Annotated in this window: 48 protein-coding genes; 19 read left to right on the top strand and 29 right to left on the bottom strand. The window is 69.7% G+C overall.

Annotated elements, in window-relative coordinates; translation table 11 throughout:
• From PKD06_RS03100 to PKD06_RS03075, 6 genes are all read right to left on the bottom strand, one after another.
• On the bottom strand, positions 1–781 hold a 781-nt coding region (locus PKD06_RS03100), incomplete at its 3' end, for a VWA domain-containing protein (protein WP_324377529.1).
• Positions 782–839: 58 nt separating this feature from the next.
• Positions 840–1,589 (bottom strand): SDR family NAD(P)-dependent oxidoreductase, encoded by a 750-nt coding sequence (locus tag PKD06_RS03095; protein WP_324377528.1) that lies wholly within the window; start codon positions 1,587–1,589, stop codon positions 840–842.
• A complete protein-coding gene (locus tag PKD06_RS03090; RefSeq protein WP_324377527.1) occupies positions 1,586–2,863 on the bottom strand; it encodes a beta-ketoacyl-ACP synthase in 1,278 nt (425 codons plus the stop codon). The genes PKD06_RS03095 and PKD06_RS03090 overlap by 4 nt, the downstream gene beginning before the upstream one ends.
• An 8-nt stretch (positions 2,864–2,871) precedes the next feature.
• Positions 2,872–4,029, bottom strand: coding sequence for a beta-ketoacyl-ACP synthase (locus tag PKD06_RS03085; RefSeq protein ID WP_324377526.1), 1,158 nt, complete (start codon positions 4,027–4,029; stop codon positions 2,872–2,874).
• Positions 4,030–4,032: 3 nt separating this feature from the next.
• A complete protein-coding gene (locus PKD06_RS03080; protein ID WP_324377525.1) occupies positions 4,033–4,485 on the bottom strand; it encodes a 3-hydroxyacyl-ACP dehydratase FabZ family protein in 453 nt (150 codons plus the stop codon).
• A 38-nt stretch (positions 4,486–4,523) separates the two neighbouring features.
• Complete coding sequence (locus PKD06_RS03075; protein WP_324377524.1) at positions 4,524–4,805, bottom strand: acyl carrier protein; 282 nt, start codon at positions 4,803–4,805, stop codon at positions 4,524–4,526.
• A gap of 226 nt (positions 4,806–5,031) precedes the next feature.
• Between PKD06_RS03075 and PKD06_RS03070 the strand changes: the two genes are divergently transcribed.
• Together PKD06_RS03070 and PKD06_RS03065 are read left to right on the top strand one after the other, a co-directional pair.
• The gene (locus PKD06_RS03070; RefSeq protein WP_324377523.1) at positions 5,032–7,098 is read left to right on the top strand and encodes a hydantoinase/oxoprolinase family protein; all 2,067 of its coding nucleotides are present in this window, start codon (positions 5,032–5,034) and stop codon (positions 7,096–7,098) included.
• A 14-nt stretch (positions 7,099–7,112) separates the two neighbouring features.
• Positions 7,113–8,723, top strand: coding sequence for a hydantoinase B/oxoprolinase family protein (locus tag PKD06_RS03065; RefSeq protein ID WP_324377522.1), 1,611 nt, complete (start codon positions 7,113–7,115; stop codon positions 8,721–8,723).
• A gap of 13 nt (positions 8,724–8,736) precedes the next feature.
• On the opposite strand, the gene PKD06_RS03060 is transcribed toward PKD06_RS03065, so the two are convergent.
• Positions 8,737–9,570: a universal stress protein gene (locus PKD06_RS03060; protein ID WP_324377521.1), complete on the bottom strand. Its 834-nt coding sequence runs from the start codon at positions 9,568–9,570 to the stop codon at positions 8,737–8,739.
• Between the two features lie 72 nt (positions 9,571–9,642).
• Entirely contained in the window at positions 9,643–11,124 is a 1,482-nt protein-coding gene (locus PKD06_RS03055) for a leucyl aminopeptidase (RefSeq protein WP_324377520.1), read from the bottom strand.
• A 243-nt stretch (positions 11,125–11,367) separates the two neighbouring features.
• Here PKD06_RS03055 and lptF point away from each other — a divergent pair, with 243 nt between their 5' ends.
• The 5 genes from lptF to rsmA are packed head-to-tail and all read left to right on the top strand — an operon-like array spanning position 11,368 to position 18,243.
• Positions 11,368–12,534: an LPS export ABC transporter permease LptF gene (gene lptF, locus PKD06_RS03050; protein ID WP_324377545.1), complete on the top strand. Its 1,167-nt coding sequence runs from the start codon at positions 11,368–11,370 to the stop codon at positions 12,532–12,534.
• 4 nt (positions 12,535–12,538) lie between these two features.
• Complete coding sequence (lptG, locus tag PKD06_RS03045) at positions 12,539–13,624, top strand: LPS export ABC transporter permease LptG (protein ID WP_324377519.1); 1,086 nt, start codon at positions 12,539–12,541, stop codon at positions 13,622–13,624.
• A 35-nt stretch (positions 13,625–13,659) separates the two neighbouring features.
• Positions 13,660–16,266: an LPS-assembly protein LptD gene (locus PKD06_RS03040; RefSeq protein ID WP_324377518.1), complete on the top strand. Its 2,607-nt coding sequence runs from the start codon at positions 13,660–13,662 to the stop codon at positions 16,264–16,266.
• 43 nt (positions 16,267–16,309) lie between these two features.
• Positions 16,310–17,344, top strand: coding sequence for a 4-hydroxythreonine-4-phosphate dehydrogenase PdxA (gene pdxA, locus PKD06_RS03035; protein WP_324377517.1), 1,035 nt, complete (start codon positions 16,310–16,312; stop codon positions 17,342–17,344).
• Positions 17,341–18,243 (top strand): 16S rRNA (adenine(1518)-N(6)/adenine(1519)-N(6))-dimethyltransferase RsmA, encoded by a 903-nt coding sequence (gene rsmA / locus PKD06_RS03030; RefSeq protein ID WP_324377544.1) that lies wholly within the window; start codon positions 17,341–17,343, stop codon positions 18,241–18,243. The genes pdxA and rsmA overlap by 4 nt, the downstream gene beginning before the upstream one ends.
• On the opposite strand, the gene gmk is transcribed toward rsmA, so the two are convergent.
• From gmk to fabD, 7 genes are all read right to left on the bottom strand, one after another.
• Positions 18,192–18,866 (bottom strand): guanylate kinase, encoded by a 675-nt coding sequence (gene gmk, locus PKD06_RS03025; RefSeq protein WP_324377516.1) that lies wholly within the window; start codon positions 18,864–18,866, stop codon positions 18,192–18,194. The two genes, rsmA and gmk, sit on opposite strands and share 52 nt — an antisense overlap.
• 6 nt (positions 18,867–18,872) lie before the next feature.
• Positions 18,873–19,757 (bottom strand): YicC/YloC family endoribonuclease, encoded by an 885-nt coding sequence (locus PKD06_RS03020; protein WP_324377515.1) that lies wholly within the window; start codon positions 19,755–19,757, stop codon positions 18,873–18,875.
• 8 nt (positions 19,758–19,765) lie between these two features.
• Positions 19,766–21,196, bottom strand: a complete 1,431-nt coding sequence (mltG, locus tag PKD06_RS03015) for an endolytic transglycosylase MltG (protein ID WP_324377514.1) — start codon at positions 21,194–21,196, stop codon at positions 19,766–19,768.
• A 155-nt stretch (positions 21,197–21,351) separates the two neighbouring features.
• On the bottom strand, positions 21,352–22,614 hold the full coding sequence (fabF, locus tag PKD06_RS03010) for a beta-ketoacyl-ACP synthase II (protein ID WP_324377513.1): 1,263 nt from the start codon (positions 22,612–22,614) through the stop codon (positions 21,352–21,354).
• 45 nt (positions 22,615–22,659) lie between these two features.
• On the bottom strand, positions 22,660–22,899 hold the full coding sequence (locus PKD06_RS03005; RefSeq protein WP_324377512.1) for an acyl carrier protein: 240 nt from the start codon (positions 22,897–22,899) through the stop codon (positions 22,660–22,662).
• Positions 22,900–23,047: 148 nt separating this feature from the next.
• On the bottom strand, positions 23,048–23,785 hold the full coding sequence (gene fabG / locus PKD06_RS03000) for a 3-oxoacyl-[acyl-carrier-protein] reductase (protein ID WP_324377511.1): 738 nt from the start codon (positions 23,783–23,785) through the stop codon (positions 23,048–23,050).
• A gap of 1 nt (position 23,786) precedes the next feature.
• Complete coding sequence (gene fabD, locus PKD06_RS02995) at positions 23,787–24,728, bottom strand: ACP S-malonyltransferase (protein ID WP_324377510.1); 942 nt, start codon at positions 24,726–24,728, stop codon at positions 23,787–23,789.
• A 230-nt stretch (positions 24,729–24,958) separates the two neighbouring features.
• Here fabD and PKD06_RS02990 point away from each other — a divergent pair, with 230 nt between their 5' ends.
• From PKD06_RS02990 to PKD06_RS02965, 6 genes are all read left to right on the top strand, one after another.
• Positions 24,959–25,372, top strand: coding sequence for a hypothetical protein (locus tag PKD06_RS02990; RefSeq protein ID WP_324377509.1), 414 nt, complete (start codon positions 24,959–24,961; stop codon positions 25,370–25,372).
• 117 nt (positions 25,373–25,489) lie between these two features.
• Positions 25,490–25,891 (top strand): DNA-directed RNA polymerase subunit omega, encoded by a 402-nt coding sequence (rpoZ, locus tag PKD06_RS02985; protein WP_324377508.1) that lies wholly within the window; start codon positions 25,490–25,492, stop codon positions 25,889–25,891.
• A gap of 124 nt (positions 25,892–26,015) precedes the next feature.
• Positions 26,016–28,163, top strand: coding sequence for a bifunctional (p)ppGpp synthetase/guanosine-3',5'-bis(diphosphate) 3'-pyrophosphohydrolase (locus PKD06_RS02980; RefSeq protein WP_324377543.1), 2,148 nt, complete (start codon positions 26,016–26,018; stop codon positions 28,161–28,163).
• Positions 28,164–28,194: 31 nt separating this feature from the next.
• On the top strand, positions 28,195–28,932 hold the full coding sequence (locus tag PKD06_RS02975) for a M15 family metallopeptidase (RefSeq protein ID WP_324377507.1): 738 nt from the start codon (positions 28,195–28,197) through the stop codon (positions 28,930–28,932).
• Positions 28,933–28,972: 40 nt separating this feature from the next.
• The gene (locus tag PKD06_RS02970; RefSeq protein WP_324377506.1) at positions 28,973–29,506 is read left to right on the top strand and encodes a peroxiredoxin; all 534 of its coding nucleotides are present in this window, start codon (positions 28,973–28,975) and stop codon (positions 29,504–29,506) included.
• A gap of 153 nt (positions 29,507–29,659) precedes the next feature.
• Positions 29,660–29,962, top strand: a complete 303-nt coding sequence (locus PKD06_RS02965; RefSeq protein ID WP_324377505.1) for an alkylphosphonate utilization protein — start codon at positions 29,660–29,662, stop codon at positions 29,960–29,962.
• A 21-nt stretch (positions 29,963–29,983) separates the two neighbouring features.
• Here the strand turns inward: PKD06_RS02965 and smpB are convergent, their stop codons facing one another.
• Both smpB and dapA read right to left on the bottom strand, forming a co-directional pair.
• Positions 29,984–30,460, bottom strand: coding sequence for an SsrA-binding protein SmpB (gene smpB, locus PKD06_RS02960; protein ID WP_324377504.1), 477 nt, complete (start codon positions 30,458–30,460; stop codon positions 29,984–29,986).
• A gap of 39 nt (positions 30,461–30,499) precedes the next feature.
• A complete protein-coding gene (gene dapA / locus PKD06_RS02955) occupies positions 30,500–31,393 on the bottom strand; it encodes a 4-hydroxy-tetrahydrodipicolinate synthase (protein ID WP_324377503.1) in 894 nt (297 codons plus the stop codon).
• Between the two features lie 89 nt (positions 31,394–31,482).
• On the opposite strand from dapA, the gene PKD06_RS02950 reads away from it, so the two are divergent.
• Positions 31,483–33,669, top strand: a complete 2,187-nt coding sequence (locus PKD06_RS02950; protein WP_324377502.1) for a transglycosylase SLT domain-containing protein — start codon at positions 31,483–31,485, stop codon at positions 33,667–33,669.
• Positions 33,670–33,746: 77 nt separating this feature from the next.
• Positions 33,747–34,664 (top strand): alpha/beta hydrolase, encoded by a 918-nt coding sequence (locus PKD06_RS02945; protein ID WP_324377501.1) that lies wholly within the window; start codon positions 33,747–33,749, stop codon positions 34,662–34,664.
• Positions 34,665–34,691: 27 nt separating this feature from the next.
• Here PKD06_RS02945 and PKD06_RS02940 read toward each other — a convergent pair whose 3' ends face one another.
• From PKD06_RS02940 to PKD06_RS02925, 4 genes are all read right to left on the bottom strand, one after another.
• Positions 34,692–35,420: an amino acid ABC transporter ATP-binding protein gene (locus tag PKD06_RS02940; RefSeq protein WP_324377500.1), complete on the bottom strand. Its 729-nt coding sequence runs from the start codon at positions 35,418–35,420 to the stop codon at positions 34,692–34,694.
• A 114-nt stretch (positions 35,421–35,534) separates the two neighbouring features.
• Entirely contained in the window at positions 35,535–36,227 is a 693-nt protein-coding gene (locus PKD06_RS02935) for an ABC transporter permease subunit (RefSeq protein ID WP_324377499.1), read from the bottom strand.
• Positions 36,228–36,236: 9 nt separating this feature from the next.
• Positions 36,237–36,971, bottom strand: coding sequence for an amino acid ABC transporter permease (locus tag PKD06_RS02930; RefSeq protein WP_324377498.1), 735 nt, complete (start codon positions 36,969–36,971; stop codon positions 36,237–36,239).
• 62 nt (positions 36,972–37,033) lie between these two features.
• Entirely contained in the window at positions 37,034–37,936 is a 903-nt protein-coding gene (locus PKD06_RS02925; protein WP_324377497.1) for an amino acid ABC transporter substrate-binding protein, read from the bottom strand.
• A 153-nt stretch (positions 37,937–38,089) separates the two neighbouring features.
• Between PKD06_RS02925 and mobA the strand changes: the two genes are divergently transcribed.
• Positions 38,090–38,722 (top strand): molybdenum cofactor guanylyltransferase MobA, encoded by a 633-nt coding sequence (gene mobA / locus PKD06_RS02920; protein ID WP_324377496.1) that lies wholly within the window; start codon positions 38,090–38,092, stop codon positions 38,720–38,722.
• A gap of 60 nt (positions 38,723–38,782) precedes the next feature.
• Here the strand turns inward: mobA and PKD06_RS02915 are convergent, their stop codons facing one another.
• From PKD06_RS02915 to PKD06_RS02885, 7 genes are all read right to left on the bottom strand, one after another.
• Complete coding sequence (locus PKD06_RS02915) at positions 38,783–40,591, bottom strand: IlvD/Edd family dehydratase (protein ID WP_324377495.1); 1,809 nt, start codon at positions 40,589–40,591, stop codon at positions 38,783–38,785.
• Positions 40,592–40,723: 132 nt separating this feature from the next.
• Complete coding sequence (locus PKD06_RS02910) at positions 40,724–41,242, bottom strand: DUF305 domain-containing protein (protein ID WP_324377494.1); 519 nt, start codon at positions 41,240–41,242, stop codon at positions 40,724–40,726.
• 113 nt (positions 41,243–41,355) lie between these two features.
• The gene (locus PKD06_RS02905) at positions 41,356–41,772 is read right to left on the bottom strand and encodes a hypothetical protein (protein ID WP_324377493.1); all 417 of its coding nucleotides are present in this window, start codon (positions 41,770–41,772) and stop codon (positions 41,356–41,358) included.
• Positions 41,773–41,804: 32 nt separating this feature from the next.
• Positions 41,805–42,236, bottom strand: a complete 432-nt coding sequence (locus tag PKD06_RS02900) for a PAS domain-containing protein (RefSeq protein ID WP_324377492.1) — start codon at positions 42,234–42,236, stop codon at positions 41,805–41,807.
• A gap of 25 nt (positions 42,237–42,261) precedes the next feature.
• Positions 42,262–43,884, bottom strand: coding sequence for an acyl-CoA synthetase (locus tag PKD06_RS02895; RefSeq protein ID WP_324377491.1), 1,623 nt, complete (start codon positions 43,882–43,884; stop codon positions 42,262–42,264).
• An 85-nt stretch (positions 43,885–43,969) separates the two neighbouring features.
• Positions 43,970–44,986, bottom strand: coding sequence for a TRAP transporter substrate-binding protein (locus PKD06_RS02890; RefSeq protein WP_324377490.1), 1,017 nt, complete (start codon positions 44,984–44,986; stop codon positions 43,970–43,972).
• A gap of 137 nt (positions 44,987–45,123) precedes the next feature.
• Entirely contained in the window at positions 45,124–46,335 is a 1,212-nt protein-coding gene (locus PKD06_RS02885) for an alpha-hydroxy acid oxidase (RefSeq protein WP_324377542.1), read from the bottom strand.
• A 181-nt stretch (positions 46,336–46,516) separates the two neighbouring features.
• Between PKD06_RS02885 and PKD06_RS02880 the strand changes: the two genes are divergently transcribed.
• The 3 genes from PKD06_RS02880 (at position 46,517) to PKD06_RS02870 (ending at position 48,223) form a co-directional block, all read left to right on the top strand.
• Positions 46,517–47,215: a L,D-transpeptidase gene (locus PKD06_RS02880; protein WP_324377489.1), complete on the top strand. Its 699-nt coding sequence runs from the start codon at positions 46,517–46,519 to the stop codon at positions 47,213–47,215.
• Positions 47,216–47,290: 75 nt separating this feature from the next.
• On the top strand, positions 47,291–48,007 hold the full coding sequence (locus PKD06_RS02875) for a L,D-transpeptidase (RefSeq protein WP_324377488.1): 717 nt from the start codon (positions 47,291–47,293) through the stop codon (positions 48,005–48,007).
• Between the two features lie 54 nt (positions 48,008–48,061).
• Complete coding sequence (locus PKD06_RS02870; protein WP_324377487.1) at positions 48,062–48,223, top strand: hypothetical protein; 162 nt, start codon at positions 48,062–48,064, stop codon at positions 48,221–48,223.
• A 237-nt stretch (positions 48,224–48,460) separates the two neighbouring features.
• On the opposite strand, the gene groEL is transcribed toward PKD06_RS02870, so the two are convergent.
• Positions 48,461–49,377: chaperonin GroEL (gene groEL, locus PKD06_RS02865; protein WP_324377486.1), on the bottom strand; the 917-nt coding region annotated here is incomplete at its 5' end.

The raw sequence follows: 49,377 nt of genomic DNA, 5'->3' as shown, positions 1-49,377 counted from the left end.
CGTCGGGGCGGTAGAGGCTCCAGGCCAGCCGGGGATCGGTCAGCGGATCGGTTCCCTCGGCGAGCCGCGCCGTCGCGCGCAGGTTCTTGCCGCTGAAAGGATCGGCCTTGGGAGGAGCGGCCGGCGCATCGCTCGCGACCTTCGTGCCGCGCGCCGCCTCCGCAGCCCTGGTCATGGCGGCTTCCAGCCCCGAGGCGTTGCGCGCATCGAGATAGACGCCGCCCGTCGCCCGGGCGATGCACTGCAATTGCGTGCGCGCCAGCGGATCGGTGACGTCGAAGCCGACGACATGGGCGGTGAACCCGATTCCAGCCTTCTTGAGATCGGCCGCGACGGCGCAGGGATCGGGATCGCAGGTCTCGATGCCGTCCGAGACGAGGATGACGGTCGCGCGCTCCTCGGAACTCTTCAGGATCGAGGCCGCCTCCCGCAGGGAGGCCGCGATCGGCGTCTTTCCGCGCGGCTCGAGCCGCGCCACCGCCGCGCGGAAGGCGCCCGGCTCGACGGGGCCGACCGGCACGACCAGCTCGATATCCTTGCAATCACCCCGGCTGCGATGGCCATAGGCCATGAGGCCGAGCCGGTCCTGCGGGCGCCAGGACGAGAGAATGCGATCGACGGCGACGCGCGCCGCGGCGATCTTGGTCTGCCCCTCCACCTGGCCCCACATCGAGCCCGACGCGTCGAGGATCAGGATCGCATTCGCGCCGGGAGCCTGGGCCGCAGCCGACTGCATCATCACCGCCAGGATGCAGGCGACGATGGACAGGAACCCTCTCATGCGATGCCCTCCCCCGCTTCTTCTGCCCGAAGTTCGGTTGGGGGCAAAGAGGGTGCGCCTAGCGGTGCACCCCGGTCATGGCCGTCAGGCCGCCATCGACCGGCAGCACGGCGCCGGTGATGTAGCCGGCGCCCGGCCCCATCAGGAAGCCGACCAGGGCCGCGACGTCGCCCGGCGCCGCGAAGCGGCCGGCCGGGATCTGCGTCTCCATCTTGGCGCGATAGGCGGCGTAAGGCGCCATCATCTCGGTATCGATGAAGCCGGGCGCGACGTAGTTCACGGTGATGCCGCGCTTCGCGCTCTCGATGGCGAGCGTGCGGCAATAGGAGAGCAGCGCGCCCTTCGAGGCCGCATAGGCCGCGTTGCCGGGATTGCCCTGGAGGGCCGCGACCGAGCCGATCACGACGATCCGCCCGCCCCGCGCCCGGATCATGCCGCGCAGGAGGGATTTCGCGAGCCGCGTCAGCGACCAGAAATTCACCTGCATGACCGCCTCGGCCTTGTCCTGCGCCATCATCGCGGCGAGGACGTCGTAGGGCTGGCCCGCATTATGGACGAGGCCCCAATAGGGCTCGCCTTCCAGCGCCTCGGCGAAGATGTCGAGCGAGCCCGTCTCGGCGAGGTCGAGCGGCTGCGCCGTCACCCGCGCGTCGGGGGCGCTCGCGCGCAGGGCGGCGATCAGCGCCTGCGCCTCCGCGCCCGAGTTCCGATAGGTGAAGTCGACGTCGAACCCGGCCGCGGCGAGATTCGTCACGATGGCGGCGCCGACCCCCTTGGCGCCGCCGGTCACGAGGACGCGCTTCCTCATCTCGGCTCCGCGGAAATGACGAGGCAGGTATTCTGGCCGCCGAACCCGAAGGAATTCGACAGGATCACCCCGACATCGGCATCCCGCGCCTCGTTTGGCACGACGTCGAGCGGCAAGGCCGGATCCGGCACCACGTAGTTGATGGTCGGCGGCAGGCGTCCGTTCCGCAAGGTGAGGATCGAGACCACCGCCTCGACCGCCCCGGCGGCCGTCAGCGTGTGGCCGATCATCGACTTGTTGGAGGAAATCGGCACGGATTTCATCCGCTCGCCGAGGACGGACATGAGGCCCATCGCCTCCATCTTGTCGTTCTCGGGCGTGCCCGTGCCGTGGGCATTGACATAGTCGATGTCATCCGGCGTCAGGCCGGCATCGGCGATCGCGGCGCGGATCGACTCGATGATCGGCCGTCCGTCCGGGCTCGAGCGCGTGCGGTGGAAGCCGTCGCCCTTCTCGCCCGCGCCGAGCACGTAGCCCAGGATCGTGGCGCCGCGCGCGCGGGCGCTCTCGGCATTCTCCAGCACGAGGGCGCCGGCCCCCTCCCCCATCACGAAGCCGTCGCGGTTCTTGGCGAAGGGCTTGGCGGCCCCCTCGGGCGGCTCGTTCTGCGTCGAGAGGGCGGAGAGGAGCGAGAAGCGGATCAGCGATTCGGGGTTCACCGACCCGTCCGTGCCGATGCAGAGCGCGGCCTCGGTCTCGCCCCGGCGGATCGCCTCGACGCCGAGCTGGATCGCGGTCGCGCCCGAGGAGCAGGCCGTCGAGAGGGAGATCGGCGTGCCGAGCGTCCCGAACCGATCCGCCAGGCGCTCCGCCACGGTGCCGAAGAGGAACAGCTCGTGGAAGGCGCCGAAGCGGCCCGTGCGCGCGCCCGCGAGGAGGTCGGCATAGGTGATCGGCCCGGTCTGCCCCGAGGCCGCGGCCAGCTCGCGCCTTTGCGGCCAGTCCAGCTCGACCGGCGGGACGGCGACGAAGAGCGCGCCGGGAAAATCGCCCGGCCTGCCGAGGCCGGATTGCGCGACGGCCTCGTCGGCGGCCAGCTCCGCGAAGCGCTCGGTCAGGACCGGGGCGCAGAAGGGCTCGGCCTCGACGAAATCGACCGTGCCGGCCATCGTCGTGCGCAAGCCCTCGATCGGGAAGCGGCGGATCGTGTGGATGCCCGAGCGCCCCGCCGTGAGCGCGGCCCAGTTGTCGTCGAGGCCGCGGCCGAGCGACGTCACGAGGCCGATGCCCGTGACGGCGACGAGGGGGCGGCCCTGCCTGTCGGTGACTGCCATGGCTCGCTCTACTCCGGCGCGACCACCCGCACCAAGCCCTCTCCGCGCCGATGGCCGACGGAGGTGACGACGACGTCCCGCGCCTTGCCCGCCGCGACGAGGCCGGCGGCGACCGCAACGGCCGCGGGGGCCGTCGATTCCATCGGATGACCGATGAGATCGCCGAGATCGGTCACCGGCGCGCCCGGCGCGAGGAGCGACAACGCGGCATGTTCCTCAGCGGTCGCGGGGGCGACCCCGCTCGCGCCGCTGAGGACCCGGTCGGGCCGCGCGGCGCCGAGCTTGGGCCAAGCCTCGCCGAGGGCGCGCGAGACGCTGCCCGGCTCGCGCCGCACCCGCACCGCGACGACGGGTTCGAGCCGGGCGAGAACCTTCGCGCCGCGCGCGGCGGCGTGCTCCTCCGCCTCCAGGACGAGGAAGGCACCTGCGGAGCCGAGGATCAGCCCGCCGCGGCCCTCGTTGCCCTGGGCACGGTCGCGGACGGGCGCGAAGCCGTCGCGCCACGCATAGCCGCCGAGTTCGTAGATCAGAGGCCCGTCGGGGCGCTCCGCATTGTAGGAGCCGCCGGCCAGCATGATGTCGGCCTGCCCGGCCGCGATCCGCGCCTCGGCGATGCGCAGGGCCTCGATGCCGGCCGCCTCCTCGCCCATGAAGGTGCGCGAGGCGCCGGTCACGCCGTGGACGATCGAGATGTTGCCGGCCGCGAGGTTCGAGAGCTGGGCCAGGAACAGGGTCGGACGGATGTCGGAGAGCAGGTGCTCGTTCAGATAGGCGCCGGGATCGGCCGCCTCGCGCATCCCGGTCAGGATCTGGCCGTCCACCGCGAAATCGCGCTCGCCGCCGCCGGCCGCGACCACGAGCTGCATCCGGGCCTTGAGCGCCGCATCCTCCTTGGCGCCGGCGGTGTCGAGCGCGAGGCCGGCCGCATAGCAGCCGAGCTTCTGCCAGGCTTCCATCTGGCGCTGGTCGGATTTCTTGGGGATCTGCCGGTCCCATTCGAGCTTCGCGGCGGCATGGACCGGATAGCCGGAGAGCGGCTCCGTCGCGACGGGGCCCGGCGCGCCGGCCTCGAGGGCGGCGAGATGGGCGTCGATCCCCTCCCCCAGGGCGGAGACGATGCCGATCCCGGTGACGACGACGCGGCGGCGGGGAGATGCAGACGACATGGATTACGCCTCGAGCCCGATGCCCCGGGCGCGCTCGACCATCAGGTGGCCGAGTTCGGCGGGGAAGGGCATGATGCGGAAGCGCAGGCCCGCATCGGCGATGCGCTTGCCGCCGGAGGCGATGGACGCCTTGGTCACGGCATAGCCCGAGCCCTCATGCTCGATCTCGGCCGAGACTTCGAGCGGCGCGTCGGGGCCGACGAAATCACGGAATCGCGCCTTGTCGATGCCCATCAGGAAAGGCATCTGCGCGAATTCCATCTTCGCCAGGAGCAGATAGCCGGACGCCTGCGCCATCGTCTCGGTGAGGAGCACGCCGGGCACGAGCGGTCGGCCCGGAAAATGCCCCTCGAAGACCGGGCTCGCGCCTGGGACCTGCGCCAGGGCCCTGATCCGCCCGGACGCCCGATCGATCTCGACCACGCGGTCGATCATCTCGAAATATTCGAGCCGCATCTCTTCCCGACACGTTGGACGCGGGGCCGGGGCCCGCGTCAGGCGGCCTTGGCGGCGACGAGCTGGTCGATGCGGGCGACGAGGTTCTTGAGGACGAAATATTCCTCGGCCGGAACCTTGCCCTCGTTCACCTCCTGCGTCCACTTCTCGAGCGGCAGCTTGATGCCGAACGCCTTGTCCACCGCGAAGGCGATGTCGAGGAAGGCGAGCGAGTCGATGCCGAGATCGTCGATGGCATGGCTCTCGGGCGTGATCTTCTCGCGCGGGATGTCCGCCGTCTCCGAAATGATCCCCGCGACCGTGTCGAAGGTAGAGGACATGGACCTCTGAACTCCACGAATGAGATGGAACGGGCCGCCGCCATTCGCACGACAGACCCATCGGGGCCGGCAAGACCGCCCCGTGGTCGAGCCCCGGCCTTACACGACGGGTCCCGCGCCCGCAACCGGCAGGCCAGCAGGGATGGCCTGCGCATCCCGGCCTTTCGTTGTCCCCCGCCCCGTCCGGGCCTATGACGGAAGGCACGGTCGGGTCGCGAGGCGGAGCATGGCGCGTTTGTCGGTCGATATCGGCGGAACCTTCACCGATATCGTGCTCGACGCGGGCGGCGAGCGGCGGACGCGCAAGCTCCTCACCACGCATCGCGCCCCCGAAGAGGCCGTGATCGAGGGAACCCGCATCGTCCTCGCCGAGGCCGGGCTCGGCTTCGCCGATCTCGACCTCTTCGTGCACGGCACGACCCTCGCCACCAACGCCGTCATCGAGCGCAAGGGCGCGCGGACGGCGCTGATCGCAACGGAGGGATTCCGCGACGTCATCGCCATCGCCGACGAGGGGCGGCACGACCAATACGACATTTTCGTCGAGCGCCCGGCCCCGCTCGTGCCGCGGCGGCTGCGCTTCACGGTGCCCGAGCGGATGGACGTCCAGGGCCGGGTCCGGCTGCCGCTCGACGAGGCGGCCGTGCGGGCCGTGGCGCGGCGCCTGCGCGAGGCGGAAGTCCAGGCCGTCGCGGTCGCGCTGATCCACGGCTATGCGAACGACGCGCATGAGCGCCGCATCCGGGACATCCTCGCCGAGGAATGCCCCGGCCTCGCGGTGACGCTCGCGAGCGAGGTCGCTCCGGAGATTCGCGAGTACGAGCGGACCTCGACCGCCGTCGCCAATGCCTATGTGCAGCCGCTGATGGCAGGCTATCTCGGGCGGCTGCGCGACCGCTTCCGGGAGGCGGGCTCGACGGCGCCGATCCATCTCATGACCTCGGGCGGCTCGCTCGCGAGCCTCGAGACGGCGCGGCGCTTCCCGATCCGCCTCGTCGAATCGGGGCCGGCGGGGGGCGCGATCCTCGCGGCCGGGGTCGCGGCGGCGCGCGGCGAGGACAAGGTGCTCTCCTTCGACATGGGCGGCACCACCGCCAAGATCTGCCTCATCGAGGAGGGAGCGCCGATGAAGTCGCGCGTCTTCGAGGTCGACCGGCAGGCGCGGTTCCTCAAGGGCAGCGGCCTGCCGCTCCGCATCCCGGTCATCGAGATGATCGAGATCGGGGCCGGCGGCGGCTCGCTCGCGCGGCTCGACGCGCTCGGCCGCATCGCAGTCGGCCCGGAAAGCGCGGGCTCGGAGCCAGGCCCCGCCTGCTACGGGCGCGGCGGAACCATTCCGACAGTGACGGATGCCGATCTCGCGCTCGGCCGCATCGACCCGTCCCGCTTCGCGGGCGGCACGATCGCGCTCCGGCCCGAGCGCGCGCGGGCGGCGCTCGCGGAGCAGGTGGGCGAGCCGCTCTCGCTTTCGCCGGTCGGGGCGGCGCGCGGCGTGCAGGAGATCGTGGACGAGAACATGGCCAATGCCGCGCGCGTCCATGCGGTCGAGCGCGGGCTCGTCGTCGCCGAGCACACGCTCGTCGCCTTCGGCGGCGCGGCCCCCCTCCATGCCGCGCGGCTCGCCGAGAAGCTCGGCATCTCGCGCATCCTCGTGCCGGCCGATGCGGGGGTCGGCTCGGCGGTCGGGTTCCTGGAGGCGCCCGTCGCCTACGAACTGGTGCGCAGCCGCCATGCCCGGCTCGACAGGTTCGAGCCCGCCCCCCTCGACGCCCTTCTCACCGAGATGGCGGAGGAGGCGGGCGGCCTCGCGCGAAACGCCGCGGGGGGCCGCGAGCTGCACGAAACACGGCGCGCCTTCATGCGCTATCTCGGCCAGGGCCATGAGATCGCGATCGACCTGCCCTCCCGTCCGCTCTCCGGGACGGATCCGGGAGAGCTTCGCGCGGCGTTCGAGCGCGAATACGCCCGGCTTTTCCGGCGCGCCATTCCGGGGGCCGTGATCGAGATCCTGAGCTTCGCGGTCACGGTGGGGACGCGCCAGGAGGCGCCTCCCGTCCTGCCCCGGCCGGAGCGGCGGCCGGGCCCCGCGCCCATCGGCACGCGCGCCCTCGTCCTCGGCCAGGACGACGCGCCCCGCGACGTCCCGGTCTATGCGCGGGGCGATTTCACGCCGGGCATGGAGATCGCCGGCCCCGCGATCATCGTCGAGGCGGGCACCTCGACGATCGTGAGCCCGAGCTTCGACGCCCGGCTCGATTCGGGCGGGGCGCTGGTCCTGGAGCGCAAGGCATGAGGGAGGCGCGGCCGATGACCCAGCCCGGCGAGATCGAGTTCCAGGTGATGTGGAGCCGGCTCATCTCGGTGGTGGAGGAGCAGGCGCAGGTTCTCCTGCGCACCGCCTTCAGCCCCATCGTGCGCGAATCGGGCGACCTCTCCGCCGGCGTGTTCGACCGCCGGGGCCGGATGCTCGCCCAGGCCGTCACCGGGACGCCCGGCCACGTCAATTCCATGGCCGAGGCGGTGCATCACTTCATCGCCCGCTTCCCGCTCGAGACGATGCGCGAGGGCGACATCTACATCACCAACGATCCCTGGATGGGGACGGGCCATCTCAACGATTTCGTGCTGACAACCCCCTGCTTCCACAAGGGCCGGCTGGTCGGGCTCTTCTCCTGCACGAGCCATCTCATGGATATCGGCGGGCTCGGCGTCGGGCCGGACGCGACCGACGTCTTCATGGAAGGGCTCTACATCCCCCATCTGAAGCTCGCCGACCGGGGCCGGTTCGACGAGACGCTGATGGCCATGATCCGGGCCAATACGCGCCTGCCCGTCGACACGGAGGGCGACGTCTATTCCCTCGCCGCCTGCAACGACATCGGCTGCCGCCGCCTCGTCGCGATGATGGAGGAATTCGGCCTCGACGACCTCGACGCGCTGGCCGACCACGTCTGCACCCGCTCGGAGGCGGCCGTGCGGGCCGAGATCGCGAAGCTTCCGCGCGGAAGCTGGTCCTTCTCGATGACCATCGACGGCTACGACGCGCCGATCACGCTCGTGGCCCGGGCCACCGTCTCCGAGGCCGGGATCCATGTCGACTATGACGGCACGAGTCCCGCCTCGGGCCGCGGCATCAACGTGCCGATCGCCTATACCACCGCCTACACGGTGTTCGGCCTCGGCTGCATCGTCGCCGCGCGCATCCCCAACAATGCCGGCTCGCTGAAGCCGTTCACGGTCTCGGCCCCGCCCGGCACCATCCTCAACGCGCAAAAGCCCGCCCCCGTCTCGGTGCGGCACGTGACAGGCCAGATGCTGCCCGACATGGTCTTCGGCTGCCTGCGCCAGGCGGTGCCGGACCGCGTGCCGGCCGAGGGCACCTCCTGCCTCTGGAACCTCAACCTGCGCGGCCGCACGAGCGACGCGAACGGCAATTTCGGCTTCTCGACCACCTTCGTCTCGAACGGAGGCACGGGAGCGCGGCCGACGAGCGACGGGCTGTCGGCCACCTCCTATCCGTCCGGCGTCAAGGGCAATCCGGTCGAGATCGCCGAATCCCTCATCCCGCTCATCTTCTGGAAGAAGGAGCTGCGGCCCAATTCCGGCGGCGACGGCAAGTACCGGGGCGGCCACGGGCAGGTCATCGAGATCGAGAGCGCGATCGAGGAGCCTTTCGAGCTTCTGGCCGCGCTCGATCGCATCGACCATCCCCCGCGCGGGCGCGACGGCGGCAAGGCGGGCGCGGCGGGCCATATCGGCCTCGCCTCGGGCAAGGTGCTGCGCGGCAAGGGCTTGCAGACGATCCCGCCCGGCGAGCGGCTGGTCCTGCGCACTCCCGGCGGCGGGGGCCTCGGCGATCCCGCCGAGCGGCCGGCCGCCCTGCGCGAGGCGGACCGGGAAGACGGGCTCGCCGGGTAGACGAGGCCCGGTTTCAGTGGGACAGGAACAGGGGCGCCGGCGGATCGCCGATGAAGGATTGCGTCACGCCGCCGAGGGCGATCTCGCGCCACCAGGAATGGGCATAGGCTCCCATCACGATCAGGTCCGTCCGGTGGGCGTGGGACTGGTCGCGCAGGATCGATTCGACGTTCTTCTGCGACGCCTTCAGATCGACCAGCGTCACCTGGATTCCGTGCCGGGAGAGGTGGCGGGCGATATCGGCTCCCGGCAGCGCGTCCTCCTTGCCGGGCTCGGCGACGCTGACGAGGCTGACCGTCCTCGCCGCGGCGAGCAGCGGAAGAGCGTCGTTCAGCGCCCGCGCGGCCTGGGCGCTTCCGTCCCAGGCGACCATCGCATGGCCGGGCCGGAAGGCGTCATGGCCTTCCGGCACGACGAGCACCGGCCGCCCGCATTTGAACAGGATCTCCTCGACGACCGCGCGCTCCAGGCGGAGCGCGTCCGCGCGCGCATCGAGGATCGTCAGGTCGTGCAGGCGGCTGCGGCGGCCGCATGCCGCCACGGCCTCCGGGAACGGAATCTGGAACGCGAGCGCGGTGCAGGCGCTGCCCTGCGCGGCCGCATTCTTCCGGCAGGCATCGGCTGTGTTTTCCGCCGCCTCGAGCCGGCGCTTGTTCTCCTCCCTCACCAGGGCCGATCCGACATTGCTGATAATGGAATGGGGAATCGTGATCCTGACCGAGGCCGCCTGGACGGTGACATGGGCCTGCGCGGCTTGCGCCAGCGACAGGCCGAAGGCCGCCGCCGCGCCAGTCCTGCCCTCGTCGGGGCACAGGACGACGTGGATGTCCTTCACGCGCTCGAGCATCTCGCCTGCCTCTTCCGTGGTCGGCCCTGACTACCGGACGCAAGAGGATCGCCGTTGATTCCGATCAAGCATCTATTGCTTTTCGTAATGATCGCGCACCAGCCGCTCCAGCAGGCGCACGCCCCAGCCGCCGCTCCAGGTCTTGATGACATCGGTCTGGGGGACGTTCATCCCCGTCCCGGCGATGTCGAGATGGGCCCAGGGCAGGTCGTCGCGGATGAAGCGGCGCAGGAACTGGGCCGCCGTGATCGAGCCGGCATGGCGGCCACCGGTATTCTTCATGTCCGCGAACTTGGAATCGATCATCTTGTCGTAGGCGGGGGCCAGCGGCATCCGCCAGACCTTCTCGCCGGTCTCCCGCCCCGCCGCTTCGAGGCGCCCGGCCAGCTCGTCGTCGTTCGAGAAGAGGCCGGCATGCTCCTGGCCGAGGGCGACCAGGACCGCCCCGGTGAGCGTCGCGAGGTCGATGATCAAGGCCGGCTTGTAGCGATCCTGGACGTACCAGAGCACGTCGCCGAGGACGAGCCGGCCCTCGGCATCCGAGTTCACCATCTCGACCGTCTGGCCGGACAGCGTCGTGATGATGTCGCCCGGCCGCTGCGCCTTGCCGTCGGGCATGTTCTCGGTGAGGCCGATGGCGCCGATCACGTTGACCTTCGCCTTGCGGGCCGCGAGCGCGTGCATGAGCCCGACCACGGTCGCGGCCCCGGCCATGTCGCCCTTCATGTCCTCCATGCCGCCCGCGGGCTTGATCGAGATGCCGCCCGAATCGAAGCAGACGCCCTTGCCGACGAAGCAGATCGGCGGCTCGTCCGGCGCCCCGCCCCGCCACTGCATCAGCGCGACGCAGCTGTCGTGGACGGAGCCGTCGCCCACGGCGACGAGCGCGCGCATCCCGACATGGCGCAGATCCTCCTCGCCCAGGACCTCGACCTCGACGCCGAGCGCATCGAGCTGCTCGGCGCGGCGCGCGAATTCGAGCGGGAAGAGCACGTTCGGCGGCTCGTGGACGAGATCGCGCGCGAGGTTCACGCCCTCGGCCAAGGCGAGGCCGGCGGCATCGGCCCGCTCCGCCCCCGCCGGATCGGCGACGCCGAAGACGAGATGCGTCGGCGCCTCCGGCTCGGCCTCCGGCTTGCGCTTGCTCTTGCGATCCCAGTGATAGGCGCGCAGCCGCGCCCCGAGCGCCATGGCCGCGACGGCCTCGAGCCCGACGCCGTCGAAATCGGCGAGGACGCTCGCCTGCCGGCCCGGGACGCGGCCCGCGATCACGCCCCCGATCGCCGTCCAGTCCGGGGCGGGGCCGTCCTTCGGCCCGAGCCCGACGACATGCAGGCTTCCGATTCCGGGGAGAGCCGCCGGCGCCGGGATCGTGAGGACCGCCTTCGCCTTGCCCTTGAAGCGCTCCGCCGCGGCGGCCCGCGCGATCAGATCGCCCAGGCCGGTCGCACCGGCCGCGCCGAGCGGCACGAGGTCGTCGCGCACGAAGACGACGAGGTCGCCCTCTTCCGGGACCGTGGCGGGCCGAAACGCGATGCTGATCTTGTCCACCATGGATTCTCTCGCCGAGACTGCGCGGGGCCGACGGAGCGTCCCGCTTCCCGCCGAGCCTTGGCCCGCGGCGCGCGGCGAGGCAAGGGCGGCCGGACGCGGACGAGGCTCCCCGTGCCATCCCCTGCGGCGCCCGTCCCGCCTCGGCCTCGCTTCGGCCCGATTGCGGAGGGAGAGGAGTGTTGCCCCCGTGTCATTGCCCCTGGCGGGGAGGCGGGATAGCCCTTGGCGTCTGCACGGTTCCGCATGTCTCTCGTCGAGCGCTACATATTTCGGATCGTCGCCGGCGCGTTTCTCGGCTGCCTCGTGGCGCTGACGGGCGTGATCTGGCTGACCTCCGCCTTGCGTCAGCTCGACGTCATCACGGCGCAGGGCCAGACGCTGCTCGTCTTCCTGACCGTCACCAGCCTGACCCTGCCGACCCTCGTCGCGGTGATCGCGCCGGTGGCGCTGTTCATCGCGATCATCTACGCCCTGAACCGCCTCAACGGCGATTCCGAGCTGATCGTGATGAGCGCCGCCGGCATGTCGCCCCTGCGGCTGATCCGGCCCTTCCTCTCGCTCGGCCTCATCGTCTCGGCGATGGTGGGGTTCCTGTCGATCTACCTCATCCCCGCCTCCTTCCAGGAGCTGCGCGACCTCATCTCCCGCATCCGGGCCGATTTCGTCGCCAACATCGCCCAGGAGGGGCAGTTCACCACCCTCGATAACGGGGTCACGTTCCATTATCGCGAGCGCTCGGGCCAGGCGCTCCTCGGCATCCTCATGCAGGACCGGCGGGACGCGGACCGCACCATCGTCTATCTCGCCGAGCGCGGCCAGACGATCGAGCAGAAGGGCCAGAGCTACCTCGTGCTCGAGAACGGCAGCGTCCACCGCCAGCGGGCGGGCGTCGCCGATTCCTCGATCGTCGCCTTCTCGCGCTACGCGATCGACCTCGCGGCACTCAACCAGGAGACCGGCGAGCTGGTCTACAAGCCGCGCGAGCGCTCGACCGGCGACCTCCTGATGCCGGACAAGTCCGACAACTACTACCGCATGCAGTCGGGCCGCTTCCGGGCGGAGCTGCACGACCGGCTCACCGCCTGGCTCTTCCCGCTCGCCACCGTCTTCATCGCCTTCGCCGCCCTCGGCAACGCCAAGACCACGCGCCAGGGACGCGGCACCTCGATCGCCGGGGCGGTCGTCACCGTCGTCGCGCTCAGGATCGCCCTGTTCGCGGCCTCGAGCGCGGTGGCCCGCAGCCCGGGCGCCGTGTTCGTCGTCTGGGGCCTGCCGGTCGCGGCGATCCTGCTCTCCCTCGCCATGATCCTGCACGGGCCGCTCCTCTTCGGAACCCTCGACCGCCTGCGGCGCCGGGCGGCCTCGCTCCTTCCCTCCTGGCCGGGCCGCGCCCGGCTGCGGGACGCGTGACGCCATGCTGATCGGCTACACGCTCGCCCGCTACATCTCGGCCCGCTTCCTGCGGACGATCATGATGGTCTTCGCGACCGTCTTCGGGCTCGTCTTCACGCTCGACTTCGTCGAGCTGCTGCGCCGGGCGGGCGACACGGCCGGCGCGACGCCGCTGATGATGGCGCAGCTCTCGCTCTACCGCACGCCCTCCATCGCCGAGCAGGTCCTGCCCTTCGCAGTCCTGTTCGGCTCGATGGCGACGCTGCTCGGCCTGTCGCGCAAGCTGGAACTGGTCGTCGCCCGCGCCGCCGGCGTGTCGGCCTGGCAGTTCCTCCAGCCCGGCCTCGCGGTGGCGGTCGCCCTCGGCCTCTTCTCGATCCTCGCCTACAACCCCCTCTCGGCCGCGCTCAAGCAGCAATCGGGCCGCATGGAGGCCAAGATCTTCGGCACGAGGTCGAAGGGGCTCGGGCCGGAACTCTGGATCCGCCAGAAGAGCGTCGACGGCCAGGCCGTGATCCGCGCCGAGACCGCCGTCGCCGCCACCAACACCGTGCAGCGTCCCACGATCTTCGTCTTCGATCCGCAGGGGCGGTTCATGGAGCGGGTCGAGGCGCAGGACGGCGTCCTGCGGGACGGGTACTGGGAGTTCCACGACGCCCACGTCTTCTCGACCGAGGACGAGCCGCGGAGCTACGGGACCTATCTCCTGGCCAGCAACCTCGATCCGAGCCAGGTGCGCCAGACCTTCACCCCGCCGGAATCGGTCTCGTTCTGGAAGCTCGGGGAGACGATCGCCAAGGCCGAGAGCGCGGGCCTCGATGCGAGCCGCTACCGGCTCCAATACGACGTCCTGCTGGCCCGCCCGCTGCTTTTCGTGGCCATGGTGTTCCTGGCCGCATCCGTTTCGTTGAGGTTTTTCCGCTTTGGTGGTGTCGCCAAAATGGTGCTCGGTGGCGTGGGCGCCGGGTTCGTGCTTTATGTGGTTACGGAAGTCATGCGCGACTTGGGGGGTGCCGGGATCATCGGCTCCTCCGTGGCGGCGTGGTTTCCGGCGATCGTGGGCAGCTTACTCGGGACGCTGGCGCTTCTGTATCAAGAGGACGGGTGATGATCCTCGGCCAGCGTAACCGGCATGGAGCTTCGATGGGGTTTCGGCATACGACGAGCGCGTGGGTGATCGCGCTGGCGCTGGCAGGCGCCGGCCTGCCCTCGCTCGCCCTCGCCCAGGCGTCGATGAACGACCTGATCGCCGGCAAGGCGAAGGCGGGGAAGGAGAAGCCGCGCCTGCTCGTGGAAGGGCAGGAGATCGTCTACAACCGCGACAAGAACACCGTCGCGGCCACCGGCGACGTCGAGTTGAACTATGACGGGCGCACCCTCCAGGCCGACCGCGTCACCTACGACCGCACGAGCGGACGCGTCACCGCGACCGGCAACGTGCGGATGACCGAGGCGAACGGCCAGGTCACGACCGGCGACCGCTTCGAATTGACGGACGATTTCAAGACGGGCTTCATCGACAGCCTGCGCGCCGAGCAGACCTCGCGCGACCTGCAGGGCCCGGTGACGACGCGCTTCTCCTCCCCGCGCGGCGAGCGGATCGGCGGCGAGACCACGACCTTCGAATACGGCACCTACACCGCCTGCGAGCCCTGCCGCGAGCATCCCGAGCGCCCCCCGCTCTGGCAGGTGAAGGCGGCGCGCATCGTCCACAACAACGAAGAGCACCGCATCTATTACGAGAACGCGACGGTCGAGGTCGGCGGCGTGCCGATCGGCTGGATTCCCTATTTCTGGTCCCCCGACCCGACCGTGAAGCGCGAATCCGGCTTTCTGGCCCCCCGCTACATCCACACCAAGGCGCTCGGCTACGGTGCGGCCATCCCCTATTTCTGGGTGATCGCCCCAGACAAGGACCTGACGCTCACGCCGAGCCTGATGTCGCGCCAGGGCGTGCTGATGCAGGCGGAGTATCGCCAGCGTCTCTTGACGGGCGAGTTCAACATCCGCGCGGCCGGCACCTACCAGATGGGCGACAGCGCCTTCCTGGCGCCGCCCTACGGCCCCGCCAACCGCACCTGGCGCGGCTCGCTCGAATCGACGGGCCGCTTCAACATCAACGAACACTGGCGCTACGGCTGGGACGTCGCGATGCTGTCGGACAAGTGGTTCCTCCAGAACTACAAGATCCGAAGCGAAAGCTTCTCGGCGAACTACATCCTGCCCGAATCGACCTCCAGCGCCTATCTGCGCGGGCAGGGCGACCGTTCCTATTTCGACCTCTCGGCCTATTACTTCAAGGGACTGTCCTACGCGGACTGGCAGAAGCAATTGCCGAACGTCACGCCGGTGCTCGACTACGACAAGCGCATCAACGGGCCGGAGCCGCTGGGCGGCGAGCTGCGCTTCCAGTTCAACTTCACCAACATCAACCGCAACCTGACGCAATACACGCCGACCACGGCCTATAATTCCTCGCTGGGCGGCCTCCAGACGCTCGGCGCGCTGAGCACCGCGCTGCCGGCGGTGCCCTATGACAGCTGCATCGTGTTCCAGCGCAGCGTCTGCCTCGTCAACGGGCTCGCCGGCAATTACGCGCGCGCCTCGGCGGAGGTGTCCTGGCGCCGCAACATGATCGACGATTTCGGCCAGGTTTGGACGCCCTTCGCCTATTTCCGGGCGGACGCGTTCTCCAACAGCCCGGACCTGACCGGCTATCAGAACCCGATGATCACGAATTTCATTGGCGGGAACGACACGGTGGTCGGCCGGGCCATGCCCGCGATCGGCCTCGAATACCGCTATCCCTTCGTGGCGGATGCCGGACAATGGGGCACGCATACGCTCACTCCCATCGGCCAGATCATCGCGCGGCCGAACGAGAGCCATATGGGCCGGCTTCCGAACGAGGATGCGCACAGCCTCGTCTACGACGACACGAACCTGTTCAACTGGGACAAGTTCTCCGGCTATGACCGCGTCGAGGGCGGCGTGCGGGCCAATGTCGGCCTGCAATACAACGTCGTGACGCCCTCCGGCTGGACCGGCAACGCCCTCTTCGGCCAATCCTACCAAGTCGCGGGGCGGAACTCCTACGGAACGGGAAGCGACCTCCTCAATACGGGAGCGGATTCGGGCCTCGACAGCCGCGTCTCCGATTATGTCGGCCGCATCCAGGTGAATCCGACGGAGAACTTCTCCCTCGTCACCCGCGCCCGGCTCGACCATCGCGATTTCTCGGCGAACAGCTTCGAGACCCAGGCCGTCGCGAACTTCAAGCCCTACCTGCCGATCATGGCCTCCCTGACCTATGTGCGCTACAGCGCCCAGGTCGAGCAGGGCTACCTGTATCCCCGCGAAGGGTTGCGCCCGGGCGCCTCCTGGCAGATCACGCCCAACTGGTCGATCGGCGGCTCGGTGCTGCTCGATCTCGACCGCTCCCGCGAGCAGCGGGAGGCCTACGCGCTGTATTTCCAGGACTACGCCAACGTCTACGGGACCGCGGCCGCCCTCGCCAACCTGCAATATCGCAAGGCCGATTCCGTCGCGCAGACCAATTTCGCCCTCAGCTATCGCGACGAGTGCACGTCCCTCAGCATCAATTACTACGTCACCCCGCGCCTCGCCGCGACGGGGCTGCGCGAGACGGATCGCACCATCATGGTCCGCCTCGACCTGAGGACCCTCGGCCAGAGCAACGTCTCGCAGAGCGTCACCACGACGACGGCCGACGGCATCGCGACGCGGTGAGGACCGGCGCAACCGTCCCTCCCGCGGGGGCGCACCGGGCCGGATGAGCACCTCCCGCCTGCCCCTCGCCCTGACCCAGGGCGACCCGGCCGGGATCGGCCCGGAGATCACGCTGCGCGCCTGGCTCGCGCTCCGCGGCGAGCCGGAAGCCGCCCGGCTTCCCTTCTTCGTGCTGTCGGACCCGGATGTCCTCGCCGCCGCGGCGCAGCGGATCGGCCTCGATATCCCCGTCGCGCCGGCGACACCGGCGCGCGCGGCGGAGATTTTCGCCGAGGCCCTGCCCGTGGTGCCGCTCTCGGGGCGCGCCGGGGCGGAGCCGGGACGGCCCGATCCGGCAACGGCCGCCGGGACGATCGAATCCATCGACCGGGCGGTCGCGGCGGTACGCGGGGGCGAGGCCGCCGCCCTCGTCACGAACCCGATCGCCAAGCACGTCCTCTATGCGGCCGGCTTCCGCCAACCGGGCCATACCGAATATCTGGCGGAACTGGCCGCACGGCCGGGCGAGCCGCCGCCCCATCCGGTGATGATGCTCTGGAGCGAGACGCTCGCCGTCGTGCCCGTCACCGTCCATATCGCGCTAAGCGAGGTGCCACGGCGGCTCGACACGGCGCTCATCGTGCGGACGGGCCGCATCGTGGCGCGCGACCTCGCCGCGCGCTTCGGCATCGCCGCCCCGCGCCTCGCCGTCGCCGGGCTCAACCCCCATGCCGGCGAGGGGGGCGCCATGGGCGGCGAGGATCGCGACGTGATCGCGCCGGCCATCCGGCAATTGCAAAGCGAGGGCATCGCGGCGACGGGGCCGCACCCGGCCGATACCCTGTTCCATCCCCGCGCGCGGGCCGCCTATGACTGCGTCCTCGCCATGTATCACGACCAGGCGCTGATCCCTATCAAGACCATTGCCTTCGACGAAGGGGTCAACGTCACGCTCGGGCTGCCCTTCATCCGCACCTCGCCCGACCACGGCACCGCCTTCGATATCGCGGGCCGGGGGATCGCGCGGCCGGACAGCCTCCTCGCGGCGATCCGCCTCGCGGGGCGTCTCGCCGGGCATGGGGTCCCGTGGTTGCCTTGACCGCGCCGGACGGCCTGCCACCGCTGCGCGAGGTTGTGGCCCGCCACGGGCTCGCCGCCCGCAAGGCCCTCGGCCAGAATTTTCTCTTCGATCTCAACCTGACCGGCCGCATCGCCCGCGCGGCAGGTCCCCTCGAGGGCATCAGCGTGCTGGAGGTCGGGCCGGGCCCCGGCGGCCTCACCCGCGCCCTCCTCGCCGCAGGCGCCGCGAGGGTCGTGGCCGTCGAGCGCGATCCGCGCTGCCTGCCGGCCCTGGCCGAGATCGCCGAGCGCTATCCCGGCCGTCTGGAGGTCGTCGAGGCCGACGCCATGACGGTCGATCCCGCCGACCTGCTCGGCCCCGGTCCCTCGCGCATCGTCGCCAACCTGCCCTACAATGTCGGCACGGCCCTCCTCGCCGGCTGGGTTTCCGGCGAGACCTGGCCGCCCCCCTGGTCCAGCGCCACGCTGATGTTCCAGCGCGAGGTCGCGGACCGGATCGTCGCCGGACCGGACCGGCCGGAGGATTACGGCCGGCTCGGCGTCCTGTGCGGCTGGCGCTGCCGCTCGCGCATCCTGTTCGACGTGCCGCCGCGCGCCTTCGTGCCCCCGCCCAAGGTCACCTCGGCCGTGGTGCTGGTCGAGCCGAATCCCACGCCGCTTCCGGCCCGGCCCCGGACGCTGGAGCGGATCACGCGCGCGGCCTTCGGCCAGCGCCGCAAGATGTTGCGCCAGAGCCTCAAGGCGCTCGGCACCGACCCCGCCCCGCTCCTCGCGGCCGCCGGGATCGAGGGGACGGCGCGGGCGGAGGAGGTCCCGGTCGCCGGCTTCTGCGCGATGGCCGCGGCGCTCGACGCGGCCGAGGCGGATCAGGCCGCCTCGCGGAGCAGCCCCGCCACGAAATCGTCGAGCCCCGTCTGACGCTCGCGCCTCGCGCGCTCCGCCACCAGGATCGCGCGCAGGCTGGTGAGCGAGCTGTCGAGATCCTCGTTGACCAGGACGTAGTCGTATTCGCGCCAGCGCTCGATCTCGACGGCGGCGTTCCTGAGGCGCCGCTCGATCGTCTCGTCGCTGTCCTGGGCCCGGCGCTCGAGGCGGCTGCGCAACTCCGCCATCGAGGGGGGCAGGATGAACACCGTCACGACATCCAGATCCATCTTCTCGCGCACCTGCCGGGTGCCCTGGTAGTCGATGTCGAAGATCATGTCGGTGCCCGCCGCCAGATGCTTCTCCACGGGGCGGCGCGGCGTGCCGTAGAAATTGCCGTGGACCTCCGCCCATTCGAGCAGGTCGTCATGGTCCTTCAGGTGCCGGAAATCGTCGACGGAGATGAAGTTGTAATCCTGCCCGGCCACCTCGTTCCGGCGCTTCGGGCGGGTCGTGACCGAGACCGAGACCGCAAGGCCCGCATCCTTGTCGGCCATCAGCGCCTTGGTCAGGCTCGTCTTGCCGGCCCCAGAAGGCGAGGAGAGGATCAGGACGAAGCCGCGCCGCCCGATGGCGCCGTGCGCCTCATGGTCCCTGCCTTCCGCCACCTCGCCCACGCCCCGCTACTCCACGTTCTGAACCTGCTCGCGGAATTGCTCGACGACGGCCTTCAAGTCGAGCCCGATTCGCGACAGCGAGACGTCATTCGCCTTCGAGCAGAGCGTATTGGCCTCGCGCCCGAGTTCCTGCGCCAGGAAATCGAGCCGGCGGCCGACCGCCTGGCCCGCCGCGAGAAGCTCGCGCGCCGACTGGATATGGGCCCGCAGCCGGTCGATCTCCTCGCGGATATCGGCGCGCGCGGCGAGAAGCGCGGCCTCCTGGTGCAACCTTTGCGAGTCCAGGCCCGCCGAGGCGTCGAGAAGCAGGGCCACCTGGGCGGCGAGGCGCGCCCTGACCGCCTCCGGCTGCCGGCCGGGGCACAGCTCGGCCGCCTCGGCGAGGGCGGCCATGGCGGCGAGCTGGCCGTCGAGCACATGGGCGAGGGCCGCCCCTTCGGCCGCCCGCGCGGCCTGCAAGGCCGCGACGAGACGGGCCGCCGCCGCCACGAGATCGGTCCGAAGCGCCTCGTCGAAGGCCGCCCCGGCATCGTCTTCGATCTCGACGACGCCGCGCACGGCCAGGAGGCCGTCGAGTGTCGCGGGACCCACATGGTCCGGCCGCCGGATGCCGTCGAGTGTCGCGAGAAGGCGTTCGAGAGCCGGCTGGTTGATCCTGACCGACGCCTCGCCGGCGGCGCGGGCGAGGGTGAGCGAGAGCTGGCACTGGCCGCGCGTCAGCGAAGCCGCGAGGAGGCGCCTCGCCTCCTCCCCCTGCTGCTCGAAGCCCTGCGGCGCCCTCAGGCGCACGTCGAGGCCCCGGCCGTTCACCGTCTTGATTTCCCAGGCCCATTGATGCGGGCCCGTCACTCCGGCCTCGCGGGCGAAGCCGGTCATCGACCTGATCGTCATGTGAAAGCTCAGCGGGGAGGCAGCCGGACACCCGGGGGCAGGGGCTCGGCGGCCGCGCCGGCCGTCTTCCGGCCGGCCGGCTTTGCGCGCGGATGCGCCCCCGCGGCGCGGGCCGGCTCAGCCTCGGGCGGGCCGAAGCTCGGCACCGTCTTCGCCGTGCTGAGGTCCCAGTTGCGGTTCAGGAGAGGATCGATCGGCGTCCCTTCCGAAGCGTCGAAGGCGCGCGAGCCATAGGAGGACGGACCGGCCGAGGCCGAGCGCGTGGGGCTCGCCGCCTCGTAGTCGGTGCGGGTCTCGGGCGGCGCCGCCCGGTCGACCTCGCCCGCGCCCGCGCCCACCGCCGGGTCGCGTGCGCGCTCGATCTGCCGCCACTTGGCGACGTTGCGCTGGTGCTGGTCGTAGGTCTCGGCGAAGACGTGGCCGCCCGTGCCGTCCGCCACGAAATAAAGCTCGCGCGTCTTGGCCGGATTGGCGGATGCCTCCAGCGCCGCGCGGCCCGGATTGGCGATGGGGCCGGGCGGCAGGCCCTCGATGGCATAGGTGTTGTAGGGCGTCGGCTTGTCGATCTCGGCCCGCGTGATGCCCCGGCCGAGCGTCCCCTTGCCGCCCACGAGCCCGTAGACGATGGTCGGGTCCGACTGGAGCTTCATCCGCCTCTGGAGGCGGTTGATGAAGACGCCGGCGACGCGCGGACGCTCCTCGCCCTTGCCCGTCTCCTTCTCGACGATCGAGGCCAGGATGACCAGTTCCTGCGGGGTCTTGATCGGCAGGTCGGGCGAGCGGCGCGACCAGACCTTGTCGAGAGTCGTGCGGCTCGCCTGCTGCATCGAGTTGAGGAGTTGCTGGCGGGTCGTGCCGCGCTCGAATTTGTAGGTGTCGGGCATGAGCGAGCCCTCGCGCGGGGTGTCGTTCACGCCGCCGACGAGGATATCGTTGTCGCGCAGCCGCGCGACGACCTGCTCGCTGGTCAGGCCCTCCGGGATCGTGACCGCATGCAGGATCGCCTTGCCGCCGATCAGCGTGTCGATCGCGTCCGCGATGCTGGCCCTCGCCTTGAACTGGAACTCGCCCGCCTTGAGTTGCCCCTTGCTGCGGTTGAAATAGGAATACAGCTCGAACAGCATCGGGTTGTCGATCACCCCCTCCTTCGCCAGGAGGCCCGAGATCTCGGCGGTGCCGGTGGCCTTGGGGATCATCACGATCTTGTCGGCGGCGAGCGGGCCGGGCTTGGACAGCTCGTGCGCGACCGCCATCAGGCCGAACACGACCACCCCCCCGATCACCACCACGAAGGTCAGGACGCCGCTCAGCATCGACAGGAGGCCGCCGCGCGGGCGGCGAACCCGGCGGCGCGGCGGCGGGGGCGGCGCCTTCGCGACCTGCTTCGGCAGCGCCTCGTCGTCAAGGGGCTCTGGAGGGGTCGATCGCCTGCCGAACATCTGCTCGCCTCAACGGCCGCGGCGCGGCTGGACCGCCGCCCCACGGCCGAATGTCTCAATCATGGGCTTCGCGGGCCGGAGGTCGCGCCGCACGCGCCCGGAGCCCTGCATCGCCGCGCATTATGGCGAAAAGGCGTGAGCCCCGCAAAGCGGCCTCATGCCACCCGGCGGAATACGAGGGAGGCGTTGGTCCCGCCGAAGCCGAAGGAATTCGACAGCGCGACGTCCACCGTCTTCGCCTGGGCCCGGTGCGGGACGAGGTCGATGGCGGTCTCGACCGAGGGATTGTCGAGATTGAGGGTCGGCGGCACCATCCCGTCCCGGATGGCGAGGACCGAGAAGATCGCCTCGACCGCGCCGGCCGCGCCGAGGAGATGCCCGACCGCCGACTTGGTGGAGGACATCGTGAGCTTGCCCGCGGCATTGCCGACGAGGCGCTCGACCGCCTTCAGCTCGATCTCGTCGCCGAGCGGCGTCGAGGTGCCGTGCGCGTTGATGTAGTCGATCTCGGCGGGCGAGATACCGGCCCGCTTCACCGCGGCCGTCATGCAGCGGAAGGCGCCGTCGCCGTCTTCGGAGGGCGAGGTAATGTGATAGGCGTCGCCCGAGAGGCCGTAGCCGACGATCTCGGCATAGATCTTCGCCCCGCGCGCCTTGGCGTGCTCGTATTCCTCGAGCACGACGATGCCGGCGCCCTCGCCCATCACGAAACCGTCGCGGTCGCGGTCATAGGGGCGCGAGGCGCGGGTCGGCTCGTCGTTGAAGCCGGTGGAGAGCGCCCGGCAGGCGGCGAAGCCCGCGAGCGCCAGCCGGTTGATGGGCGATTCGGCGCCCCCGGCCACCATCACGTCCGCATCGCCGAACTGGATCAGCCGCGAGGCGTCGCCGATGGCGTGCGCCCCGGTCGAGCAGGCGGTGACGACCGAGTGATTCGGCCCCTTCAGCCCGTGCGCGATCGAGACCTGGCCGGAGGCGAGGTTGATGATTCGGCCCGGGATGAAGAAGGGGGAGATGCGCCGCGGCCCCTTCTCGAACATGATGACCGAGGCATTGTAGATGCCCTCGATGCCGCCGATGCCCGAGCCGATGATGACGCCGCTCGCGCATTGGTCCTCGTAGGATTTCGGATGCCAGCCGGCATCGTCGAGGGCCTGCTTCGCGGCGGTGAGCGCATAGACGATGAAGGGATCGACCTTGCGCTGGTCCTTCGGGTCGACCCACTGGTCGGGAGCGTAGGTCCCGTTGCTCCCGTCCCCGAGCGGGATGGGGCAGGCGATCTTGCAGGCGAGATCCGACACCTCGAAGGCATCGACCTTCTTCGCCGCGCTCTCCCCTGCGAGAAGCCGCTTCCAGGCCGCCTCCACGCCGCAGCCGAGCGGGCCCACCATTCCGAGCCCAGTGACGACGACCCTGCGCATCAGCCTTCCCGCTCCCGCCCGCCGGGGCTCAAAGCCCACCTGCCCTCAGGCCGCGGTGTTCTTCTCCAGGAACTTGATCGCGTCGCCCACCGTCACGATGGTCTCGGCGGCGTCGTCCGGGATCTCGACGTTGAACTCCTCCTCGAACGCCATGACGAGCTCGACGGTGTCCAGGCTGTCGGCGCCGAGATCGTCGATGAAGTTGGCGCTGTCGGTGACCTTGTCGGCCTCGACGCCGAGATGCTCGACCACGATCTTCTTCACGCGCTCAGCAATATCGCTCATCACTCGTCCTCGTCACAATCCAGGAAATCGGGATCCGGCAAATCTCGGCACGGTGGGAGCCGAGTGATCGGCGACGCAACGCCCCGCCAGAGTAGGGCCGTGCAAAGCCTTATTTTCGCCGTCCGGTCAAGCCCCGGCGCGGCGCGCCTCACAGCATAGCCATGCCGCCGTTCACATGAATGGTCTGCCCGGTCACGTAGGCGGCCTCGTCCGAGGCGAGATAGACCACGGCCGCGGCGACATCCGCGCCCTCGCCGAGCCGCCCCATCGGGACGCGGCCGAGAATCGCTCCGCGCTGGGCCTCGTTGAGGGCGTCGGTCATGGGCGAGGCGATGAAGCCCGGCGCGACGAGATTGGCCGTGATGCCCCGCGTCGCGACCTCTGCGGCGAGCGCCTTGGTCAGGCCCGCGAGGCCCGCCTTCGAGGCCACGTAATTGACCTGGCCGGGATTGCCCGTCGCGCCCACCACCGAGCCGATCGAGACGATGCGGCCGTGCCGCCGCTTCATCATCCCCTTCAGCGCGGCGCGGGAGAGGCGGAAGGCGGCCGTCAGGTTGACGGAGAGCACCTCCTCCCAATCGGCATCCTTCATGCGCATGAGGAGTCCGTCGCGCGTGACGCCGGCATTGTTGACCAGGATGTCGAGCCGGCCGAAAGCCGCCTCGGCGGCCGGGACCAGCCTCTCCACGGCCTCGCGGTCGGCGAGGTTGCAGGGAAGGACGTGGACGCGCTCGCCCAGCTCGCCGGCAAGCGAGGCCAGCGCTTCCGGCCGCGTGCCGGAAATCGCGACCGTTGCGCCCTGGCCGTGCAGGGCGCGGGCGATGGCGCCGCCGATTCCTCCCGTGGCGCCTGTGACGAGGGCCGTGCGGCCGGCAAGGTCGAACATGTCAGGCTCCCAGGAAAGGACGGATGCCGTCGAGATCGGCCGGCTGGCCGAAGGCGCCCGCCCGGCTCCCCGCCGCGATGCGCTTGACGAGCCCGGTCAGGACCTTGCCAGCCCCAACCTCGACGAAGGTATCGACCCCGCGCCCGGCCATGGCCTCGACGGATTCGCGCCAGCGCACCGTGCCGACGACCTGCCGCACGAGCGCGTCGCGGATCGCATTCGGATCGCTCAAGGGCGCCGCCTCGACATTCGCGACCACGGGCACGGCCGGCGCCTCGATCCGGGTCGCGGCCAGCGCCTCCTTCATGACCTCGGCGGCAGGCGCCATCAACGCGCAATGGAAGGGAGCGGACACCGTCAGCATCATGCCGCGCCCGCCCTTCCCCTGGGCGAGGGCGACCGCGCGCTCGACGGCCGCCTTGTGGCCGGACACGACGATCTGCCCCGCGCCGTTGTCGTTGGCGACGTCGCAGACCTCGCCCTCCGCCGCCTGCCGCGCGATCTCGTGGACGGCCTCGCTGTCGAGCTTCAGCAGCGCCGCCATGGCGCCCGTTCCGACGGGCACCGCCTTCTGCATCGATTCGCCCCTCAGGCGCAGGAGGCGCGCCGTGTCCGCGATCGAGAAGGCGCCCGCCGCCGCCAGCGCCGAATATTCGCCGAGCGAATGACCCGCCACGAGCGCGACGTCGCGCTTCAGGTCGAGCCCGGCCTCGGCCTCGAGCACGCGCAGGGCCGCGAGGCTCGCCGCCATCAGGGCGGGCTGGGCGTTGGCCGTGAGGTTGAGGGTTTCCGCCGGCCCCTCCCACATGACCGCCGACAGCTTCTCGCCGAGGGCATCGTCGACCTCCTCGAAGACCGCGCGGGCCGCGGGGAAGGTGTCCGCGAGGCCCTTGCCCATGCCGAGTGTCTGGCTTCCCTGGCCCGGGAAGATCAAGGCGCGCATTCCGTCCCCGTCAGGCATCTCTTCTTCGGTCGCGGCTGGTCGCATCCGACCGGGGCGCCCGTCAAGCCCGCCCCTGCGACATCGACGCCCGGAACCGCCTCGCTCAGCCCCCGTTCATGCAGCCATCCATTCTATCCATGCCGGGGTGGCATTGGACCGCCGGAACCCGCTCATGCCTCATGCGGTTGAGACGGGAGAGGCGGCGAGCCAGGATCAAGGGGAGTATCACGATGTCCTTGAAAGCACTGGGTTTGGCGGCCCTCGCAGCCGCCACGATCACGGCCTCGACGGTGGCGACGACCGGCAGCGCCGATGCCCGCTGGCGCGGCGGCGGCTGGGGCGGAGGCTGGCACGGAGGCGGCTGGGGCGGCGGTCCCCGCTGGGGGGGCGCCCGTTGGGGCGGAGGCTGGGGCGCGCCCCGCTGGGGCTGGGGCGGAGGCTGGGGCCGCCGCCGCGGCTGGGGCTGGGGCGGCTTCGCGGCAGGCGCCGCGGTCGGCGCGCTGGCAGCAGGCGCCTATTCCCAGCCGGCCTGGGGGGGATACGGATATGCGCCGGTCTATTATTACAGCAGATGCGGCTGGCGCATGCAGCAAGTCTGGGGACCCTGGGGCTGGCAATGGGCCCGCGTCCGGGTCTGCTACTGACCTCACCGCCAGCGGAGCGGCCCTGGCCGCCCCGCCCGTCGATTCTTGCCGTCTTGCGGCCGATGCCGTAAGACGTTCCGCAATCCTGCCAGTATCCCCAGCCGAAGGAGCCGCCGCATGGCGCGCGTCACCGTCGAGGATTGCATCGACAAGGTCGACAATCGCTTCGAACTCGTTCTTCTCGCGAGCCACCGCGCCCGCCTGATCTCCTCCGGCGCGCCGCTCACCGTCGACCGCGACCGCGACAAGAATCCCGTCGTCGCGCTCCGGGAGATCGCCGACGAGACCATCGCGCCGGGCGACCTCAAGGAGCAGCTCATCCACTCGCTCCAGAAATATGTCGAGGTCGACGAGCCGGAGGCCGAGACCGTGCCGCTCCTGGGCTCGACGGTCGCGGCCATCCCGGCCTCGGATTCGGACGACACCGACATCCAGTTCGACAAGATGAGCGAGGAAGACCTCCTGCGCGGCCTCGACGGCCTCGTCCCGCCGGCCGAGACCGACGACGAGGAAGGCTGAGTCCCCCGCCGGAAGGCGGAAACTCCTCATGAAGGCCCCGGTTTCGGGGCCTTTCTTGTTGTGACGAGCCCGGCACTTTCGCTACCACTGGAACGATTCCATGTCCGAGGTGCGACAGTCCCGCATGATGCGCCAATACGAGCTCGTCGAGCGGGTGAAGCGATACGACCCGGGGGCCGACGAGGAGCTTCTCAACCGGGCCTATGTTTATGCGATGATGGCCCACGGCACGCAGAAGCGCGCCTCCGGCGAAGCCTTCGTCGCCCATCCGCTCGAAGTCGCCGCCATCCTCACCGACCTGCGGCTCGACACCGCCACCATCGTCGCCGCCGTCCTGCACGACACGGTCGAGGATACCGAGGCGACGCTGGAGGAGATCAACCGCATCTTCGGGCCGGAGATCGGCTCGCTCGTCGACGGCCTCACCAAGATCAAGCGCCTCGACCTCGTCTCGAAACAGGCCGCCCAGGGCGAGAACTTCCGCAAGCTCCTCCTCGCCATCGCCGCCGACCTGCGGGTGCTCCTCGTCAAGCTCGCCGACCGGCTGCACAACATGCGCACGCTCGGCTTCATGCCGCCCGAGAAGCGCGCGCGCATCGCGCAGGAAACGCTCGACATCTACGCCCCGCTCGCCGGCCGCATGGGCATCCAGGAGATGCGCGACGAGCTGGAGGACCTGGCTTTCCGCAACATCAATGCGGAGGCCTACGGCACCATCGCCAAGCGCCTCTCCGATCTCAGTGCCAAGAACGGCAGCCTGGTGGAAGAGGTCGAAAGCGGGCTGCGCGAGCGCCTCTCGGGCAGCGGCGTCGAGGCGCAGGTGCTCGGCCGGCTGAAGCGGCCCTATTCGATCTGGCGCAAGATGGAGCGCAAGTCCGTCGCCTTCGAGCAGCTTTCGGACATCTACGGCTTCCGGCTGCTGGTGGAGAAGACGGGCGATTGCTACCGCGCGCTCGGCATCGTCCACACCTCCTGGCCCGCCGTGCCCGGCCGCTTCAAGGACTACATCTCGAACCCGAAGCAGAACGACTACCAGTCGCTGCACACGACCGTGATCGGCCCGAGCTCCCAGCGGGTCGAGCTGCAGATCCGCACGCGCGAGATGGACGAGCTGGCCGAATACGGCATCGCCGCCCATTCGCTCTACAAGGACGGAACGGGCCGGGCCGCCTCCGAGAGCCGGGCCTATCAGTGGCTCCGCCGCACGGTCGACCTCCTCGCCGAGGGCGACAGCCCGGAGGAGTTCCTGGAGCATACCAAGCTCGAGCTTTTCCACGACCAGGTCTTCTGCTTCACGCCGCAGGGGCGCCTCATCGCGCTGCCGCGCGGGGGCAATGCGATCGACTTCGCTTATGCCGTCCACACCAATGTCGGCAACACGGCGGTGGGGGCCAAGATCAACGGGCGCATGTCCCCGCTCTTCACCGAGCTTCAGAACGGCGACGAGGTCGAGATCGTGCGCGCGGACGGCCAGACGCCCCCGCCGGCCTGGGAGAGCCTCGTCGTCACCGGCAAGGCGCGGGCCGCGATCCGGCGCGCCGCCAAGGCCGCGACGCGCCGCCAATATGCGGGGCTCGGCCGCCAGATCCTGGAGCGCGCCTTCCAGCGCGCCGGCAAGCCCTTCGCCGACGAGAAATTGCGCGGCGCCCTCCCCCGCCTCGCCCGCGCCAGCGTGGACGACGTGCTGGCGGCGGTCGGGCGCGGCGAGATGTTCTCGGGCGACGTCGTGCGCGGCGTCTATCCCGACTATGTCGAGCGCCGGGAGGGCGGCGATCCGCGCCCGCCCTCGATCCGGCTGAACGGCGAGGCGGCGCCGGCCGACGCGCTGCCGATCCGCGGGCTCGAGCGCGACCTCGCGGTGCGCTTCGCGCCCGAGGGAGGCGCGGTGCCGGGCGACCGCATCGTCGGCATCCTGACGCCGGGCAGCGGCGTCACGATCTATCCGATCCAGAGCAGGGCCCTCGCCGCCTTCGACAACGATCCCGCCCGCTGGATCGACGTGCGCTGGGACATCGAGCCGGGCTCCAAGCGCCGCTTCCCGGCGCGGCTCCTGCTCCACGCCGTCAACGAGCCGGGGAGCCTCGCGCAGATCGCCCAGGTCATCGCCGACCACGACGGCAATATCGAGAACGTCTCGATGGCGCGCCGCACCGAGGACTTCACCCAGACGACCGTCGATCTCTCGGTCTTCGACCTGAAGCATCTCACGGCCATCATGTCGGAATTGCGCGCCAAGCCCGCCGTCAACAAGGTCGAGCGGGTGACGGGATGAGCGGCTCCGGGACCATCGCCGGCTCGCGGCCATGAGGGGACCGGCGCTCGCCTTCGCACTGGCTCTCGCCGTGGGCCCCGGACCCGCCGCCGCGCAGGAGCCCTCCCCTCTCGCTCCCCTGCTCCGCGCCTATCCCGACCAGTTGCAGGCCATCGAGGGCGACACGCTCGTCTGGCGCGACGGCACGCGCATGACGATCGGCCAGCCGAAGCCGAGCGACGAGGAGGCCCTGGAGGCGCCCGGCCTCGCCGACATCTTCCGCCGCCCCTACCGCACCGGACCGCAGGAGGGCGCGCCGACCACGGATCCGGGCCGCTTCCGCCCGGCCGCCTTCTTCGCCAAGATCTATGGCGATTGCATGAGGGGCGAGGTCGAGCGCCGGCTCGTGCCCGTGCGCTGGCTGCCGCGCCACGGCGGAGGGACTTTGCGCGCGACGAAGGAGAATGGCGTCGCCGCGAGGCTCCAGGCGGTCTCGGACGAGCTCGACAAGCTGCCGGACCGTTTCCTCACCTATCTCAAGCCGAGCGCCGGCACCTATAATTGCCGCAAGATCGCCGGGACCGACCTTCAGAGCGCCCATGGCTACGGCATCGCCATCGACATCTCGACGAAGCATTCCGATTACTGGCGCTGGTCGAGATCAGGCTATCGGAACCGCATCCCGCAGGAGATCGTCGACGTCTTCGAGCGCCACGGCTTCATCTGGGGCGGGAAATGGAAGCATTTCGACACGATGCATTTCGAATACCGCCCCGAGATGCTCCCGTGAAGCGATTGGATCGACGCCCCGCAAGACAAGGAAGCCTTGCATGATCCCCGACACCGTTCCCGACATCGTCTTCCATACCCGCGTCCGCAACGACGCCTTGGGCGGACCGAACCCCTTCGAATGGAAGGATGTGACGACCGACGATCTCTTCGCGGGAAAGAACATCGTCCTCCTCGCGCTGCCCGGCGCCTTCACTCCCGCCTGCTCCGACAGCCATTTGCCCGCCTACGAGGAACATTACGAGGATTTTCGCGCCCTCGGCATCGACGCCATCTATTGCCTCTCGGTCAACGACGCCTTCGTGATGTTCCAATGGGCCAAGAGCCGGGACATCCGGAAGATCTTCATGCTGCCGGACGGCAACGGCGAGTTCACGCGCCTGATGGGCATGCTGGTCCAGCGCTCGCGAACCGGCATGGGCCTGCGGAGCTGGCGCTATTCGATGCATGTGCGGGACAAGCAGATCCTGCGGGTCTTCTCGGAGCCGGGCTTTCGTGACGAGCCGCCGAGCGTCGGGGTGACGGTGTCGGATGCCGCGACGATGCTGGAGTATCTGTCGAGCCGCCGGGACTGAGAGCGGGAATCCTCTCTCCATCGGAAGTTTGGCGCGGGTGGACAGACAGGAGACGGCGCTCCGCGCGTGATCCCAGCCTCCCCAGCCGTCTTTCCCGTTGCCCGCCTCGTCCGGCGGCATGTAAGCGGTTGTCCGAAGAGCGGAGCGGCACGAATGGCGGACGGGACCGAGGATTACGTCTATGACGAAGCGAGCGGCGAATGGCGGCCCGCTTCGGAGATGGCGGCCGAGGCGGCGGCCAAGGCTGCGGTCCGCGACGCCGCCGGAAACATCCTCGCCGACGGCGATTCGGTCACGCTCATCAAGGACCTGAAGGTCAAGGGCGCCAACCAGACCCTCAAACAGGGCACCGTCATCAGGTCGATCCGCCTGACCGACAACCCCGAAGAGATCGATTGCCGCCACGACACGATCAAGGGCCTCGTCCTGCGCACGGAATTCGTGCGCAAGCGCTGAGAGCCCCCGGCCCAGGAAACCTCAGCCCTTGGCCCGCATCAGGCGGGCCTTCTCGCGGTTCCAGTCCTTCTTCTTCTCGGCCTCGCGCTTGTCGTGGAGCTGCTTGCCGCGGCCGAGGCCCAGCTCGATCTTCGCCCGTCCCCGCTCGTTGAAATAGAGCTTCAGCGGGATCAGCGTGAAGCCCTCGCGCTGGGTCGCGCCGATGAACTTCGCGATCTGGCGCTTGTGCAGGAGCAGCCGCCGGGGGCGGCGCGGCTCGTGGTTGAAGCGGTTCGCCTGGAGATATTCGGGAATGTTGGCGTTGAAGAGGAACAGCTCGTTCCCGGACGGGCCGGCATAGGATTCGGCGATCGTCGCCTTGTTGGCGCGCAGCGACTTCACCTCGGTGCCGGTCAGCGCGATGCCGGCCTCGACGGTGTCGACGATCTCGTAGTTGTACCGCGCCTTGCGGTTATCCGCGACGACCTTGTGGCCGCCCGCGTTCTTCTCTTTGGCCATCTTGGACCCAGGCTCGAAAATCAGGGACGACCCGGCCCGCTAGCCGTTCAGCAGCCCCGCATGGACCATGGCCGAGCGGATGGCCTGCCGGGTCGGCTCGGTCACGGACATCAGGGGCAGCCGGATTTCCTCGTTGCCGCGCCCGAGGAGCGCGAGGCCGCATTTCGCCCCAGCGAGGCCCGGCTCCAGGAAGACCGCATCGTGCAGCGGCACGAGCCGATCTTGAACCGCGAGGGCACCCGCGAAATCCCCCGCAAGGGACTTCGCCTGAAGCTCGGCGCAGGGGCCGGGCGCGACATTCGCCACGACCGAGATGCAGCCGTGGCCGCCGGCGGCGTTATAGGCGAGCGCGGTCATATCCTCGCCCGAAAGCTGGATGAAATCTGGACCCAGCGCATGACGCTGCTGGGAGACGCGGGCGAGATTGGCGGTCGCGTCCTTCACGCCGGCGATGTTCGCCAGTTCGTAGAGCCGGCTCATGGTGGCGATCGACATGTCGATCACCGAGCGCGGGGGAATGTTGTAGATGATGATCGGGATGCCGATGGCGTCGTTGACCGCCTTGAAATGCCGGAAGAGCCCCTCTTGAGTGGGCTTGTTGTAATAGGGCGTGACCACGAGCACGGCATCGGCGCCGGCCTTCTCGGCATGGCGCGCGAGCGCGACCGCCTCGGAGGTCGCGTTGGAGCCCGCGCCCGCGATCACCGGCACCCGGCCCCTCGCCTCGTCGATGCAGATCTCGACCACCCGCCCGTGCTCGGCATGGCTGAGCGTCGGGCTCTCGCCCGTGGTGCCGACCGGGACGAGGCCGTTCGTGCCGCTCTCGATCTGCCAGTCGACCAGTTTCCGCAGGCCGCCCTCGTCCACCTTGCCGTCCTTGAAGGGCGTGACGAGCGCCGTAAGCGAACCCCGAAAGCGGCTGGTCGCCGACATGATCCTCTCCTCCCGGCAGCCGCGATGACGCGCCGCCGTCCGAGCCGGACACATAGAACGCCCGGCCCATCGAGGCAAACCGGCCGGTGATGCGAATCAACCCTTCCCTCCTTCGCGGCGCCGCCCTCTCGGCCGCCCTCCTCGCCTCCGCGGCCCAGGCAGTGCCTGCCCGCAAGGCCGCCCCCCTTCCTCCGCCGCGCCCGAGCGAGATCAGCGAGGCCAGGGCCGACCCGGACAAGGAACGGCCGGAAGGCGCCCCCGCCGAGGCCGCCGCGCAGGAGGGGGAGGCGACGAAGCCGGCGCCCGCCCCGGTCCGCGCCGAGCGGCCGGACGTTCCGCTCCTGCGCGATGCCGTCGCCGCCTATCGAAAGGGAGACTTCGCGGGAGGCGACGCCATCCGCAAGCGCGTGACGGAGCCGGGAGCCGCCGCCTTCCTCGACTGGGCCGCCCTGCGGCTCGGCGGAGCCGCCATCGGCTTCGACCGCATCGCGGCCTTCGCCCAGGCTTACCCGGATTACCCGAACCCGGCCTGGATCCGGCGCCGGAGCGAGGACGCGCTCCTCGCCGAGCGCAAGCCCGCGCCTTTCGTGCGCGCCTTCTTCGCCCGCGAGAGGCCGCAGACGCCCTCGGGCAAGCTCGCGCTGGCGCTGGCCTTCCGCGCGGACGGGCTGACCGAGGATGCGGACGAGCTGGTCCGCGACGCCTGGCGCAACGACCCGCTGAGCCCCACGCTGGAGGCGCGCTTCCTCGACCTCTTCAAGGATTCGCTGACGACGGCCGACCACCGCTTCCGCATGGAACGCTTCCTCGCGCGGGAGAGCTGGGAGACCGCGCGCCGCGCCGCCTCCTATGCCGGCGAGGGCTACGATGCGCTCGTCAAGGCGCGGATCGCGGTGGATAGTCGCGCCCGCACGGCCGAGAAGCTCGTCGAGGCGGTCCCCGCGGCCCTGAAGAGCGACACCTCCTGGCTCTTCTCGCGCGTCCAGCATCTGCGCCGGAGCGAGAAGCCGGCCGATGCGGCCAAGCTCATGGCGGAGCTGACGCGCGACCCCGCGCAGCTCGTCGACGGCGACCTCTGGTGGATCGAGCGCCGTCTCGTGGCCCGCAAGCTCCTCGACGAGGGCGATGCGCGGGCGGCCTATGCCGTGGCCATCGGCCATGGCGCGACCTCGCCCGAGAAGCGCATCGAGGCGGAGTTCCTGTGCGGCTGGATCGCCTTGCGGCGGCTGGGCGACCCGGCCACCGCGCGCCGCCATTTCGACCGCGCCGCGGCGATCGCCGGACAGCCGATCTCCCAGGCCCGCGCCGCCTATTGGCAGGGCCGGGCGGCCGAGGCGGCCGGCCGGCGGGAGGAAGCCCGCAGCTTCTACGAGGCGGCCGCCCGCCACGGCATCACCTATTACGGCCAGCTCGCGGCGGCGCGGCTCGGGGCCGGCGACCTCGTCTTCCGTCCCGCCGCGCCCGCCCCGGCTCCGAAGCCGATGGTGGATGCGGTCGCCTTCGCCTACGAGGCGGGATTGCGGGAACTCGGCCTGCCGCTCGCGGTCGAGTTCGCGCGCGGCTCGACCGACACCGCCGATCTCGAAGGCGTGGCCGCGATCCTGGTCGCGAATGCCGATGCCAAGGCGGTGCTGGTGCTCGGCAAGCTCGCGACGCAGCGCGGCCAGCCTCTCGACGAGGCCGCCTTCCCGACCATCGGCATCCCGCCCTACGAGCCGGTCGGCAAGAATCCCGTCGAGCCGGCGGTGGTGCTCGCCATCGCGCGCCAGGAGAGCATGTTCGACCCGGCCGCCGGATCGCCGGTCGGCGCCCGCGGGCTGATGCAGCTCATGCCCGGAACGGCCTCCGCCACCGCCCGGAAGGCGGGGCTCACCTACGAGCCGGGCCGCCTCCTCGAGCCGGTCTACAACGCCCAGCTCGGCGCCGCCCATCTCGGCGACCTGATGGAGGATTACCGGGGCGCCTTCATCCTCGTCTTCGCCGCCTACAATGCCGGGCCCGGCAACGTGAAGAAATGGATCGCCGCCCATGGCGACCCGCGCCTCCCCGGCGTCGATCCCATCGACTGGGTGGAGCTGATCCCCTTCTCGGAAACGCGCAACTACGTGCAGCGCGTCATGGAGAACCTTCAGGTCTATCGCCGCCGCCTCAACGGAGCAGGCACGCTCGCCATCGAGAGCGACCTGAAGGCCGGCGCTCCCCCCCGGGCCGCCGCCGCGCAGGAGGCGGCGCCCGCAGGCGCCGCGCGTCCGGCCAGCCTCGCCGCGGCCCCTTGAGGGATATTGCGCCGCATCCGGGGCCCCGCTAGCTAACGCCCTCCCGTCCTTTGCCTGGACGGCGGACGGAGACGGATGTGAGCGGCACGGAATATCGGAGCGTCTTCGCGCGCTCGCAGGACGGGTTGCAGCTTCATGCCCGCATCTACGAGCGCGAGGGAGCGCCGGCCGAGGCGCGCCTGCCGGTCGTCTGCCTTCCGGGCCTGACCCGCAATTCCTCGGAATTCCAGCGACTCGCGCTCGCCCTCCTGGAGCGGAATGCCGCCGACAGGATCGTCGCCATCGACTATCGCGGCCGCGGCCTGTCGGACCGCGATCCCGACCCGACGCATTACACGCCCCAGGTCGAATCCATGGACCTCCTGGTCCTGCTGGCGCAGCTCGGCATCGGGGCCGCGGTCTTCATCGGGGTCTCGCGCGGGGGCCTCATCACGATGGGCCTCGGCGCCGCCAGCCCGGACCTCGTCCGCGGCATGGTGCTGAACGATATCGGCCCGGTGGTGGAGCGCGAGGGGCTGCTGCGCATCAAGAGCTATGTCGGGCATTTTCCCCCGCCCGCCGACCTCGCCGCCGCGGCGGCCACGATGAGGCGCGTCTTCGGCAGGGATTTCCCGAAGCTCGGGGAGGAGGAATGGCGGGACTGGGCGAGGACCGTCTGGATGGAAGAGGGGGGCGCCCTGCGTCTGAGCTATGACCCTGCCCTGTCCCAGACGCTCGACGCGGTGAACGAGACCAATCCCATTCCCGATCTCTGGGGGCTCTGGGACCAGCTCGCGGCGATCCCGGCCGTTGTGATCCGGGGCGCGAATTCGGACCTGCTCTCGGCCGCGACGGTCGAGGAGATGGGACGCCGCCATCCGGGCCTCGTCGCGATCGAGGTGCCGGACGAGGGCCATACCCCTCTCATGCACCGCCCTGTCCTCGTGGATCGCCTCGCGGCCTTCATCCGGGAGGTGAATGCCCGGCCCGCCCCCGCCCCGAAGCCGCCGGAATAATCCTCCGGCCCGGCGGGCTCTTCCGCCTCAATGCGACAGGATCTTCGAGAGGAAGTGCTGGGCGCGCTCGCTGCGGGGCTTGCCGAAGAAGTCCTCCTTGTCGGCATCCTCGACGATCTCGCCCTGGTCCATGAAGATCACGCGGTCGGCGACCTTGCGGGCGAAGCCCATTTCGTGGGTCACGACCATCATGGTCATGCCCTCCTTAGCGAGGGCGACCATGACGTCGAGCACCTCGTTGACCATTTCCGGGTCCAAAGCCGAGGTCGGCTCGTCGAAGAGCATCACGATCGGGTCCATGCACAGGGCGCGCGCGATGGCGACGCGCTGCTGCTGGCCGCCCGAAAGCTGGCCCGGGAATTTCTGCGCATGCGCGGCGAGGCCGACGCGCTCGAGCAGCGCCATCGCCTTCTTCGTCGCCGCCGCCTTGTCGCGCCCCAGCACCTTGACCTGGCCGAGGAGCAGGTTGTCGATGATCTTCAGATGCGGGAACAGCTCGAAATGCTGGAACACCATGCCGACGCGCGAGCGGAGCTTGGGCAGGTTCGTTCCCTTGTCCTTCAGCCCGACCCCGTCGACATGGATGTTGCCTTCCTGGAACTCCTCGAGGCCGTTGACCGTCTTGATCAGCGTCGACTTGCCCGAGCCGGAGGGGCCGCAGACGACGACCACGTCGCCCTTCTTCACGCTGGTCGTGCAGTGCTTCAGGACGTTGAAGTCACCGTACCATTTGGAGACGTTGTCGATCTCGATCACGGGCGGCCTCGACGATTAGAGCATGCTGCGGAAAAATGGGATCCGGTTTTCCGATAACAGCATGCGTGACAACAACTTAGAGCATATTCCGCTTCCGCGGAAACGGAATATGCTCTAACGGATGATGGCGATCCGGGCCTGGAGTCGCTTGACCAGCCAGGACGCGGCGAAGGAAATGATGAAGTAGACGAGGGCGGCGAAGATATACATCTCGACGAGGCGCCCGTCCCGCTGGGCGACCTTCGAGGCCGCGCCCAGGAAGTCGGGAAGCGAGACCACGTAGACGAGCGAGGTGTCCTGGAACAGGATGATCGTCTGCGTCAGGATCACCGGCAGCATGTTGCGGAAGGCCTGGGGCAGGATCACGTAGCGCATCGACTGCCAGTAGTTCATCCCGAGCGCGAAGGCCGCGGCCGGCTGGCCGCGCGGGATCGACTGGATGCCCGCGCGCATGATCTCCGAGAAATACGCCGCCTCGAAGATCGTGAAGGTGATCAGCGCCGAATCGAAGGCGCCCACCGGCACCGGGCTCGACGTGCGCATCACCCATTGCAGGATGTAGGGGACGAGGAAGTAGAACCAGAAGATCACGAGCACGAGGGGAAGCGAGCGCAAGAAGTTCACATAGCCCGCGCCGATGATCCGCAGCACCCTGTAGCTCGACAGCCGCGCCATCGCGATGAGCGTGCCGAGGATGACGCCGCCGATCGTGGCGAGCGCCGTCAGGAGGAGCGTGAAGGTCAGGCCCTCCTTGAGGAGGTAGGGCAGCGAGCGGGCGATGACGCCGAAGTCGAAATCCGAGAACATCGCGCGCCCCTATTTCTTCAGGACGCCGAGGCCGGGCACGGCGAGGCGCTTCTCGAGGAGGCGCATCGCGACCGTCACGACGATGTTGAGGATGAGGTAGAGGATCGTCGCGGCCGTGAAAGCCTCGAAGACCTGGAACGAATATTCCTGCATGGCGCGGGCGCGGGCCGTCAGCTCGAGGAGCCCGATCGTCAGCGCGACGGAGGTGTTCTTGATGGTGTTCAGGAATTCCGAGGTCAGGGGCGGCAGGATGATCCGGTAGGCCTGCGGCAGGATCACCTGCATGTAAGCCTGCGGCAGGGTGAGGCCGAGGGCCGTCGCCGCCATCATCTGCCCGCGCGGCAGGGCCTGGATTCCCGCGCGAAGCTGCTCGCCGACGCGCGAGCCCATATAGAGGCCGATGCCGATGATGGCGGTGTAGAGCGGCGCGTTGGGAAGCTGCTTCAGCCACAGCCCGAAGGCGCGCGGCACCAGCTCGGGCATCACGAAATACCAGAGGAAGAGCTGCACCAGGAGCGGGATGTTGCGGAAGATCTCGACATAGGCCGCGGCGAGGGGCGAGAACCAGCGGCCGGGGAGCGAGCGCGCGATGCCGAGGACCGAGCCGACCGCCAGCGCCACGATCCAGGCGCCGGCGGAGGTGATGATCGTCCATTCGAGCCCGAGGAGCAGCGTGTAGAAGTAGGTGCCGATCCCCTCGGGCGATTGCTCGAAGAGGATGCCCCAGTTCCAGTTGTAGCTCACGCGCCCCTCCCCGCCTGACCGCACCGATGGGCGCGGAGGCCGAGGCCTCCGCGCATGAAGCCTCAGTAATGGGCCGGATCGGGGCTGTCGCTAGGGTTGGCGAAGTTCCTCTCCAGCGCCTTGCTGAGCGGGACGTTCAGGTTGAGCCCGCGCGGCGGGATCGGCGACAGGAACCACTTGTTGTAGATCTTGACGATCTCCGGGCTCTTGTAGAGCGCGGCCGTGGCGTCGTCGGCGACCTTCTTGAAAGCCGCGTCATCCTTGCGCAGCATGATGCCGTAGGGCTCGGGCAGCGAGAAGGCAGCCTCGGGGATCACGTAGGCGTCGGGCTGCTTCGAGCTGGCGACGAGGCTCGACAGCAGGATGTCGTCCATCACGAAGGCGACCGCGCGGTCCGTCTCGACCATCAGGAACGCCTCGGCATGGTCCTTGGCCGGCAGCACGGTGATGCCGAGGTTCTTCTGGGTGTTCACCTCGTTGAGCTGCTTGATATTGGTGGTGCCGGCGGTCGAGACGACCGTCTTGCCCTTCAGTCCCTCGATCGTGGTGATGCCCGAGGACTTCTTGGTGACGAAGCGGCTCGCCGTGAGGAAATGCGTGTTGGTGAAGGCGACCTGCCGCTGGCGGTCGACGTTGTTGGTGGTCGAGCCGCATTCGAGGTCGACGGTGCCGTTGGCGATGAGCGGAATGCGGGTCGCGGAGGTGACCGGGTTGTACTTCACCTCGAGCTTGTCGAGCTTCAGCTCCTTCTTCACGGCGTCGACGATCCGAAGGCAGATATCCATCGCGTAGCCGACGGGTTTCTGGTTCTCGTCGAGATAGGAGAAGGGAATCGAGCTGTCGCGATAGCCGAGCGTAATGGCACCCGAATCCTTGATCTTCTTCAGCACGCCTTCCTGCGCCGAAGCGCCGGTCGCCGCGACGGCGCCGATAGCCGCCAAGGCGGCCAGGGTCCATTTCCTCATTGCTTGGCTCCTCTGGAATATCTGGGCTGCCCGCGAAACGAAGCAGCACGGGAGTTTGTCAGGCCCGGACATGAGCGGTCTCGCACGGCTCATGCAAGGGCGGGGCCGCATCGTGCGCACGTTGTGGGCGCTCTGACAACTTGGGCTAAAGTCGTGCTTTCGGATGAGGTCGATGCCGTGGGTGAAGAGAGGCCGGTCATCGGCGCCGTCCTGGCCGGCGGACAGGCCCGGCGCATGGGCGGAGGCGACAAATGCCTCCTTCCCGTCCTCGGCCGGCCGATCCTCGCCCATATCGTCGAGCGTCTTTCCCCGCAATGCGGGTATCTGCTCCTGAACGCCAACGGCGACCCGGCGCGCTTCGCCGCCTTCGGCCTGCCGGTCGTGGCCGACGAGGGGGAGAACCGGGCGGGACCGCTGGCCGGGCTTCTCGCGGCCCTGGACCACGCCGCGGCGATCCGTCCGCAGGCGCGGGACGTCCTGACGGTTCCGGGCGACACGCCCTTCCTGCCGCGCGACCTGCGCGCACGGCTCGAGGCGGCGAGGCGGGAGACGGGAGCGGCCATTGCCTCAGCAGCCTCCGGGGGGCGGACGCACCCGGTCGTCGCGCTCTGGCCGGTCGGCCTCCGCAGCGACCTGCGCCGCGCCCTCGCGGAGGGCGAGCGCGCCGTCGCCCGCTTCGCCCGCCGCTATCCGCTCGCGATCGCGGAATGGCCCGCCGAGCCCGATCCGTTCCACAACGTGAACACGCCCGGGGACTTGGCCGCCGCGGAAAGCCGGGGGGATTGACGAGGCGCGCCCTCCCTCCCCCCACGAAGTGGCGGGGAGGGTGGAGTCGGCGGCGATCGGTCAGTGATTGTCCCGCGGCACGCCCATGGTCTGGGCGACCTTCTGGTATTTCACCGCCGGCTTCAGCACCATGCCCTGGTCGAGCTGGTCGACGATGCCGCGCTGGATCTCCTGCCAGGGGGTCTGCGAGGCCGGATAGGCATAGCCGCCGCGCTGCTTCAGATCCTCGCGGCGGCGGTCCAGCTCCTCCTTCGGCAGGAGGATGTCGGCCGTGCGCTTCCTGAGGTCGATGCGGATGCGGTCGCCCGTCTGGAGAAGCGCGAGGCCGCCGCCCGCCGCCGCCTCGGGCGAGGCGTTGAGAATCGAGGGCGAGCCCGAGGTGCCGGACTGGCGCCCGTCGCCGATGCAGGGCAGCGCGTGGACGTTGCGCTTCAGGAGTTCCGCCGGCGGATGCATGTTCACGACCTCCGCCGCGCCCGGATAGCCGATCGGCCCCGCCCCGCGCATGATGAGGATCGTCTTCTCGTCGATGCCGAGCGCGGGATCGTCGAGCCGCTTGTGGTAATCCTCCGGCCCGTCGAAGACCGCCACCTTCCCCTCGAAGGCCATGGGATCGGCGGGATTGGAGAGGAAGCGGTCGTTGAACTCCTTGGAGATCACGCAGGTCTTCATGATGGCGCTGTCGAACAGCGTGCCCTTGAGGTTGAGGAAGCCCGCGCTCTTGAGCATCGGCTCGCCATAGGAGCGGATGACGTCGCGGTTCCAGCTATGCCGGCCGCGATTGTTCTCGCCGATCGTCAGGCCGTTGGCGGTGACGGCGCCCTCGTGGACCTTGCCGGCATCGATCAGCTCGGCCAGCACGGCGGGCAGGCCGCCGGCCCGGAAATATTCCTCGCCGAGCCATTCTCCCGCCGGCTGCATGTTGACGAGGAGCGGGATGTCGAAGCCGATCCGCTCCCAGTCGTCGTTGTCGAGCGGCACGCCGATATGCTTGGCGATGGCGTTGATATGAATCGGCGCATTGGTCGAGCCGCCGATGGCGGCGTTGGCGACGATCACGTTCTCGAACGCCTCGCGGGTCATGATGTCGGAGGGCTTCAGGTCCTCCCAGACCATCTCCACGATGCGCCGGCCGGTGCGATAGGCGGCCTGGCCGCGCTCGCGATAGGGCGCGGGGATCGCCGCCGAGCCCGGCAGCGACATGCCGAGCGCCTCGGCGAGCGCGTTCATGGTCGAGGCCGTGCCCATCGTGTTGCAATGGCCGACCGAGGGGGCCGAGGAGCCGACGATGTCCATGAATTGCTGGAAGTCGATCTCGCCCACCGCGTGGCGCTCGCGCGCCTTCCAGACGACGGTGCCGGAGCCCGTCAGCTCCCTGCCCCAATAGCCGTTCAGCATCGGCCCGACATTCAGCGAGATGGCGGGGATGTTCACGGTCGCGGCCGCCATCAGGCAGGCGGGCATGGTCTTGTCGCAGCCCGTCAGCAGCACGACGCCGTCGAGGAAATAGCCGTAGAGCACCTCCACCAGCGAGAGATAGGCGAGGTTGCGGTCGAGGCAGGCGGTCGGGCGCTTGCCGGTCTCCTGGATCGGATGGCAGGGGAACTCGAAGGCGACGCCGCCCGCCGCCGTGATGCCGTCGCGCACGCGCTTGGCGAGCTCGAGATGGTGGCGGTTGCAGGGGGAGAGGTCGTTGCCGGTCTGGGCGATGCCGATGATCGGCTTGCCCGAGCGCAGCTCCTCCGGGGTGATGCCGAAATTCACGTAGCGCTCGAGATAGAGCGCGGTCATGTCCGGGTTGTCGGGATTGTCGAACCATTGACGCGAGCGCAGCTGGTCCGGCGTGATGCGGCGGGTCTTCTCTGCCATGGCGAAACACTCTCCCAGGGCTGCTTCGGCTGCGGGCAGCTTGGAATGGTTGTGAACCGCGGTCCCTCTGAGATCAACCGCGCCGCGCGCGCACCTGCTTCTCCCTTCGAAGGAGAGAAGCAGGCGCGCGGATCAGCGGGAGGAGGCGGGCGGCGCGCCGGAGCCCGGATACCAGGACTTCCCGGCCCGCTCGCCGAGCGAGCCGGGATTGCTCTCGGGCGGGGTCCGGTAGGAGTTCCAGCGGACGACATGGGCCGGCCCGGCCGAGGCGGCCACCTCGACGCCGCGCCCCGCGAGCCAGGCCCGCATCTCGGCGATCTCGCGCTGCTGCTCGACGATCACCGATTCGGCGAGCTGCCGGGTGAAGGGGTCGCGCGCATGGCGCAAAGCCACCTTCGCCATGTCGATCGCGCCCTGGTGATGGGGAATCATCTGGACCCGGAAATCGATATCCGGGTCGCCCGTATAGGGCTGGTTCATGGCGGCCATCATCCTGTGGTGGACGGCCATGAACTCGCGGACGGAGGCGTTCTGCGCCTGCCCGGCAGCCTTGGTTCCGGGGCCGCCATGACCGTGATGGTGGCCCTGCGCGCGGGCTGTTTGCGGGACGAGGACCAAGGCGGCGAAAGCGAATGCAAGAGCGGGTTTCATGTCGAAGCTCCGGGAATCGTTCGGTGTGTCTGACGGGGCCGCGCGACGGCGCGGCCGTTCGGCGCCATCGAGGCGCACGCAATTGCCCGTTTCCCGGCAGGAGCCGGGACGCGTCAGACGATTCGGGGAGGCTTCGAGGGAGTTTCGATCACGACGCGCGGGGGAGGCGCCTGACTGAAGGCCGCGAGACGGCCCCGCCGTGCCGACGGCACGGCGAGAACGGCCTCCGGGGGAAGCGAGACGCAGATGGGGCAGCCGAGGCCCGCCGTGCAGCAGGCCGCATGATGCCGGGCTCCGTGATGTCCCGCCTCGGTCAGCCCGGCGAGGAACAGGGCGCGCACCGTCCCGATCGAGAGGGCCGAGGCGATGCCGGCCTCGCGGGGAACGAACGCCTCTGCGGAGGCGCCGGGGTGCCGGTGCGCGCCATGGCTGTGCGGCCCATGCGCCCGTGCGGCGGGCGAGAGGCAGAAGAAAGCCGCGCCGAGCAGAACGGCCAGAAGCAGCCGGATATGATGCGGCAAACCGCTCATCGGCTCCTTGTGGACCGGAGACGGGAGGCAGATCAACCTGGGACTGCCGCCTGCCCGGCAAGCCTGCGCCGGAGCGCCCGCATCTCCTCGAAGCGGGCCGTGACGTCGCGCATCACGGCCGCCATTCCCTGCATGGCACCGGCCTCGTCCTTCAGCGAGACGATGGTGAACTCGATCGAGAGCCGGCTGCCGTCGCGGCGCATGCTCGGCACGGAGAGGAGGTCGCCGCGCCCGTAGCGGCTCTCGCCGGTCTCCATCACCTTGCGGTATCCTTCCCAATGGCGCGCGCGCTGACGCTCGGGGATGATCAGGTCGAGCGATTGCCCGAGGGCCTCGGCGGCCGTGTAGCCGAAGATGCGCTCCGCGCCGGGATTCCAGAAGGTGATGAGACCCTCCCGGTCGCTCGCCACGATGGCGTCCGATTCGGTGGCGAGCAAAGCCCGGGCGATCTCCGTCTCGTTCATAAGCGCCTCTCCCGCCGGGCCCGGCTCAGGCCGGCGCCCCGTCGAGAGGCAGCAGGCCCCGCGCCTCCAGCTCGGCCCTGATGTTCTTCTTCGTGATCTTGCCGTAGCCCGATTTGGGCAGCTCGTCCCAGAAAAAGATGCGCTTCGGAAGCTTGTATCGGGCGACCTTGCCCTCCAGCCAGCCGAGCAGCTCCGCCTCGCCCAGCTCCGCGCCCGGACGCAGCACGCAGACCGCGACGCCGACCTCGCCCCAGGTCTGGTCCGGCACGCCGAGGATCGCCGCCTCGGCCACGGCCGGATGCGTCAGGACCTTCTCCTCGGTCTCGCGCGGATAGACGTTCGAGCCGCCGGATATGTACATGTCCGAGGCGCGGCCGGTGATGTAGAGGAAGCCCTCCTCGTCGAGATGGCCGAGATCGCCGGTGCGGAACCAGCCGTCCCGGAACGATTTCGCATTGGCGTCCGGGTTGTCGTAATAGCCCGCGAAGACGGCGGGTCCGCAGACGCAGATCTCGCCCTGCCGGCCGGGCGGCAGCTCGCGGCCCTCCTCGTCCTGGATCGAGACCTGCATGCCGGTGCGCTCGTAGCCGCAGGTGCCGATGCGGGCGGCGGGGCCGTCCTCGACCTCGTGCAGGGAGGGCGGCAGCACGGTGATGTTGCCGGTCACCTCGCCAAGGCCGAAATACTGCACCAGAACCTTGCCGAGCTTCCCCAGCGCATGCTTCTGGTCCTCGCGATACATCGGCGCGCCGGCATAGATGACGTAGCGCAAAGAGGAATGGTCGTGCGCGTCCACGGCCGGATGCTCGGTCAGCATCTTCACGATGGTCGGCACCGTGAACATGTTGGTGACGCGCCACTTCTCCACCAGCCGCCACGCCTCGGCGACGTCGAAGCGCTCGCCGGGAAGCAGGACCGTCTTCGCCCCGCGCGCGGCCTGGGCGAGCTGGTGGACGCCCGCCCCGTGCGAGAGCGGCGCGACGACGAGCGAGGCGTCGCGATGCGTCGTGCCCGGCATCAGGTCGCAGAGATGGTTCGTGACGACGAAGGCCATCTGGCCGTGGGTGAGCACCGCCGCCTTCGGCCGCCCGGTCGTGCCGGAGGTGAAGAAGAACCAGCAGGGATCGTCGTGCAGGACGTCGGCGACGGGGACCGGCCGCCCGTCATGCGCCACGACGAGCGCGTCGTAATCCTCGCCGAAATCCGAGAGGCCGATCGAGACGACGAAGCGGATCGCGGGGGCGGCCGCGCGGGCGGCGGCGGCATGGTCCGGGAATTCGCACCCGCAGATCATCGCGCTCGCGCCGCTCGCCTCGGCGAGATAGGCGACTTCCGCCGCGGTCTGGCGGAAATTCGTCGGCACCCAGACGGCGCCGAGCCGGAAACAGGCGAACATGGACTCGAACATCTGGTTCGAGTTCCGGGCCTGGACGAGCACGCGGTCGCCCTTGGCGACGCCGCGCTCCGCGAGCGCCGCCGCCATGGCGTCGACCCGCCGGTCCATCTCGGACCACGTCCAGCTCTCCTCGCCCCGGACGAAGGCGATCTCGCCGCCATGGCGCATCGCGTTCCGGCGCAGGAAATGGGACAGGTTCATCACCCGCTTCGTGCAGGGCGCGACCCCGCCCCTCGGGGCTTCGGCGGTCATCGGATGGTGTCCTCGCATCCGCAGGCTGATGGATGTTGCGGGGCGCCCCTCCACCGCCCTGCGCATGGTGGAGGGGCTTCCCCGCCTAGGACAGCTTGCCGACCGCCCTCTCGAGGATGGCCCAGGCTTCCTCGCCGTATTTGCCCTGCCATTCCTTGTAGAAGCCCGCCGCGCGCAGCCTGTCGCGGAAGGGAAGCGGATCGGGCTGGTTGAAGGCGAGCCCCTTGCTGGCCAGATCCTGCTGGAGATGGGCGTTGAGCTTGGCGACGTCCGCCCGCTCCCTCACGCCCGCCTCGTTGATGTGCTTGGCCGCGATCTTGCGCACGTCCTCGGGCAGGCGCTCCCAGGCGCGCCGGTTGGCCAGGAACCAGAAGCCGTCCCACATATGATTGGTGAGGGAGCAGTATTTCTGAACCTCGAAGAGCTTCGCGGTCGCGATGATGGCGAGCGGGTTCTCCTGGCCGTCGACGACCTTGGTCTGCAACGCCGAATAGACTTCGTTGAAGTTGATCGAGACGGGCGACGCCTCGAGGGCCTTGTACATCGACGTCCAGAGGGGCGAGGGCGGCACGCGCAGCTTCAGGCCGCGCAGATCGTCCGGGGTGACGATCGGCCGATTCGAGGTGGTCGTCTGCCGGAAGCCGTTGTCCCAGATCTTCTCCATGGCGACGAGCCCGGCCTTGGAGATCTGCCCCCGCACATAGGCGCCGAGATCGCCGTCCATCGCCTGCCAGACCGCGTCGTAATCCTTGAAGGCGTAGCCCATGCCGTTGATGGAGGCGGCCGGCACCAGCGTCGAGAGGATCAGGCCCGAGAGCGTGAAGAACTCGACCGCGCCCGAGCGGAGCTGGCTCAGCGTGTCCGTGTCCGAGCCGAGCTGGCTCGTCGGGAAGATCTTGATCTGGAGGCGCCCGCCCGTCTCCTTCAGGATGGCTTCGGCCATCTCGCGCGCCCGCACGTTCATCGGGTGGGTATCGGGCAGGTTGTTGGCGTATTTGTAGGTGAATTCCGGAGCCTGGGCGCGGACGACCTGGGGCGAGGCGATGCTGCCGATGGCGCCCGCGCCGCCGAGCGCGAGCAGGTGACGGCGAGACAAGGACATTTCCAACTCCCTGGCAAGATTGTCGCCGGAGCGCGGCGGCGCGACGGCGTTGCGCGGGAGGGCTACCGGGCTTCGCCTTCCGGTTCAAGCCATTCGTAAGAACGAGGCCCTCGCCTGCGCCTCCCGGAAACGGCGGCCTATTCCGCCGCGGACCGCGCCGCCGTGTCGGGCCGGGAGCGCGACAGGAGGTCGCCGAGATCGGCGATGATGCGCGCATCGACCTGGCGCACGTCGCGCAGGCCGCACATCGCCATGGTGACGTCGAGTTCCTTGCGGATGATGTCGAGGCATTGCGTCACGCCGGCCTCGCCCCCCGCGCCCAGCCCGTAGAGGAAGGCACGGCCGATGAAGGTGCCGTGCGCGCCGAGCGCCAGCGCCTTGATCACGTCCTGGCCCGAGCGGATGCCCCCGTCGAACAGCACCTCGATGCGGCTGCCGACCGTCTCCACGACCGCCGGCAGGGCCGAGATCGAGGAGAGGGCGCCGTCGAGCTGGCGCCCGCCGTGGTTCGAGACGATGAGCGCATCGGCCCCGCTGCGGGCCGCCATCTCCGCGTCTTCCGGGTCGAGGATGCCCTTCAGGATCAGCTTGCCGCCCCACTGGTCCTTGATGCGCGCGACGTCGTCCCAGGACAGGCTCGGATCGAACTGCTCCGCCGTCCAGGAGGAGAGCGAGGAGAGGTCGCCCACGCCCTGCGCATGGCCCACGATGTTGCGGAAGGTGCGCCGCTGCGTGCCCAGCATGCCGAAGCACCAGCGCGGCTTCGTGGCGAGGTTGATCAGGTTGCTCAAGGTGGGCTTGGGCGGCGTCGAGAGGCCGTTCTTCACGTCCTTGTGGCGCTGGCCGAGGATCTGGAGGTCGAGCGTGAGGACGAGGGCCGAGCATTGCGCCGCCCGCGCCCGCTCGATCAGCCGGCCGATGAAGTCGCGGTCGCGCATCACGTAGAGCTGGAACCAGAACGGCTTGTCGGTATTCTCGGCGACATCCTCGATCGAGCAGATGCTCATGGTGGAGAGGGTGAAGGGCACTCCCGCCTTGGCGGCGGCGCGGGCGGCGTGGATCTCCCCGTCCGCGTGCTGCATGCCCGTGAGCCCCGTGGGCGCGATCGCGACGGGCATCGCCACCGGCTCGCCGGCCATGGTCGAGGCGAGGGTGCGGTTCGTCATGTCCACCGCGACGCGCTGGCGGAGCTTGATCTTCGCGAAATCGGTCTCGTTGGAGCGATAGGTTCCCTCCGAATAGGAGCCCGAATCGGCGTAGTCGTAGAACATGCGCGGCACGCGCCTCTGCGCGAGCCGCCGCAGATCCTCGATGCAGGTCGCGGGGCCCGGGGAGAAGAGGCGGGCCAGGGGAGAGGACGGCTTCGTGGAAGAGGGCGCCTTGGCGCCCGGCATCGAGGTGGACATCGGCGAACCTTCGGAACAGCTCCTGCGGTCGTCTCGTAGCAGGCGCCGCGACGCGCGTCAGCCGCAACCGGACGTCAACCATCTTCGCGCATCGTGACAGGCGAGTTGCGTTCGGAGCGCCGTCATGCGTCATCCCACCCGCCGCGCCGCCCTCGGGATGGCGCTGGCTCCCGCAGGCCTCGCAGGCTGCGCCACCCTGCCCGATTTCGGCACCGCGGCGAAGAGCGGCTCCCGCCAGGGACAGGGGCCGATCGAGACCCCCGACTATGCCAAGGTCTATGGCGCCCTCCCGCACGAGAAATTCAAGGTGGCGGCGCTCGACGTCTCGGTGATCGATCCCGCCTTCCTGCGCGCCGACATCCCCTATGTCGGGCTCGAGCCTCCGGGCACGGTCGTGATCGATCCGCCCCGCCACATCCTCTATCTCGTCACCTCGCCCGGCCGCGCGCGCCGCTACGGCATCGCGGTCGGCCCCATGGCGCGGGGCTTCTCGGGCGCGGCCACGGTGGCGGAGAAGCGTTCCTGGCCGGAATGGCCCCTCTCCCAGGCCGTCGCCTCCGGCGGCGGGATCGGCTGGGCGCAGCTCGCAAAGCCCGCCGCCACGGCCGGCGCGATCCCCGGCGGGCCCCGCAGCCCGGCCGGCGCGCGGGGCCTCCTCCTCGCCGCGGCGGGGCGGAGCAGCGATTTCGTCATCCACGGCACGCCGAACCCGGAGACGGTCGGAACCGATGTCGGGACGGGCTGCATCGCGCTGATCAACCAGGACGTCATCGACCTCTCCGACCAGGTGCAGGTCGGAACGCGCGTCGTCGTGCTCGCCTGACCGGGGAGAGTCAGGGTCAACGAAATCTAAAGCCCCGGGGCTCTAGAAGCCGGGAGCGGGCGTTCGGAGCCGGTCATGTCAGTCACGCGTCGGGCAGTGTCGTTCCTCGGCCTCGGTGGCCTCGCGGCGGCCCTCGCCGCCTGCTCCTCGGACAGGGCCATGCCGGTCTTCGGCAGCGTCGCGCCCGAGACGACCGCCTCGCTCCCGCCCCCGAAGCTGACGCCGCGCTCAGCCGAATTCAACAGCATCTACGGGCCGATCACCGGGGAGCCCTTCCCCGTCGCGGCCTTCGACTACACCCTGATGGCGCCCGAGCATCTGCGCCGGAACGTGCGCTACGCGACCGCCGAGGCACCGGGCACGATCGTGATCGAGCCGCAGAACCACTCGCTCTATTACGTGGAAGGCGGCGGGCGGGCGACCCGCTACGGGGTGGGCGTCGGCCGCGAGGGCTTCCTCTGGAGCGGCGAGGCCAAGGTCGCGGTCCGCCGCTCCTGGCCGGACTGGATTCCCCCTCGCGAGATGATCGAGCGCGACCCGACGGTCGCGCCGCGGCTCGTGCAGACCCCGCGCGGCATGGGCGTCCCCGGCGGCCCGGACAGCCCGCTCGGCGCCCGCGCCATGATCCTCGCGGCGAACGGGCGCGATTCCGGCTACCGCATCCACGGCACGACCGAGCCCCAGACGATCGGCACCAATGTCTCGTCCGGCTGCATCCGCATGATCAACCAGGACATCATCCATCTCTACGGCCGCACGTTGCAATCGAACCGCGTCGTCGTGATGGCGTAGCTGGAAACCTCCGCGCGGCGGAGGGGTTGTCTCCGTGCAGCCACGGAGGAGCCGATGAACCAGCAGCAGGGCTGGACGCTCGATGCGATCCAGCAGCTTCGGGAAATGGCCCGGGAGCGCATTCCCGTCACGGTCATGAGCCTCAAGCTGAAGCGGCCCGTCGAGGCCGTGCGCGCCAAGCTCGCGCAGATCGGCCTCACGGGCGTGGAGAGCTGATACGAATCCGGCGGGTCGGCTCGGCCTGCTTCTTCTCGAGCGTCATGGCCGGGCTTGTCCCAGCCACACACGCCTTGCTCGTGGATGGCCGGCACAAGGCCGGCCATGACGCGCGGGAAAGAACGGGCCGGTCTGATCTGGGATACGGCAATGAAAAGGGCCGGCTTTCGCCGGCCCTTCGCATTCGGGGAACGGTCCCGGCTCGCGCCTGCGGCGCGTCCGGGATGACGGATGGACTTAGAAGTCCATGCCGCCCATGCCGCCCATGCCGCCGCCGGGCATGGCGGGAGCCGATTCCTTCTTCGGCGCCTCGGCGACCATGGCCTCGGTCGTGACCAGGAGGCCCGCCACCGACGCCGCGTCCTGGAGAGCCGCGCGAACCACCTTGGCCGGATCGACGATGCCGGCCTTCAGCATGTCCACGTACTCTTCGGTCTGGGCGTTGAAGCCGTAGGTCTCGCCGCCGTTGTCGAGGATCTTGCCGACCACGATCGAGCCTTCGACACCCGCATTCTGCGCGATCTGGCGGATCGGCGACTCGAGAGCCTTGAGCACGATATTGATGCCGGCCTGAACCTCGGCATTGTCCGACTTCACGGCCTTGGCGGCCTTCTTGGCGAGGAGCAGGGCGACGCCGCCGCCGGGGACGATGCCCTCTTCCACGGCCGCGCGGGTCGCGTGCAGGGCGTCGTCGACGCGGTCCTTCTTCTCCTTCACCTCGACCTCGGTCGAGCCGCCGACGCGGATCACCGCGACGCCGCCCGCGAGCTTGGCCAGGCGCTCCTGGAGCTTCTCACGGTCGTAGTCCGAGGTGGTCTCCTCGATCTGCGCCTTGATCTGGCCCACGCGCGCCTCGATGTCGGCCTTGGAGCCGGCGCCGTCGATGATCGTGGTGTTCTCCTTCTCGATGCGGACGCGCTTGGCGCGGCCGAGCATCTGGAGCGTCACGTTCTCGAGCTTGATGCCCAGGTCCTCGGAGATCGTCTGGCCGGCGGTCAGGATCGCGATGTCCTCGAGCATGGCCTTGCGGCGGTCGCCGAAGCCCGGAGCCTTCACGGCCGCGACCTTGAGGCCGCCGCGCAGCTTGTTGACGACGAGCGTCGCGAGAGCCTCGCCCTCGATGTCCTCGGCGACGATCAGCAGCGGCTTGCCGG

This window comes from Enterovirga sp. (assembly GCF_035325185.1).
In the GTDB taxonomy this organism is placed as follows: domain Bacteria; phylum Pseudomonadota; class Alphaproteobacteria; order Rhizobiales; family Beijerinckiaceae; genus Enterovirga.
The sequence above is the reverse complement of the archived record's forward strand: the minus strand, read 5'-3'. Positions and strand labels throughout refer to the sequence as shown.

What these genes read in the sequence shown, in the direction of transcription:
- PKD06_RS03095 (WP_324377528.1), bottom strand. Translation starts at nt 1,589, where the DNA reads ATGAGGAAGCGCGTCCTCGTGACCGGCGGCGCCAAGGGGGTCGGCGCC.
- PKD06_RS03090 (WP_324377527.1), bottom strand. Translation starts at nt 2,863, where the DNA reads ATGGCAGTCACCGACAGGCAGGGCCGCCCCCTCGTCGCCGTCACGGGC.
- PKD06_RS03085 (WP_324377526.1), bottom strand. Translation starts at nt 4,029, where the DNA reads ATGTCGTCTGCATCTCCCCGCCGCCGCGTCGTCGTCACCGGGATCGGC.
- PKD06_RS03080 (WP_324377525.1), bottom strand. Translation starts at nt 4,485, where the DNA reads ATGCGGCTCGAATATTTCGAGATGATCGACCGCGTGGTCGAGATCGAT.
- PKD06_RS03075 (WP_324377524.1), bottom strand. Translation starts at nt 4,805, where the DNA reads ATGTCCTCTACCTTCGACACGGTCGCGGGGATCATTTCGGAGACGGCG.
- PKD06_RS03070 (WP_324377523.1), top strand. Translation starts at nt 5,032, where the DNA reads ATGGCGCGTTTGTCGGTCGATATCGGCGGAACCTTCACCGATATCGTG.
- PKD06_RS03065 (WP_324377522.1), top strand. Translation starts at nt 7,113, where the DNA reads ATGACCCAGCCCGGCGAGATCGAGTTCCAGGTGATGTGGAGCCGGCTC.
- PKD06_RS03060 (WP_324377521.1), bottom strand. Translation starts at nt 9,570, where the DNA reads ATGCTCGAGCGCGTGAAGGACATCCACGTCGTCCTGTGCCCCGACGAG.
- PKD06_RS03055 (WP_324377520.1), bottom strand. Translation starts at nt 11,124, where the DNA reads ATGGTGGACAAGATCAGCATCGCGTTTCGGCCCGCCACGGTCCCGGAA.
- lptF (WP_324377545.1), top strand. Translation starts at nt 11,368, where the DNA reads ATGTCTCTCGTCGAGCGCTACATATTTCGGATCGTCGCCGGCGCGTTT.
- lptG (WP_324377519.1), top strand. Translation starts at nt 12,539, where the DNA reads ATGCTGATCGGCTACACGCTCGCCCGCTACATCTCGGCCCGCTTCCTG.
- PKD06_RS03040 (WP_324377518.1), top strand. Translation starts at nt 13,660, where the DNA reads ATGGGGTTTCGGCATACGACGAGCGCGTGGGTGATCGCGCTGGCGCTG.
- pdxA (WP_324377517.1), top strand. Translation starts at nt 16,310, where the DNA reads ATGAGCACCTCCCGCCTGCCCCTCGCCCTGACCCAGGGCGACCCGGCC.
- PKD06_RS03020 (WP_324377515.1), bottom strand. Translation starts at nt 19,757, where the DNA reads ATGACGATCAGGTCGATGACCGGCTTCGCCCGCGAGGCCGGAGTGACG.
- mltG (WP_324377514.1), bottom strand. Translation starts at nt 21,196, where the DNA reads ATGTTCGGCAGGCGATCGACCCCTCCAGAGCCCCTTGACGACGAGGCG.
- fabF (WP_324377513.1), bottom strand. Translation starts at nt 22,614, where the DNA reads ATGCGCAGGGTCGTCGTCACTGGGCTCGGAATGGTGGGCCCGCTCGGC.
- PKD06_RS03005 (WP_324377512.1), bottom strand. Translation starts at nt 22,899, where the DNA reads ATGAGCGATATTGCTGAGCGCGTGAAGAAGATCGTGGTCGAGCATCTC.
- fabG (WP_324377511.1), bottom strand. Translation starts at nt 23,785, where the DNA reads ATGTTCGACCTTGCCGGCCGCACGGCCCTCGTCACAGGCGCCACGGGA.
- fabD (WP_324377510.1), bottom strand. Translation starts at nt 24,728, where the DNA reads ATGCGCGCCTTGATCTTCCCGGGCCAGGGAAGCCAGACACTCGGCATG.
- PKD06_RS02990 (WP_324377509.1), top strand. Translation starts at nt 24,959, where the DNA reads ATGTCCTTGAAAGCACTGGGTTTGGCGGCCCTCGCAGCCGCCACGATC.
- rpoZ (WP_324377508.1), top strand. Translation starts at nt 25,490, where the DNA reads ATGGCGCGCGTCACCGTCGAGGATTGCATCGACAAGGTCGACAATCGC.
- PKD06_RS02980 (WP_324377543.1), top strand. Translation starts at nt 26,016, where the DNA reads ATGATGCGCCAATACGAGCTCGTCGAGCGGGTGAAGCGATACGACCCG.
- PKD06_RS02975 (WP_324377507.1), top strand. Translation starts at nt 28,195, where the DNA reads ATGAGGGGACCGGCGCTCGCCTTCGCACTGGCTCTCGCCGTGGGCCCC.
- PKD06_RS02970 (WP_324377506.1), top strand. Translation starts at nt 28,973, where the DNA reads ATGATCCCCGACACCGTTCCCGACATCGTCTTCCATACCCGCGTCCGC.
- PKD06_RS02965 (WP_324377505.1), top strand. Translation starts at nt 29,660, where the DNA reads ATGGCGGACGGGACCGAGGATTACGTCTATGACGAAGCGAGCGGCGAA.
- smpB (WP_324377504.1), bottom strand. Translation starts at nt 30,460, where the DNA reads ATGGCCAAAGAGAAGAACGCGGGCGGCCACAAGGTCGTCGCGGATAAC.
- dapA (WP_324377503.1), bottom strand. Translation starts at nt 31,393, where the DNA reads ATGTCGGCGACCAGCCGCTTTCGGGGTTCGCTTACGGCGCTCGTCACG.
- PKD06_RS02950 (WP_324377502.1), top strand. Translation starts at nt 31,483, where the DNA reads ATGCGAATCAACCCTTCCCTCCTTCGCGGCGCCGCCCTCTCGGCCGCC.
- PKD06_RS02935 (WP_324377499.1), bottom strand. Translation starts at nt 36,227, where the DNA reads ATGTTCTCGGATTTCGACTTCGGCGTCATCGCCCGCTCGCTGCCCTAC.
- PKD06_RS02925 (WP_324377497.1), bottom strand. Translation starts at nt 37,936, where the DNA reads ATGAGGAAATGGACCCTGGCCGCCTTGGCGGCTATCGGCGCCGTCGCG.
- PKD06_RS02915 (WP_324377495.1), bottom strand. Translation starts at nt 40,591, where the DNA reads ATGGCAGAGAAGACCCGCCGCATCACGCCGGACCAGCTGCGCTCGCGT.
- PKD06_RS02910 (WP_324377494.1), bottom strand. Translation starts at nt 41,242, where the DNA reads ATGAAACCCGCTCTTGCATTCGCTTTCGCCGCCTTGGTCCTCGTCCCG.
- PKD06_RS02905 (WP_324377493.1), bottom strand. Translation starts at nt 41,772, where the DNA reads ATGAGCGGTTTGCCGCATCATATCCGGCTGCTTCTGGCCGTTCTGCTC.
- PKD06_RS02900 (WP_324377492.1), bottom strand. Translation starts at nt 42,236, where the DNA reads ATGAACGAGACGGAGATCGCCCGGGCTTTGCTCGCCACCGAATCGGAC.
- PKD06_RS02895 (WP_324377491.1), bottom strand. Translation starts at nt 43,884, where the DNA reads ATGACCGCCGAAGCCCCGAGGGGCGGGGTCGCGCCCTGCACGAAGCGG.
- PKD06_RS02890 (WP_324377490.1), bottom strand. Translation starts at nt 44,986, where the DNA reads ATGTCCTTGTCTCGCCGTCACCTGCTCGCGCTCGGCGGCGCGGGCGCC.
- PKD06_RS02880 (WP_324377489.1), top strand. Translation starts at nt 46,517, where the DNA reads ATGCGTCATCCCACCCGCCGCGCCGCCCTCGGGATGGCGCTGGCTCCC.
- PKD06_RS02875 (WP_324377488.1), top strand. Translation starts at nt 47,291, where the DNA reads ATGTCAGTCACGCGTCGGGCAGTGTCGTTCCTCGGCCTCGGTGGCCTC.
- PKD06_RS02870 (WP_324377487.1), top strand. Translation starts at nt 48,062, where the DNA reads ATGAACCAGCAGCAGGGCTGGACGCTCGATGCGATCCAGCAGCTTCGG.